General features: G+C 56.8%; 59 protein-coding genes and 1 other RNA gene (2 of these 60 running past the window's edge). 23 read left to right on the forward strand and 37 right to left on the reverse strand.

Annotation, left to right across the window (positions count from 1 at the left end):
- Window positions 1-446 carry the 5' portion of a P-loop NTPase gene (locus tag LB462_RS24200; RefSeq protein ID WP_224513277.1) on the reverse strand. 2137 nt of this gene lie to the left of the window's left edge, so only the first 446 of its 2583 coding nucleotides appear in the window; it begins with the start codon at window positions 444-446; its stop codon lies off the left edge, out of view.
- A gap of 92 nt (window positions 447-538) precedes the next feature.
- Between LB462_RS24200 and LB462_RS24205 the strand changes: the two genes are divergently transcribed.
- Window positions 539-730 carry a hypervirulence associated TUDOR domain-containing protein gene (locus LB462_RS24205; RefSeq protein WP_224513448.1) on the forward strand — a complete coding sequence of 64 codons (192 nt, stop codon included), beginning with the start codon at window positions 539-541 and terminating at the stop codon, window positions 728-730.
- A gap of 320 nt (window positions 731-1050) precedes the next feature.
- Here LB462_RS24205 and LB462_RS24210 read toward each other — a convergent pair whose 3' ends face one another.
- The 5 genes from LB462_RS24210 to LB462_RS24230 form a co-directional block, all read right to left on the reverse strand.
- Window positions 1051-1239, reverse strand: coding sequence for a hypothetical protein (locus LB462_RS24210; protein WP_112526508.1), 189 nt, complete (start codon window positions 1237-1239; stop codon window positions 1051-1053).
- Window positions 1240-1341: 102 nt separating this feature from the next.
- Window positions 1342-1983: an Isoquinoline 1-oxidoreductase subunit gene (locus tag LB462_RS24215; protein WP_224513279.1), complete on the reverse strand. Its 642-nt coding sequence runs from the start codon at window positions 1981-1983 to the stop codon at window positions 1342-1344.
- 2 nt (window positions 1984-1985) lie between these two features.
- The gene (locus tag LB462_RS24220; RefSeq protein ID WP_224513280.1) at window positions 1986-4142 is read right to left on the reverse strand and encodes a xanthine dehydrogenase family protein molybdopterin-binding subunit; all 2157 of its coding nucleotides are present in this window, start codon (window positions 4140-4142) and stop codon (window positions 1986-1988) included.
- A gap of 4 nt (window positions 4143-4146) precedes the next feature.
- The gene (locus tag LB462_RS24225) at window positions 4147-4605 is read right to left on the reverse strand and encodes a (2Fe-2S)-binding protein (RefSeq protein ID WP_224513283.1); all 459 of its coding nucleotides are present in this window, start codon (window positions 4603-4605) and stop codon (window positions 4147-4149) included.
- Window positions 4606-4772: 167 nt separating this feature from the next.
- A complete protein-coding gene (locus tag LB462_RS24230) occupies window positions 4773-5675 on the reverse strand; it encodes a LysR family transcriptional regulator (protein WP_224513285.1) in 903 nt (300 codons plus the stop codon).
- Between the two features lie 124 nt (window positions 5676-5799).
- Here LB462_RS24230 and LB462_RS24235 point away from each other — a divergent pair, with 124 nt between their 5' ends.
- From LB462_RS24235 to LB462_RS24245, 3 genes are all read left to right on the forward strand, one after another.
- Window positions 5800-6525 carry an SDR family NAD(P)-dependent oxidoreductase gene (locus tag LB462_RS24235; protein WP_224513287.1) on the forward strand — a complete coding sequence of 242 codons (726 nt, stop codon included), beginning with the start codon at window positions 5800-5802 and terminating at the stop codon, window positions 6523-6525.
- Window positions 6519-7007, forward strand: a complete 489-nt coding sequence (locus tag LB462_RS24240) for a RidA family protein (protein WP_224513289.1) — start codon at window positions 6519-6521, stop codon at window positions 7005-7007. The genes LB462_RS24235 and LB462_RS24240 overlap by 7 nt, the downstream gene beginning before the upstream one ends.
- Window positions 7008-7346: 339 nt before the next feature.
- A complete protein-coding gene (locus tag LB462_RS24245; protein ID WP_224513290.1) occupies window positions 7347-8507 on the forward strand; it encodes a DUF2778 domain-containing protein in 1161 nt (386 codons plus the stop codon).
- Between the two features lie 34 nt (window positions 8508-8541).
- Here LB462_RS24245 and LB462_RS24250 read toward each other — a convergent pair whose 3' ends face one another.
- The 9 genes from LB462_RS24250 to groL form a co-directional block, all read right to left on the reverse strand.
- Window positions 8542-8835 carry a GYD domain-containing protein gene (locus LB462_RS24250; protein ID WP_112526492.1) on the reverse strand — a complete coding sequence of 98 codons (294 nt, stop codon included), beginning with the start codon at window positions 8833-8835 and terminating at the stop codon, window positions 8542-8544.
- A 104-nt stretch (window positions 8836-8939) separates the two neighbouring features.
- Complete coding sequence (locus LB462_RS24255) at window positions 8940-9353, reverse strand: GFA family protein (RefSeq protein WP_224513292.1); 414 nt, start codon at window positions 9351-9353, stop codon at window positions 8940-8942.
- Between the two features lie 67 nt (window positions 9354-9420).
- Entirely contained in the window at window positions 9421-10182 is a 762-nt protein-coding gene (locus tag LB462_RS24260) for a DUF899 domain-containing protein (RefSeq protein ID WP_224513294.1), read from the reverse strand.
- 305 nt (window positions 10183-10487) lie between these two features.
- Entirely contained in the window at window positions 10488-10973 is a 486-nt protein-coding gene (locus LB462_RS24265) for an SRPBCC family protein (RefSeq protein ID WP_224513295.1), read from the reverse strand.
- Window positions 10970-11299: an ArsR/SmtB family transcription factor gene (locus LB462_RS24270; protein ID WP_224513297.1), complete on the reverse strand. Its 330-nt coding sequence runs from the start codon at window positions 11297-11299 to the stop codon at window positions 10970-10972. The genes LB462_RS24265 and LB462_RS24270 overlap by 4 nt, the downstream gene beginning before the upstream one ends.
- A gap of 117 nt (window positions 11300-11416) precedes the next feature.
- Window positions 11417-11746: an ArsR/SmtB family transcription factor gene (locus LB462_RS24275; RefSeq protein WP_224513299.1), complete on the reverse strand. Its 330-nt coding sequence runs from the start codon at window positions 11744-11746 to the stop codon at window positions 11417-11419.
- Window positions 11736-12179 carry an SRPBCC family protein gene (locus LB462_RS24280; RefSeq protein ID WP_224513301.1) on the reverse strand — a complete coding sequence of 148 codons (444 nt, stop codon included), beginning with the start codon at window positions 12177-12179 and terminating at the stop codon, window positions 11736-11738. The genes LB462_RS24275 and LB462_RS24280 overlap by 11 nt, the downstream gene beginning before the upstream one ends.
- 67 nt (window positions 12180-12246) lie before the next feature.
- Entirely contained in the window at window positions 12247-12519 is a 273-nt protein-coding gene (locus LB462_RS24285) for a DUF4242 domain-containing protein (protein WP_224513303.1), read from the reverse strand.
- 116 nt (window positions 12520-12635) lie between these two features.
- The gene (groL, locus tag LB462_RS24290) at window positions 12636-14261 is read right to left on the reverse strand and encodes a chaperonin GroEL (RefSeq protein ID WP_224513304.1); all 1626 of its coding nucleotides are present in this window, start codon (window positions 14259-14261) and stop codon (window positions 12636-12638) included.
- Window positions 14262-14363: 102 nt separating this feature from the next.
- Between groL and LB462_RS24295 the strand changes: the two genes are divergently transcribed.
- Window positions 14364-14633: an usg protein gene (locus tag LB462_RS24295; protein ID WP_112526476.1), complete on the forward strand. Its 270-nt coding sequence runs from the start codon at window positions 14364-14366 to the stop codon at window positions 14631-14633.
- A gap of 198 nt (window positions 14634-14831) precedes the next feature.
- Here the strand turns inward: LB462_RS24295 and LB462_RS24300 are convergent, their stop codons facing one another.
- Complete coding sequence (locus LB462_RS24300) at window positions 14832-15128, reverse strand: DUF6958 family protein (protein ID WP_224513307.1); 297 nt, start codon at window positions 15126-15128, stop codon at window positions 14832-14834.
- Window positions 15129-15215: 87 nt separating this feature from the next.
- Window positions 15216-15917 (reverse strand): glutathione S-transferase family protein, encoded by a 702-nt coding sequence (locus tag LB462_RS24305; RefSeq protein WP_224513309.1) that lies wholly within the window; start codon window positions 15915-15917, stop codon window positions 15216-15218.
- 215 nt (window positions 15918-16132) lie between these two features.
- Here LB462_RS24305 and LB462_RS24310 point away from each other — a divergent pair, with 215 nt between their 5' ends.
- From LB462_RS24310 to LB462_RS24320, 3 genes are all read left to right on the forward strand, one after another.
- Complete coding sequence (locus LB462_RS24310; protein WP_370637284.1) at window positions 16133-16879, forward strand: SDR family oxidoreductase; 747 nt, start codon at window positions 16133-16135, stop codon at window positions 16877-16879.
- 369 nt (window positions 16880-17248) lie between these two features.
- Window positions 17249-18679, forward strand: a complete 1431-nt coding sequence (locus tag LB462_RS24315) for a DUF1254 domain-containing protein (protein WP_224513311.1) — start codon at window positions 17249-17251, stop codon at window positions 18677-18679.
- Between the two features lie 26 nt (window positions 18680-18705).
- A complete protein-coding gene (locus LB462_RS24320; protein WP_224513313.1) occupies window positions 18706-19860 on the forward strand; it encodes an FUSC family protein in 1155 nt (384 codons plus the stop codon).
- 25 nt (window positions 19861-19885) lie between these two features.
- Here LB462_RS24320 and recF read toward each other — a convergent pair whose 3' ends face one another.
- The 10 genes from recF to LB462_RS24370 form a co-directional block, all read right to left on the reverse strand.
- Window positions 19886-21049 carry a DNA replication/repair protein RecF gene (recF, locus tag LB462_RS24325; RefSeq protein WP_224513449.1) on the reverse strand — a complete coding sequence of 388 codons (1164 nt, stop codon included), beginning with the start codon at window positions 21047-21049 and terminating at the stop codon, window positions 19886-19888.
- Window positions 21050-21340: 291 nt separating this feature from the next.
- Window positions 21341-22459 carry a DNA polymerase III subunit beta gene (dnaN, locus tag LB462_RS24330; RefSeq protein ID WP_224513322.1) on the reverse strand — a complete coding sequence of 373 codons (1119 nt, stop codon included), beginning with the start codon at window positions 22457-22459 and terminating at the stop codon, window positions 21341-21343.
- A 174-nt stretch (window positions 22460-22633) separates the two neighbouring features.
- Window positions 22634-24127, reverse strand: a complete 1494-nt coding sequence (gene dnaA / locus LB462_RS24335; RefSeq protein ID WP_370637285.1) for a chromosomal replication initiator protein DnaA — start codon at window positions 24125-24127, stop codon at window positions 22634-22636.
- 875 nt (window positions 24128-25002) lie between these two features.
- Window positions 25003-25269 carry a 30S ribosomal protein S20 gene (gene rpsT, locus LB462_RS24340; protein WP_112526460.1) on the reverse strand — a complete coding sequence of 89 codons (267 nt, stop codon included), beginning with the start codon at window positions 25267-25269 and terminating at the stop codon, window positions 25003-25005.
- Between the two features lie 144 nt (window positions 25270-25413).
- The gene (locus tag LB462_RS24345) at window positions 25414-26187 is read right to left on the reverse strand and encodes an enoyl-CoA hydratase (protein ID WP_224513324.1); all 774 of its coding nucleotides are present in this window, start codon (window positions 26185-26187) and stop codon (window positions 25414-25416) included.
- A 15-nt stretch (window positions 26188-26202) separates the two neighbouring features.
- Window positions 26203-27093: a bifunctional DNA-formamidopyrimidine glycosylase/DNA-(apurinic or apyrimidinic site) lyase gene (mutM, locus tag LB462_RS24350; RefSeq protein WP_224513326.1), complete on the reverse strand. Its 891-nt coding sequence runs from the start codon at window positions 27091-27093 to the stop codon at window positions 26203-26205.
- Window positions 27086-28330, reverse strand: a complete 1245-nt coding sequence (locus LB462_RS24355; protein ID WP_224513328.1) for a phosphopentomutase — start codon at window positions 28328-28330, stop codon at window positions 27086-27088. The genes mutM and LB462_RS24355 overlap by 8 nt, the downstream gene beginning before the upstream one ends.
- Before the next feature lie 66 nt (window positions 28331-28396).
- The gene (locus tag LB462_RS24360) at window positions 28397-29014 is read right to left on the reverse strand and encodes a TadE/TadG family type IV pilus assembly protein (protein ID WP_224513329.1); all 618 of its coding nucleotides are present in this window, start codon (window positions 29012-29014) and stop codon (window positions 28397-28399) included.
- Between the two features lie 49 nt (window positions 29015-29063).
- On the reverse strand, window positions 29064-29645 hold the full coding sequence (locus LB462_RS24365) for a TadE/TadG family type IV pilus assembly protein (protein ID WP_224513331.1): 582 nt from the start codon (window positions 29643-29645) through the stop codon (window positions 29064-29066).
- Window positions 29646-29767: 122 nt separating this feature from the next.
- Window positions 29768-30211, reverse strand: a complete 444-nt coding sequence (locus LB462_RS24370) for a pilus assembly protein N-terminal domain-containing protein (protein WP_112526448.1) — start codon at window positions 30209-30211, stop codon at window positions 29768-29770.
- A gap of 330 nt (window positions 30212-30541) precedes the next feature.
- Between LB462_RS24370 and LB462_RS24375 the strand changes: the two genes are divergently transcribed.
- The 9 genes from LB462_RS24375 to LB462_RS24415 all read left to right on the forward strand — a co-directional run bounded on the left by LB462_RS24375 (window position 30542) and on the right by LB462_RS24415 (window position 39460).
- Window positions 30542-30742: a Flp family type IVb pilin gene (locus tag LB462_RS24375; protein WP_224513333.1), complete on the forward strand. Its 201-nt coding sequence runs from the start codon at window positions 30542-30544 to the stop codon at window positions 30740-30742.
- A 39-nt stretch (window positions 30743-30781) separates the two neighbouring features.
- Window positions 30782-31306, forward strand: a complete 525-nt coding sequence (locus tag LB462_RS24380; protein WP_224513335.1) for an A24 family peptidase — start codon at window positions 30782-30784, stop codon at window positions 31304-31306.
- A 173-nt stretch (window positions 31307-31479) separates the two neighbouring features.
- Window positions 31480-32274, forward strand: a complete 795-nt coding sequence (gene cpaB / locus LB462_RS24385; RefSeq protein WP_209998118.1) for a Flp pilus assembly protein CpaB — start codon at window positions 31480-31482, stop codon at window positions 32272-32274.
- A gap of 4 nt (window positions 32275-32278) precedes the next feature.
- Window positions 32279-33880, forward strand: coding sequence for a type II and III secretion system protein family protein (locus tag LB462_RS24390; protein ID WP_370637280.1), 1602 nt, complete (start codon window positions 32279-32281; stop codon window positions 33878-33880).
- 14 nt (window positions 33881-33894) lie between these two features.
- Complete coding sequence (locus LB462_RS24395; RefSeq protein WP_224513337.1) at window positions 33895-34575, forward strand: CpaD family pilus assembly protein; 681 nt, start codon at window positions 33895-33897, stop codon at window positions 34573-34575.
- A 45-nt stretch (window positions 34576-34620) separates the two neighbouring features.
- The gene (locus LB462_RS24400) at window positions 34621-35901 is read left to right on the forward strand and encodes a CpaE/TadZ family protein (protein WP_224513338.1); all 1281 of its coding nucleotides are present in this window, start codon (window positions 34621-34623) and stop codon (window positions 35899-35901) included.
- 9 nt (window positions 35902-35910) lie between these two features.
- On the forward strand, window positions 35911-37392 hold the full coding sequence (locus tag LB462_RS24405; RefSeq protein ID WP_224513340.1) for a TadA family conjugal transfer-associated ATPase: 1482 nt from the start codon (window positions 35911-35913) through the stop codon (window positions 37390-37392).
- 21 nt (window positions 37393-37413) lie between these two features.
- On the forward strand, window positions 37414-38427 hold the full coding sequence (locus tag LB462_RS24410; protein WP_224513342.1) for a type II secretion system F family protein: 1014 nt from the start codon (window positions 37414-37416) through the stop codon (window positions 38425-38427).
- 10 nt (window positions 38428-38437) lie between these two features.
- Window positions 38438-39460, forward strand: coding sequence for a type II secretion system F family protein (locus LB462_RS24415; RefSeq protein WP_224513344.1), 1023 nt, complete (start codon window positions 38438-38440; stop codon window positions 39458-39460).
- A 69-nt stretch (window positions 39461-39529) separates the two neighbouring features.
- Here LB462_RS24415 and LB462_RS24420 read toward each other — a convergent pair whose 3' ends face one another.
- Window positions 39530-40363: a tetratricopeptide repeat protein gene (locus LB462_RS24420; RefSeq protein WP_224513346.1), complete on the reverse strand. Its 834-nt coding sequence runs from the start codon at window positions 40361-40363 to the stop codon at window positions 39530-39532.
- 132 nt (window positions 40364-40495) lie between these two features.
- On the opposite strand from LB462_RS24420, the gene LB462_RS24425 reads away from it, so the two are divergent.
- From LB462_RS24425 to LB462_RS24435, 3 genes are all read left to right on the forward strand, one after another.
- The gene (locus LB462_RS24425) at window positions 40496-41866 is read left to right on the forward strand and encodes a leucyl aminopeptidase family protein (RefSeq protein ID WP_224513348.1); all 1371 of its coding nucleotides are present in this window, start codon (window positions 40496-40498) and stop codon (window positions 41864-41866) included.
- Window positions 41867-41932: 66 nt separating this feature from the next.
- On the forward strand, window positions 41933-42283 hold the full coding sequence (locus tag LB462_RS24430) for a MarR family transcriptional regulator (protein WP_112526432.1): 351 nt from the start codon (window positions 41933-41935) through the stop codon (window positions 42281-42283).
- Window positions 42280-43152 carry a C40 family peptidase gene (locus tag LB462_RS24435; protein ID WP_224513350.1) on the forward strand — a complete coding sequence of 291 codons (873 nt, stop codon included), beginning with the start codon at window positions 42280-42282 and terminating at the stop codon, window positions 43150-43152. Before LB462_RS24430 ends, LB462_RS24435 begins: the two co-directional genes overlap by 4 nt.
- 38 nt (window positions 43153-43190) lie before the next feature.
- On the opposite strand, the gene LB462_RS24440 is transcribed toward LB462_RS24435, so the two are convergent.
- The 7 genes from LB462_RS24440 to LB462_RS24470 all read right to left on the reverse strand — a co-directional run bounded on the left by LB462_RS24440 (window position 43191) and on the right by LB462_RS24470 (window position 52647).
- Window positions 43191-44150 carry a 2-hydroxyacid dehydrogenase gene (locus LB462_RS24440; RefSeq protein WP_224513351.1) on the reverse strand — a complete coding sequence of 320 codons (960 nt, stop codon included), beginning with the start codon at window positions 44148-44150 and terminating at the stop codon, window positions 43191-43193.
- Entirely contained in the window at window positions 44147-45772 is a 1626-nt protein-coding gene (locus LB462_RS24445; protein ID WP_224513353.1) for an ABC transporter ATP-binding protein, read from the reverse strand. The genes LB462_RS24440 and LB462_RS24445 overlap by 4 nt, the downstream gene beginning before the upstream one ends.
- Window positions 45769-46908, reverse strand: coding sequence for an ABC transporter permease (locus LB462_RS24450; RefSeq protein WP_224513356.1), 1140 nt, complete (start codon window positions 46906-46908; stop codon window positions 45769-45771). The genes LB462_RS24445 and LB462_RS24450 overlap by 4 nt, the downstream gene beginning before the upstream one ends.
- The gene (locus LB462_RS24455; protein WP_224513359.1) at window positions 46908-48011 is read right to left on the reverse strand and encodes a microcin C ABC transporter permease YejB; all 1104 of its coding nucleotides are present in this window, start codon (window positions 48009-48011) and stop codon (window positions 46908-46910) included. The genes LB462_RS24450 and LB462_RS24455 overlap by 1 nt, the downstream gene beginning before the upstream one ends.
- Window positions 48012-48041: 30 nt before the next feature.
- Window positions 48042-49913, reverse strand: a complete 1872-nt coding sequence (locus LB462_RS24460; RefSeq protein WP_224513369.1) for an extracellular solute-binding protein — start codon at window positions 49911-49913, stop codon at window positions 48042-48044.
- Window positions 49910-51790 (reverse strand): extracellular solute-binding protein, encoded by a 1881-nt coding sequence (locus LB462_RS24465; protein WP_224513371.1) that lies wholly within the window; start codon window positions 51788-51790, stop codon window positions 49910-49912. Before LB462_RS24465 ends, LB462_RS24460 begins: the two co-directional genes overlap by 4 nt.
- Before the next feature lie 137 nt (window positions 51791-51927).
- A complete protein-coding gene (locus tag LB462_RS24470) occupies window positions 51928-52647 on the reverse strand; it encodes a c-type cytochrome (RefSeq protein ID WP_224513372.1) in 720 nt (239 codons plus the stop codon).
- 248 nt (window positions 52648-52895) lie between these two features.
- On the opposite strand from LB462_RS24470, the gene LB462_RS24475 reads away from it, so the two are divergent.
- A complete protein-coding gene (locus tag LB462_RS24475; protein ID WP_224513375.1) occupies window positions 52896-53639 on the forward strand; it encodes a 3-deoxy-manno-octulosonate cytidylyltransferase in 744 nt (247 codons plus the stop codon).
- Window positions 53640-53650: 11 nt separating this feature from the next.
- Entirely contained in the window at window positions 53651-54514 is an 864-nt protein-coding gene (locus LB462_RS24480) for a prephenate dehydratase (RefSeq protein WP_183660969.1), read from the forward strand.
- Window positions 54515-54517: 3 nt separating this feature from the next.
- On the opposite strand, the gene nudC is transcribed toward LB462_RS24480, so the two are convergent.
- Both nudC and LB462_RS24490 read right to left on the reverse strand, forming a co-directional pair.
- Window positions 54518-55459, reverse strand: a complete 942-nt coding sequence (gene nudC, locus LB462_RS24485) for an NAD(+) diphosphatase (RefSeq protein WP_224513385.1) — start codon at window positions 55457-55459, stop codon at window positions 54518-54520.
- A 52-nt stretch (window positions 55460-55511) separates the two neighbouring features.
- Window positions 55512-55916 (reverse strand): HIT domain-containing protein, encoded by a 405-nt coding sequence (locus LB462_RS24490; RefSeq protein WP_112526808.1) that lies wholly within the window; start codon window positions 55914-55916, stop codon window positions 55512-55514.
- A gap of 69 nt (window positions 55917-55985) precedes the next feature.
- Between LB462_RS24490 and ffs the strand changes: the two genes are divergently transcribed.
- Window positions 55986-55992, forward strand: an RNA gene (gene ffs, locus LB462_RS24495) — signal recognition particle sRNA small type; it runs 90 nt beyond the window's last position.

Raw genomic sequence — 55992 nt, forward strand, 5'->3', positions numbered from 1 at the left:
ACGTGCAGGTAGTCCAATCCTTCATGCACGGCAACTTTATCTGCCAGGCCATTAAAGTAGCGCCGTCGCTGAACGCCGCCTCTCACATTGTTCAAAGCATCATCGATGTTCCACGTATAAATGCGACGCCAAGTGAAATTTAACAGAGCTTCCAATTCTGGCGAAGGTACTATTCTTGTATACTCCGCTCTCAATATCTGGTGAAGCTTTTCCTCACTCATTCGCCGGCCGAGCACCGCGCCAATCACCTCGGAGAGTGGATCGTTTGAGTACTCAAGCCCTGCCGTCTCTGCTATCAGCTCGGCGAGTGCACCACTCTGTTTAACTGGTTCCCCCACTGCGTTCTTGCAAGTCGCTGATGCACCAGCCCCAAGTATGAGAAACAACTCACCTTCGTTGAGTGCCTTGAGTAGTAGGCGCTCATTTGCCGCTGATATCTCCACCATAAAATCCCCCAGGTCTCAGTTCAATCGCTCACACGCTAGGCAGCGGCGGCAATGACAATCTCAAGTATACCATCAGTTGCATCTAGGCGAGCCTGCAACTTGAATGGAACTGGGCTAAGGGCGCTGGCAAGGTAGTCGAGACGTTCACCAAATCGGTGACGCGGAGGATCAAGGGTGTCGAGGTGACGCGCAAGGCTTCGAAAGAAGAGCCCGCCTATATGATCGAGCAGGATGATGGCGGGAGGGTCCTGAAAAGCGCCTCAGAACTGAGGGCCGTGGAATAGCTCTCGTTTGTTCGCCCTTCGACAAGCTCAGGAAGCTCACCATGAGGGTGTAAGTTTGCTCCCTGAAGTCTACCCACCTTTCCGTCATCCTCGGGCTTGACCCGAGGACCCATGGCAAAGGAAGAAGAGTTGTTTCGGGCAACCGAGCATTTCAGTTAAATCCTTGCTCAATGACGGAGCAGCCATCATGGATCAACTGCCGGAATGGAGATGCCCTCGCAGTTTAGCCGTGGGTCCTCGGGTCAAGCCCGAGGATGACGGAGAGGGATGAGGCAATACCCGACTGTGACGACACTGGCAGGCACGCCTGAAAGCTCGAGCTATTCGGCTTCCTGTTGGGGCTTTTCCTGTTTGACTGATTGGTTCTCAGCCGGAATGGGTGTCTGGTCTTTCGAGACACTGGCTGTCGTCATGTCCTTGTCGACGGAGGCGGTGTGTCCGGCACAATCGGCCGAGGCGGCCGATACGGTAAGACCGAAAGCAGCGGCAAGTACGAGGATTGTCTTCATCGTCTAACTCCTGAGCTTTTCTGTGATGCGCTGGCAGCGTAACCGCTAATTGCATTTCGGCAAAATCACAGTTTTGTTGGGTGTCTGGCCGGGCCCGGTTGATCAATCGGGACAGTCGGCACCGGTCTTGACCCAGGCGGCGATCAGCGCTGCGAATGTCTCCTGCGATCCGGGCGGGGCGGACCTTCCATCGCCCGGGTGCCATGCCCAGCCGACCAGGTGATCCTCGCCCATATGTTTTATGAGATCTCCGTGCGAACGATTGCCGTTGCGGCTCGTGTCCTTCACCTGCTGGCATATTTCGCTGACCGTCAGCCCTTGCCAGGCCATGCTGGCCGGAGCCAATTGCCAGTGTGCGTTGCCCGGGATGGATTTCATACGGCTTCCGACGATCGAACGGTTCTCCGCGCCATGGCAGGCGCTGCATGCAAGACCCAGCGGACCCACCGAGCTGTTGCTGGCGATCATCAGCGGTACATGCGGGTGCTTGTCTTCACCCTGCGTCGGGCTGCGGGTTGCCGGATGGCAGTTGATGCAGCGCGGATGCGTCAGGACGCGGCTTGCCTCTTCGAAGATGGCCTTCGAGCGTGCGCTGGTGTCCGTTATCGTATCGAAATCGGAGACGGCCTTGAGCGCCCCGGCACTCGATATCTCGGCGTAGCCTTGCAAGGATCCCATGACGACATACGTTCCGGCTGTCGCGAGAACGGATGCAATCGCAATGGCGGCAAAACGCATGGCCATGATCAAACTCTCTGGAATTCGTGCTGGTCGATCGGCAGCGACCGCAGCCGCTTGCCGGTGGCCGCAAAGATCGCATTGTAAAGCGACGGAGCAACGCCCGGCGTTCCGACCTCACCTATGCCGCCTGGCGCCTCCGAACTCGGAACGATGTAGACCTCGATCTTCGGCGTCTCATGTATGCGCAACACGGGGGAGTCGTCGAAGTTGCTCTCGACAACGGCTCCGTTCTGGACGGTCAGGCGTCCGTAGAGTGCAGCACTGAGGCCATAGACGATACCGCTCAATATCTGGGCGTCCACAGTGTCCGGGTTGACGACCTGGCCACAGTCGACTGCACAGACGATGCGCTCGACCTTGGGTTTTCCGTCGTCCCCGACGCTGACTTCAGAAATCATTGCGGCAAAGCTGCCGAAATCCTCCGAAAGGGCGATGCCCCGTCCTTTGCCTTGGGACAGGGCATTTGACCAGCCAGCCTTTTCGGCGGCCAGATCAAGAGCGGCAAGGAGACGCGGCTTATGCTGGAGCAGGCGCTTGCGGTACTCGAGCGGATCGGTCTTCGCCGCACTAGCCAGTTCGTCGATGCTGCCTTCGATCGGAAAGATGTTGCGCGTAGCGCCGACGCCGCGCCAGTTGCCCGTCAACATTCCGTCGGGGGCCTCATGGCGTACGAACTCGGTAAATTTGTTCGGGATCGCGTAGGACGACTCTGCACCACCCATGATGTCAAGGTCGATACCGTCCTTGGTAAAGGCCGGCAGCCAGCGTGCCATGACGGCGGGACCGATTACGCGGTGACGCCACGAGACGGGCATGCCGTCCGGACCGAGCGTGGCCGTGATCTTGCTGTAATTCAGATAGCGATAACAGTCGTGGCGGATGTCCTCCTCGCGGCTCCATGTGACTTTCACCGGACCATCCACCTGTTTTGCGATCTTCGCCGCCAGAATGACGCCATCGACGTCGAGCCTTCGGCCGAAACCGCCACCGAGAAGCTGGTTATGAACAAGGACCTTGTCCAAAGGCAGGCCTGTGACGTCCGCCACGGCCTGCCGCGCACGCCCCGCAACCTGGGTGCCGGTCCACACGTCGCAGCTGTCCTTGCGAACGTGAAGGGTGCAGTTCATTGGCTCCATTGCCGAATGCGTGAGGATCGGCATGCGGTAGACGAATTCATGGACCGGCCCGTGTTCTGCTTCAGCTTTGACGACATCGCCTTCATTTATATGGGGCAGGGCCTTGCCGCCGTTCGTCGCATCCTCCACGCTCTTCTCTAGGTCGGCCGATGTAAGATCGCCGCTGGGTCCGGGGTCCCACTCGATGGAAAGCGCCGCAAGCCCCTTGCGGGCGGCTCCGGTATTATCGGCCACGACCGCAACCGCATCCTCGATGCGGACCACCTGCTTGACGCCCTTGACCGCCATTGCCGGCTTGTCATCGACGCTGCGCAGCTTGCCACCGAAGTGCGGACAGATCGCGATTGCGGCGTAGGACACGCCTTCGGGACGGGCGTCGATGCCGAATTTTGCAGTACCGTTCACTTTCTGCGGGCTATCAAGGCGCCGGATGGCCTGGCCGATAACCTTGAAGCTCGATGCCGGCTTCAGTGGGACGTCCTGTGGAACGGTCTCGGCTGCAGCCGCCCGAATAAGGCTGCCATAGGCCGCGGTGCGTCCGCTTGCGGCGTGAACGACCTCCCCGGCCTCGGCTGTGCACGTATCCGGCGCAACGTCCCAGCCACGCGCTGCGGTGTTGATCAGCACCATACGGGCGCTGGCACCGGCCTTGCGCATCTGCTCGTAAACGCCGCGAATGGAGAGTGAACCGCCGGTGATCTGGTCGCCCAGCAACGGGTTTGCGTAACGGGTAGGATCCGCAGGTGCATGCTCCAGCACTACCTGGTCGAGGGAGACTTCCAGTTCTTCGGCGAGCAGCATCGCTATCGACGTATAGATGCCTTGCCCCATCTCCGCGGCTGGCATGATGAGGACAATTTTGCCGTCGGCAGGAATGCGAATGAAGGGGTTTGGTTCAAACCCGGCTGCGGCAGCTGAAGAAATCGACGGCCGCAACCCGAAAACGAGGCCAGTTCCTGTTAGCGATGCGCCGATCAGAAAGTGGCGGCGTGAAACGGAAACGTTGACTTTGTCGTGAATGGACATCGCATCACCCCGCCTTCGCCGCCTGCTTGATGGCCGCCCGAATGCGCGGATACGTGCCGCATCGACAGATGTTTCCCGCCATGACCGCATCGATATCGTCGTCGGTCGGCGATGGATTGGCAGCAAGGAGGGCAGTCGCGGACATGATCTGTCCGGACTGACAGTAACCGCACTGTACTACATCGATGTCCAGCCAGGCCCTCTGTATCCGCGCGCCTTCGGCTGTATCGCCGATCGCCTCGATCGTGGTGACGGTCTTGCCCACCGCCTCTGCGACCGGCATGATGCACGACCGCACCGGCATGCCATCCACATGCACGGTGCAGGCACCGCACATGGCAATGCCACAGCCGAATTTCGTGCCGGTAAGACCTATGGTGTCGCGAAGAACCCATAGAAGCGGAATGTCGTCATCCACATCGACGGCATAGTCACTGCCATTGACCATAAGATTGTGTGACATGTGAAACCCGGCTGACAGCCGTCCCCGACTAACTTGCAGCAGTTGTCAAAAGTAGCCGAGATAGTTCAAAACGGCAAGCTTTGAGCTCGGATGCCTGCATTTTTACTTTGCCGTGGTCGGTCTCTCTAAGTAGTTCGATGTATGCTATTGGCCAAACTACATGGCTATCAGCGCAATGGAATCCACAGCGGGCTCTTCCACGCCTTCAGTTCATCGAGAAAGACCAGCAGTTTTGCCGGCAGATACCGACGGGTCGGATAGACCGCATGCACGAAGATCTCCGGCGATGACCAGTCCGGCAGCAGGCGGATGAGTTCGCCGCGTTTGATCTGCTCGTCGCAATAGGTCGACGGCAAAAGGCCGATCCCGTGGCCACGATAGGTGAACGCGGCGACCGACTGGAAATCCCTGCTCGAGAGCGGTCCTGACACATGCTGCTTGAGCGATTTGCGTCCGTTGACCAGATGCCATTCCGCCTCATTGTTACGGCCGTTGAGCAGGATGCACTGATGGTCCCTCAAATCCTCCGGTTTTCCCGGGGCGGTCCGCCCTTCGAGATAGTCCGGTGCCGCGACGACACAGCGGACGCTTTTGCCGATCCTTTGCGTGACGATGGTTGAATCGCGCAACTCTCCGAAGCGAATGCCGACGTCGACATTCTCCGCAATCAGATCGACGAAGAGGTTTGTGATGAAGAGATCGACCTCGATGCGCGGGTGTCTTTTCAGGAAAGCGGAGAGAAATTCATAAAATGGTTCCTGCCCCATGAGCACAGGTACCGAGATTTTGAGGAGGCCCTCCGCTTGTTTCTGCGTTTGGGTCAGAACCTGCTCGGCATCGAATAACTGGCTGAGAGGTTCGCTGCACTGACTGTAGTAGGCACGGCCCTGTAGCGTCAGCGTCAGCTTGCGGGTCGTGCGCTGGATCAAGGTGACCCCGAGCTGGTCTTCGAGCGCGGAGACCTTGCGGCTGACGGTCGATACCGGCATCCCGAGCGAGCGGGCCGCGCGGCTGAAGCTTTCGAACTGCGCAACCTTCACGAAAACCGCGATGTCATTCAAATCCGTCATAGACAGATTTTTGCATAGATGGAAAATAGATTCCAGATATTTCCATCTAATCGCGCAATAGGGTCTCAGCCATATTCATCGGCAACAAGCGCAATTGCTGCGCTAGCAACCGATGGAGACTAAAATGCCAACACCTAAAACTGTTATCGTCACGGGAGCCTCCCAGGGTATCGGAGCAGGCATCGTCAACGCCTTTGCCGAGCGCGGCTACAATGTCGTCGCGACTTCCCGCCAGGTAACCTCTTCAGATGCTTTCCGGGCTTCAGATCAGATCGCTGTTGTCGATGGCGATATCGGTGATCCCGAGACGGCAAGGCGCGTTGCAGAGACCGCAATCAGCCGGTTCGGCTCGATCGATGCCCTCGTCAACAATGCCGGCATCTTCTACACCAAGCCGTTCATCGACTATACGATGGACGATTTCAGAAAGCTGTCCTCGACCAATCTCGAGGGCTTCATCCACCTGACCCAGCGGGTCGTCAAGCAGATGCTGGCGCAGAAGTCCGGCGGCAGCATCGTCAGTATCACCACGCCATTGATCGATCATCCGATCGCCGGCCTCTCCGCCTCGGTCCCTATGATGACCAAGGGCGGGATCGACGCGATCTCCAAGAACATCGCAATGGAATATGCAAGCGATGGTATCCGGGTCAACACGGTCGCTCCCGGTGTGGTCGACACGCCTTTGCACAAGGACAATCCGAAGGACTTCCTGCGGACCTTGTCGCCGATGGCGAGCATTTCCACCGTCAAGGAAATCGTTGATGCGGTCGTCTTCCTGACGGAAGCTCCGCATATAACAGGGGAGGTGCTTCACGTCGATGGCGGCGCACATCTGGGCAAATGGTAAACCTGGTGAAAGCATCGGCAGCCGGTGCAGAACAGCGGCTGCAGGAACTGGGCATCACGCTCCCGCCTCCGCCGACGCCGTTCGGCGCCTATGTGGAAGCCGTGACGATCGGCAACCTCGTCTTCTTCAGCGGGATGTTGCCTGTCATCGACCGCAAGCCCCAGTTCATCGGACGCGTTGGGGGTGAACTCACCGCCGAGGACGGCCGCAAGGCCGCGGAAGTGGCTACGCTGAGCGCACTGTCGGCCGTGAGAGCCCATCTTGGCTCTCTCGACAAGGTAAAGGCCATCGCAAAACTTGGCGTCTACATCGCCACCGAAGGTGATTTCAGAGATCATCCGAAAGTCGCGGACGGAGCGTCCGAGCTGCTGCTTGAGGTCTTCGGAGAGGATAAGCTGTCCGGCCGCGTGGTGCTCGGCGTTGCAAGCCTGCCCCTCGGCCTGCCGATCGAGATTGAACTCGTCGTCGAAGTAGAGGCTTGAATGGGTGGCCCACCACGAGGGAGTGGTGGGCTGCTCCCGCTGGTCTCCTGGCCAAAATTCATTCAAACATTCGTCGCTGCATAAACGGGTTGGTAACCAACATTCTTCATTGTCCATAAAGTCAGCATGACGGCGTGAACCAGGTTTTACGTCTTGTGGCCTCAGTTTTGCCACGGGAATAGGGTTTGCGCAGGCTGACGCGTTGGTGTCCAAGCGTGGGTTGCGTGTATCATGGGGTTTGCAGTCAGATCCGCCAGGGGCTTTGCGCCTTCTGGCGAGAGGGGCCGTTTTCGTGGCCGCCGTTTGCTGTCCGCTGGCTTGCTTGCGGGCGTCAGTGCCGTGGCTTCTCTCGGCGCGCTCGCCGCGGTGGCAACCATGCAAGGCGCTTTCGGCTCCCACGCGGCGGGTAGCGGCGCCTTCAGTCAGGCAGAGCGGGCGTTTTCGTCGCGTTCGATCGCGCTCGTCAGCCCCTCGGATACTTTACCCAAAACGTCGAAATTTCCGCGCGTGCCGGAGCTGAAACACACGGCCTGGCAGGTCAGCACGATGGACGAAGGCTCGGTGATTTTACCGACCGGAGAGATCAGCGTCATCGCGCAGCCAAAGCCCAAGGTGGTGGCTGCCGTGCATCATCCTTTGGCCGCCGAGACGTTCGGTGCGCGTTTTGATGTGGTGCGGGCAGGACCCTTGGCCGAAGATGTCTTTGGTGCCCGCGCTTCGGGTGTCGATACGATGCAGGTCGCCTCGATCCAGACCTACACCGCTTTTGACGCAGAGCCGCCTGTTGCTGCGCCTTCCGCCCCGGCGCCTTCAATTGCGGTGGCCGCCTTGCAGGACGCACCGCCGCCGGTCGGGACCTCGCCGCAGGGGCCGTTCAGCCTCGTGCTCGCCGAGGAGGAACCGGCCGCAGAGGATGATATCGCTGCGGTGCCGCTGCCAGGGATAAGGCCGCGCCGGCCGGCAGACGATGTGCTCTTGCCGTCGACGAAAGCCTTGAAGCGCGCCGCCCCGCAAATGCTGGCCTATGCGCCGCAGGACAATGCCATTCAGGATAATGCGCCAAGCTACAGACCTGCGCCGCTTTTTGCTTCACGCGGTCGCACGGCCATCTACAGCATCGAGGCGAAAACCGTCTACATGCCGAATGGCGAGCGCCTGGAAGCGCATTCCGGGCTGGGACCGATGCTCGACAATCCGCGCTATGTCCACAAGAGGATGCGTGGCGCCACGCCGCCGCATACCTATAATCTCACGATGCGCGAAAAGCTTTTCCACGGCGTTCAGGCAATCAGGCTCAACCCTGTCGAGCCGGGCAAGATCTTCGGGCGCGACGGACTTCTGGCGCATACCTATATGCTCGGGCCGCGCGGGGATTCGAACGGCTGTGTGTCCTTCAAGGATTATCGCCGCTTCCTCGCCGCCTTCAAGCGGGGCGAGGTCACGCAGCTTGTCGTGGTCGCGCGCATGCCGGGCGGGTCGTCGCGTATCGCCTCCAGATAATTGACGTGCCGCACGTCCATTCCTTATCGGCAGCCTAGCCGAGTGATGCGATGATCTCGCGATAGGCTGCTTCGGGGAAGGCCTTCAGGGTCTTCGTGCGCACATTGCCTTTCATGCCAAGGGAAAGAGCGAACCGCGCCATGACCGCATCATCGGACGCCTCGCCGATGACCACCATGTCGTATTCGCCCATGGTGAGATAGAATTCCTTGAAGGAACCGCCCATCTCGCCGAGCAGCTTTCTGGCTGCATCGAGCCTTGCCGGCGAATCGCGTACGTTCTTCACGCCGAGCTCGGTCCAGTTGATCAACATTACGTAAGTGGTCATGGCAAACCTCCCACGCGGTCCGGCTTACGCCGGAGGCCGCGAACTGATCCGCCCTCCGCCTGCAGCGACTATACGCCTGTTGCTGTTGGCCAACAATCAAACCGTTACGTCGGCGGCATCTTTTCGAATTTCGGCAGGGCAGGGTCGAGGTGGTCCCATGCGTACCCGGCGGCAGCCCAGGAAACCAACTGTGGCTTGTATCGGCCAGGATCGTCGAGGCTCCCCGCACGCACAACGAAATAGTCCGGCATATCTGGAAGTGTCATATAGACCGGCGATCCGCAGGTAGGACAGAACGCGCGGGTTTTTACCGTTCCGTTGTCGCCAGTCGCGTTCCAGAGCCTCGCTTCGCCTTCAACCTTTACGCACGCACGCGGGAAGGTCAGATGGGACGCATGGCCGGTGCCGCTTTCATGCTGGCATTGGCGGCACTGGCAATCGAGCATGACAACCGGTTCGGCGGAAATTTGATAACGGATCGCGCCGCAAGCGCATCCGCCGGTGTAGGCCTCGCTCATTCTAATCTCCTTTGATGAATTCGGGGATCGGCCGTGCCCGGGCTACCGCCACAGGCACGAACTTTGCTCAGTTGTTGTATTCGTCGTGGCGGCGCCACCAGACGTCGTTTTTTTCGTTTCGTCCCTTGGGTGCGCGATCGAGCCATTGATACATTGCCCAGATGCCGTCGACCCCGCGCGCATAGGCGGAATAGGTGTGATAGACGACGCCGTCTTCGAGCACGAATGCACTTATGCCCGGCCTCTCGCGTGCGTATGAAGCTGGGTCGGTACCTGCCATGCTCGCAAATTCCTTGGCCCCCTCAGACGCAACCTCGCCGGATGGTGGGAGCTCCTCGCGCGCGTAGTTGTATTCGATGGTGCCTTTTCGTTGTTGGTCTTCGGTGAATGTGACGTGGAAGTCCGGGTTGAAATCGCTGCCGAATGAAGACGCCCAGGGGAAAGTCCACCCCATACGCTGTTTGAACGCCTGCAACTTGGCAAGCGGTGCCCGCGACACCGCGATGAGCGTTACATCGTGATTGGCGAGGTGAACAACGGAGCCGTTAAAGCCATCGGCGATCGCCGAACAGGATGGACACCCCGCTTTGTAATCGGGCCCGAACATGAAGTGATAGATGAGTAGTTGCGAGCGCCCTTTGAAGAGACCTGGGAGCGACGCACGGCCTTCGTCTGTATCGAATTCATAGTCCTTGTCGATCTTGACCCATGGCAGAGCCTGCCTTCGCCGCGCGATCTCGTCACTGCGGCGCGTCAGCTGCTTCTCCTCCTCGAGCAGCGCAAGCCGGGCTGCAAGCCACTCATCGCGTGAAACGACCGGATTCTTCATAGCTACCTCCTATGAGTTTAGGTCGTGAACTGGTATGAGCCATCTTTTCGGATACGAGGAGCAGAGGTGATGGCAATGTCTATCCATTTTCAAGCCTTTGCGACGATGTTGCCGGGAAGATGGACCATATCCTCCGGACGCCGAAACGGCTGCAAGCTGCAATGTCGAACCGCTCGGTCGGGGGGAAGACCCCGCCCTTCACGCTTCTCCTCGCATCTTCTTGCCGTTTCAGGCGCCATTTCTACCAGATTTATGAGTTCACGACCTAGATGCCTTTCCAACGTCTGATGCAATCGATCGTTGCTTCAATTGTGCTTTTTCAACGAGGCGTGTTCCGCTGCGATGGCGCCAATGCCGGGAACGACCTTCTTCCAGCCTGCGCCCATATTCCTGAAAGCAGTATCATTGCGCGGCAGCACGAAGCCTGAATGGACAAGGCGAAGGCGGGTGCCATTTTCTGCCTTGGAAAGAACCCACGTGACCACAGTTTCCAACCGCGAGCCATAGCCGACATTTCCCTCATGCCCGCCTTGCCAGGTATAAACGAGCCGTTCATTCGGCACCGCCTCCAACACCTGGCATTGGATGAAACCGTCCCACGCGCCGGCCGGCGTCGTTTTGAATGTGAAGCGCTTGCCCACGACGGGCTCGAACCCGCTTAGTGGCATCCCAAGCCAGCGCGTAATCAGTTCGCCTTTTGTCAAAGCGTTCCAGATTGTCTCCGGCGCATGCGGCAAGCTCTCTTCAACCACGATGTCTTGTGTGTCGGACTTCAATGCTGCGTCTTTCATGGATCAATCTCCTCCAGGAGTGTTTTGAGATTCGCAAAGCGCTCGCGCCAGAAGACGCCGTAGTGGCTCATCCAGTCGGCAAGCGGCGCAAGACCTTCGGGCTGAGCGCGGTAATAGACGTTGCGACCCTCAGGGCGCTCGGCGACCAACCCGGCCTGCTTCAGCGACTTGAGATGTTGGGAGATGGCGCCCTGTGTCACGCCACTACCCCGCGTCAACTCCACGACGGTAATCTCGTCGGAACTGACGACACGCTCGAATATGGCTCTCCGGGTGGGATCAGCGAGCGTGCGCAGGACAGCGTCGATGGCGGTGGCTTCAATCATGAAAATACATTAGTAGATACTCATTGATTAGTCAATACTAATGATTTTGCGCGTTGATCGGTGATCTGCATCGCTCCATCGTTCAGCGTGAAAACGAAACGGCATGTAAGTAAATGCTTACGTTTCCACGAAAGCTCGAAGACGCGAGAGGGCATCGCCCCATTGCTGCGAGACACTGTCGAGATATGCGCGGATCTCGCCGATAGGCTCGGGCCGGAAAGCGAACTGGCTTTCCCGCCCAACCTTGCTGCTGATGACCAACCCCGCCTCTTCGAGAACGCGCAGATGCTTGGTGATGGCCTGACGGGTAAGATCCGTGCCAGCTGACAGCCCGGCGATCGAACGTGCTTGCCCGTCGCTGAGCTTGGTCAGCAGTGACAGGCGGGTGCGGTCGCCCAAGGCTGCGAAAAGTGACGCGGTATCGCGCCCAGGCGTTTCAATCAACATGTTTTTTGATGTTCTTGATCTGCTCGGCCCAGCCGCCTTCATTCATGCGCATGGCGTCCGGCCGACGCTGCGCCGGCAAGCCATTAAAGCCCGATTCGACGATAGTCAGCTTTGTGCTTGTGCCCTTGGGCTTGAGTTTGAATTCGACCAGCGTTGGCGGTTCTTTGGAGTAGTCGAAGCCGGGCTCGACCGCATAGGGATGCCAAGTAAAGGAGAAGAGCCGTGGCTCGTCCATCGTCTTTACCGTCACCTCCCATTTGAGATGCTCGTAGCCGGGATAGGTGATCCGGCCCTTGGCCACTTCGCCGGGCTTGAACGGGGCTTCGAGCTTGACGCGAAACCATTCACCAAACTCAATATGATCTGTAAGGGCGCGCCAGACCCGCTCGATCGGCGCATTCAAGTCTATGCTTTTTTCGATACGATCAGACATAAGGGCAACCTCCTGGTTGCCCTTATCATGCCACATCAGTCGAAAAGTGCAACCGGAAAGTTGCGTTTTATTCGGCTGTGGCCGGTTCGATAATGTTGCGTACCTGCGAGATCTTGTTCGCCGGGAAGCCAGCCTTTTTGGCGTGCTCGCGGATCAGTTCCTCGCTTGTAGATTGATATACACAATAAATCTTGTCATCCGTGACATAGCTATGGATCCACTGGATATCTGTCCCGAGATCGCGGAGCACGGCGCAGGATGTCTGCGAGGCGCCCTTGAGCTCCGGCTGTGTCAGTTGGCCGACACCCGGCATATCGCGTTCGATCACGAATTTTGGCATTTTATCCTCCTTGTTGACCATTTGCCGCCGCGGCGCGTTTTTATGCGGCGGTGCTAGGCTCCAGATCCTAATTCTGCGCAATCAAAGAGCCGGCTGTTGCGACCGGCTTCTTGAGCTCAGTAGTCCATGGCTGCGCTTGGCGGCAGCGGCACCGCCTGTTTCTTCGGGCGTTCGGCAATCATGGCCTCGGTCGTCACCAGCAGGCCGGCAACGGACGCGGCACCCTGCAGCGCGCTCCGCACCACCTTGACGGGATCGATGACGCCCATGTCGAAGAGATTGCCGTATTCCCCGGTCTGGGCATTCCAGCCGAAAGAGAAATTGGCATTCTCGCGGAGCTTGCCAACGATGATCGATCCCTCAGCACCCGCATTCTCGGCGATCTGACGAACCGGTGTCTCGGTGGCACGGCGTACGATCTCGATGCCAACGCGCTGATCGGCATTTGCAGCCTGTAGCCCATCAAGTGCCTTGGCTGCACGCAAGAGGGCTACACCACCGCCTGGAAGGACGCCCTCTTCGACCGCTGCTCGCGTCGCATGCAGGGCGTCATCGACGCGATCTTTCCTCTCCCTGACTTCGACTTCCGTGGAACCGCCGACGCGAATAACCGCAACACCTCCGGCAAGCTTTGCCAGACGCTCCTGCAGTTTCTCGCGGTCGTAGTCGGATGTCGTGTCTTCGATCTGCGCTTTGATCTGGGCGACGCGCCCTTCGATCTCCGTCTTCGAACCAGCACCACCGACAATCGTCGTGGTGTCTTTATCGATTACAACCTTTTTGGTGCTGCCCAACATTTCAAGTGTCACGCCTTCAAGCTTGATCCCCAAATCCTCACTGATCGCCGTTCCTCCGGTGAGAATTGCGATGTCCTCAAGCATGGCCTTGCGTCGGTCACCAAATCCCGGAGCCTTGACGGCAGCGACCTTCAGACCACCGCGCAACTTGTTGACGATGAGGGTTGCCAGAGCTTCGCCCTCGATATCTTCGGCTATGATGAGCAGTGACCTGCCGGATTGCATGACCGCTTCAAGGATAGGCAGCATAGCCTGGAGATTGGAGAGCTTTTTTTCGTGGATGAGGATATAGGGGTCCTCAAAATCAACCCGCATTTTCTCCTGATTGGTGACAAAGTATGGGGAGAGGTAACCTCGGTCGAACTGCATGCCCTCGACGATTTCGAGTTCGGTGTCGGCCGTTTTGGCTTCCTCAACGGTGATTACGCCTTCATGCCCGACCTTTCCCATGGCATCCGCCAGATATTGTCCGATCTCCGTATCACCATTGGCAGAAATGGTGCCGACCTGGGCGATTTCGGAATTGTTCGAAATCTTGCGGGCGTTGCGCTTCAGTTCCTCGACAATTGCCGCAACTGCAAGGTCGATTCCGCGCTTCAGATCCATCGGGTTCATGCCGGCCGCTTCGGCCTTGGCGCCTTCACGGACTATCGCCTGGGCGAGCACTGTCGCCGTCGTCGTGCCGTCGCCGGCAACATCGCTGGTTCTAGACGCGACCTCGCGCAGCATCTGCGCACCCATATTCTCGAACTTGTCCTCAAGTTCGATTTCCTTGGCGACCGTTACGCCGTCCTTGGTGATGCGTGGCGCGCCATAGGACTTCTCTATGACGACGTTGCGGCCCTTGGGGCCTAGTGTAACCTTGACGGCATTGGCGAGTATGTCGACGCCGTGCAGCATTCGATCGCGAGCCTCAGAGCCGAATTTGACTTCTTTTGCAGCCATCGTCGTTCACTCCCTGGTTCGTGGGGCTTTTTCCCCTTGAAAGCAATACAGAATCTGGCAAGATTCACTGCAATACATGAGTTGTTCCATAAGGATGATATCATGAGTGGCAGAGCATTCGAACTTCAGTTGAAGGGCTATGGGCTGACGACGGCCGAAATACATTATCGTCTTCCCGACTACCCCAAATTTCTTCAGCTTTACATATGGCAAGAATACGATCTTGCGCCGAACTTCCCGGAATTGAAAGGCTTTCTTGATTTCTGGCAAAAGGACCTCGAGGGGCCACTCCATTCAATTCGCATCGTTCACCAGCGCCTGATCGAGCCGCGCGAATGGCGGGCTGTGGACGGGATTATCTCTATCCACTGAGAGCCCGAACTAAAATTCGCCATGGAGGACTGCAAATGGCGTTTTTTCTGTGCTCCGATGCTCACGTACCAAACGTCCGCTGCGCTTCGGTGCTCGAAAACCACCATTTTCGCCACCCCATGACGAATTTTCGTTTGGTCTCCGAGACCTTTGATCGGCATCGTCGCTCGCCACAGGGGAAGCAGGGAGCGATGTTTCTTACGCCTTGAACAACCGTATCGGGTTGGTTTTCTCCCGTCGGATCACCCTCTTCGCCTCCAGATCGAGCTGGACAGTCTTGGCCCACCAGCCTGCCCTTGCACCGTCCGGATAAAGTTCCTGGGATAGTTCGCGGGATAGACGCACGCTGATTTCCGCGAGCGTCAGGCCGGGCGACTTGCCTGGAAGCACTTTGAGGTAGGCCTTTTTCATGGCGTCATACCTGGCCCTGTCGACTGTTCTAGTCCTACCGGGATGGTTGACGTTTTCGACGGCAATCTTGTCCTGCTGTTCCATCTTGGCTGCTCCGTGTGCCCTTGGTTATCCAAGGACGACGGAGTTGCACTCGATCCTACACGCCTGCCTACAGGACCGGCATGGTCCTTAAGGCCGCTTGGGAATATCGAGGCCGCGCTGTACCGCTGGCCGTGCGAGACCGCGTTCCAGCCATGCGGGCACGCGTTTCAGGCTGTCGAACTCCACGATATCGCGTGCGCCATAGAAGCCGACAAGATTGCGGACCCAGCCGAGCATCGAAACGTCCGCTATGCTGTAGTCTCCCATGATCCAGTCACGTCCGTCGAGACGCGTTTCAAGGACGCCGAGCAACCGCTTCGACTCGTCTCTGTAGCGCTCGAGGGGGCGCTTGTCCTCATAATCGCGGCCGGCGAATTTATGGAAAAAGCCGACCTGACCGAACATCGGTCCAATCGCGGCCATCTGGAAGAACACCCATTGAATGGTCTCATACCGTAAAGCCGGATCCGCAGGCATGAGCTTGCCGGTCTTCTCCGCGAGGTAAAGCAGAATGGCGCCGGACTCGAACAGTCCCAGCGGCTTCCCGCCCGGTCCGTTGGGATCGATGATCGCCGGGATCTTGCCGTTAGGATTCAACGACAGAAATTCTGGCGTCCAGCTCTCGTTCTTGCCGATGTCCACTGCATGGGCCTCGTACGGAAGACCAATTTCCTCGAGCGCAATCGAAACCTTCACACCGTTTGGCGTCGGGAAGGAATAGAGCTGCAAGCGGTCCGGATGTTTTGCCGGCCATCGTTTGGCAATAGGGAAGGCTGATAGATCAGGCATAGAAACTCCATAATCTGGATGAGGGGGGTGATTCTTCGAGTGACCGTAACACGGGAACGGACCAGGTTGCACGCCAGCACTTTGTCGGGATTGTCGGCTTTTCCGCATATGAATTCCGGTATTCACTGACTTATCCGAACCGACGTGCAACACCATATTATGGCAACAGCGGGAACACCGCTCCCGACCAATTGGAGAATGAACATGGAACGCCTATCTGGAAAAGTTGCACAGGCGCCAGCGCGGGCATCGGACGAGTCACGGCAAAGCTCTTCGCGCATGAGGGCGCCAAGTTGGTTGTGGGTGCGCGCCGCAGAGAAGAACTCGATGCGCTGGTCGCAGAAATCGAAGCCGATGGCGGGAAAGCCGTCGCTCTGGCCGGGGACGTGCGCTCCGAAGAATACGCAAAGGCACTGGTTGCGCTGGCCGTCGAGCGGTATGGCAAGCTTGATATTGCCTTCAACAACGCCGGCACACTGGGCGAAGCCGGACCAAGCACAGGTGTATCCGAGGCTGGTTGGAACGATGCCATCGCGATCAACCTCACCGGCTCGTTCCTCGGCGCGAAACACCAGATCGGCGAAATGGTCAAACATGGGAGCGGTTCGGTTATCTTCACCTCGACCTTTGTCGGCTACAGTTTTTCCTTTCCGGGCGTTGCCGCCTATGCGGCGAGCAAAGCCGGGCTAATAGGGCTGACGCAGGCGCTTGCTGCTGAATTCGGTCCACAGGGGATACGGGTTAATGCCATTCTGCCGGGTGCAGTCGATACGGATATGTACCGTGAAATGAACGATACCTCGGAAAAGCAGGGGTTCATCACCAATTTGCATGCCTTGAAGCGCGTCGCCACGTCGGAGGAACTGGCACGCTCGGTACTGTATCTCGCATCGGACGACGCATCATTTGTAACAGGAACGGCGTCCCTGGTAGATGGCGGCGCTTCAATCACCCGGACCTGATCGGAAGGGCGCCTGTGGCTGCCTTTTTTATTGAGCTGCTACTGTCCAAATCAGGGTGGTGTGACGATCATCCAGGTAAAGACGTAGGCCTGCAGCATCACCAGAACACCTACAAGGCGTTGTTCCAAGGTCTGGCAGCCCAACTTCGGCGGCAGTGTTACCGTAACGTACTTGTTTCTTTGTACGCTGCCGGACAATGCTTGCCGGCAAAACGTCCGCTGACTTCAGTGCGCGCCGCCGCATATTGAAAGCTTACCCGGTGCCAAGCTGATCGCCTGTGCCTGCAGCCCATGAACAATTGAAATCCAAGTTGTTCGCACTCGCCAGCCGATCAAGCAGAAATGGCTTTTTTAAACGGGGAGTACAATCATGAAGGCAAAACTGTTCGCACTTATCACCTGTACGATTTTGTTCATTGCGTCGACTGTGCATCATAGCGCCGCCGATGCCATTACCGAGCAGGAAGCGCATTCCATAGGCCTGGACGCCTATGTGTATTTTTATCCGTTGGTGACGATGGACGTCACTCGTAAACAGGCCACCAATATCGAAGCTGGCAAGATGATGGGACGTGGTCCCGCCAATGAATTCACCAACGTGCCGGAATTTCCGACGGCTGACATGCGCGATGTCGTTCGCGTCAATTTCGATACGCTGTATTCCGTTGCTTGGTTGGACATGACCAAGGAGCCGATGATTGTTTCGGTCCCGGACACGAACGGGCGGTTTTATCTGCTGCCAATGCTCGACATGTGGTCGGACGTCTTTGCCTCGCCCGGCTGGCGGACGACAGGCACCGCCAAAGCCGATTTTGCTATCGTTCCACCAAAGTGGGAGGGCGGAGGATTACCCGAGGGAACGCAGCGTATAGACGCGCCGACACCCTTTGTCTGGATAATCGGGCGCACCAAGACCGACGGCCCACCGGACTATGATGCGGTCCACAAGATACAGGCCGGCTACAAGGTAACGCCGCTGTCGCAATGGGGCAAAACGCCGGAGCCGGTCAAAGTCACGATCGACCCGGCAGTTGACATGAAGACATCTCCGAAGGCCACTGTGGACGGAATGTCGGCCGGTGAGTTTTTCGCGCGAGCCGCAGAGATCCTGAAAATCAATCCGCCCCACCTGACCGATCAGCCCATCATCGCCCAGATGAGACGGATCGGCATAGAGCGTGGTCAGAGCTTCGACATTACCAAGCTCGATCCCGCCGTCGCCAAGGCGCTCGAAGGTGTGCCGGCGGAGGCGAGCAAACTGATGGAATGGAAGATGGCGACCCTGGCCCGGGTCGCGAACAATTGGTCGATGAATACCGACACAATGGGTGTCTACGGCAATTACTATCTGAAGCGTGCCATTGTCGCGCAGGTGGGGCTCGGCGCCAATCTTCCTGAAGACGCCATCTACCCGCTCAATCTCGGCGACGAAAAGGGCAACCCGCTGAATGGAGCGAACAGTTACACAATTCATTTCGATAAGGCGTCGCTGCCGCCAGTCAAGGCGTTCTGGTCCATCACGCTCTATGATTCTGAGGGTTTCCAGGTTGCCAACAGCATCAATCGGTTCGCCGTGAGCAGTTGGATACCGTTTGAGTACAATACCGACGGTTCGCTTGATATCCACTTCCAGGAAAAGAGCCCTGGCAAGGATAAGGAGGCCAACTGGCTGCCCGCACCGGCGGGACCGTTCAACCTGACCATGCGGCTCTATGGACCGGAAATGGACGCGCTGACAGGGAAATGGAATCCGCCCCCGGTGGTGATGGTGCCGGTGCTTCAACAGGTCATTGCGCAATAGCGCGAAGGTTCTGCTAATAGTCTGGCATGAGTTACGTCCAGCGCATTTTTCGTGATATCCCCGGTCTGTGGCCGGCACTCATTGGCGAGTTGCGCTCGATACATCATCCTGGACCGCGAATGATCGACGAGTTCGAGTGCGTGGTATCGGTCCTGCTCGCGATCGTCTTTGCTCATGCCCTTGGGGCTCAGAATGTCGGTTGGGCGGCTTTCAGCGGCTATATGGTCATGCGCTCGCATGTCTCGCAGAGCCTGATGCGCGGGAGTCTGCGTTTGGTCGGGACTGCAGCTGGCGCCGGCGTGGCGCTGCTGGTCGCACCGATGGCCCTTAAGTCACCTGCGGTAATGAGCGTCGCGCTCGCTGTGTTCGGCGGTGTCACCCTCTATTTCGCGCTGGTTGGCCGGCGCAGTTATGCCTGGTTATTCACCGGGCTCACATTCTGCATGATCGTCATCGAAGGGATGAAACATCCAACGGAGAGCGTGCTGCCCTTTGCGCAGTCGCGCCTTCTTGAGATCGTGGCGGGCACTGTCGCTTGCATTCTGGTGAGTGCCGCCTCGACATTTCTCGTTCGGCGCAGGCTGAATGTGCAAGGCAATGAAACTCTCCTGCAGACCGCAATACGGCATTCGTCCCTCTGGCATTCGGGTGCAGTCAGGCATTCGGTCGAGGCTGCGATCGCTCTGGCGTTCATTCCATGGATATGGGCGTGGCTGGGCATCACTTCGCTAGCGCAATCAAGTGTGACAATCATGGCAGTAATGATGATTCCGGTGGCGAGCCTTGGCGCAGACCCGCTCAATCCAGTGACCTCCAAGCTGGTGTTGCGCTTCGTCGGCTGCAGTGCCGGCGGCCTGTTGGCCATCGCAATCCTTTTCGGAAGTCACCACTCACCGGTACTCATGACGCTGGCCGTATGCCTCGGCGTGCTGGTGGGGCGGCATATCGAAAACGGCAACGCGGCAACCAGCTATATCGGCACACAGTTCGTTTTGGCTTTCCTTGTGGTGCTGGTGCCGGATAGCTATTCGAATGCCGTCGTCGATCCGGGTATTGACCGCTTGGCGGGCATCCTGATCGGCATTGTCATTCTTGAACCGGTATTGATCCTGTCCCACTTTGTACTCGGTCACGACTCCCGGAAAGTCCAAACACCGCCAAGCCATGAACCAACGGAATGATCGTATAGACGATCTTTTGATATGCTTAGCCCGGTTGCACCGCGCCGTGTGAAACATCAAAGAACTGGGCTCGTCCTTCAAGGCTTCTGAACAGGGCCTTGTCCGTACCGGTCATGAACGCTTGGCCACCAAGTTCTTCTATGATGTCAAATAGCGCTGCCCTTCGGCCCTCATCCAGATGCGCGGCGATCTCGTCCAGAAGAAGGATTGGTGCCATGCCAGCAAGTTCGCCCGTCAACCGCGCATGAGAGAGAATGAGGCCGATGAGCAATGCCTTCTGTTCGCCGGTCGAACAGAGTTCAGCCGGCATTGCCTTTGGCCGATGACGGACGAGCAGGTCGGAGCGATGCGGGCCATCGAGCGTGCGCCCGGCGGCACGATCACGGCTGCGTCCGTCATGCAGCGCACGGCGGAACGTTTCTTCCACATCGGTCGCCGCTTCGATACCGATACGCTGTTCGAGTTCGCCTTCGAGCAGGCAATCCGCTTTGGGGAAGGGGGTGTTATCGGGCAAGCGCTCTATCATCCCATTGATCAGGCGCATGAGCTCGGCTCGCGCCGCAGCGATAGCGATGCCCAGTTCGGCCATCGGCGTCTCGATCGCATCGAGCCATGCATCGTTGCCGCGCTCTTCCGTAAGCAGGCGGTTACGGCTGCGCATTGCTTTCTCGTAGTCGAGGACGCGCCTGCCGTGCGCCGGGTCAATGGCGAGGACCATACGGTCAAGGAAGCGGCGGCGATCAGCGGCCGGGCCTGTGAACAACCCGTCCATGGCTGGAACCAGCCAGAGTATGCGGGAGTATTCCAGGAGTTCGTCGGCGCCCGCCGCCGTTACGCCGTTGATGCGGACGCGCCGCGCGTTGTCCCCGGACGCATTACCGGCAAGCCCCGTGCCGACTTCGACGGTACCCTCGGCTGTTTCTATGGCGGCGTGAATGGCAAACCCGTCGGCCGCATTGTTGCGGGTTACGTCGGTATAGGTTGCGCGGCGCAGGCCCCGGCCTGGCGACAGGAACGAAATCGCCTCGAGCAAATTGGTCTTGCCCGCACCGTTCTCGCCGGTCAGCACCACATGCGAAGGCGCCAGCCGCAGCGACAGGTTTTCATAATTGCGGAAATTGGCAAGCTTCAGCCGGCTGATCGAAACGCGGGCCGGTTTGCCCGCGTCCGTATTCGGATCATCGGTCATGGGATAGAGCGAGATTCGATCATATTGAACCAGTTCTGTTTCTCGGATGGCGAGACAATCCACGCGGAAGGTGGCGAGGTCGATGTGTTTCCATCGGACGATGCCGCCTGACAAAGTGGTTGGCCGCCAGCCGGAAACCCGAAGGGCCGGGTGAATTCGGGCCAAATCCTTCGGGCTTCGGCTTCGTCCGATGGAAAGACATCGGCCTTGTCAAACCCCTTGACCTTGTCCACGAATTCCCTCCGGCAGAACGATTCAATATGGTCGAATCTCGCTCTATGCTTAGCGGTGCTATACCCGCATTGGCATGAGCACATAAAGCGCATTTTCGTCGCCCGTATCACGCACCAGCGTTGGCGAGCCTGCATCGGCCAGCATGAAAATCGCCTCTGATCCCGTCAACTGGCCCGTAATATCGAGCAAATATTTGGCATTGAAGCCGATCTCGATCGGATCTGAGTCATAGTCCGCGGCAAGCTCGTCCGTGGCACTGCCGGAATCAGGATTGTTGACGGTGAGTGTCAATTGGCCATCGGCGATGGTCAGCTTGACGGCGCGGCCGCGCTCGCTCGAAATCGTCGAGACGCGATCGACAGCGGAAGCAAAGCTTTGACGGTCGATCGTCAGCTTCTTGTCATTGCCGGAGGGAATGACGCGCTGGTAATCAGGGAAGGTACCGTCGATCAACTTCGAGGTGAGGACGACCGAGCCAATCGTGAAGCGGATTTTGGTCTCCGAGAGTTCGACGGTCACGACGATATCCGGATCATCGACAAGTTTTTGCAGTTCAGCGACGGTCTTGCGTGGAATGATGATGCCGGGCATGCCTTCAGCACCTGACGGGGCTTCAAGCTCGGCACGGGCAAGGCGGTGGCCGTCGGTGGCAACTGCCCGCAACTTCAGCGCACCCTCGCTCTCGATCGCATGCAAATAGATACCGTTAAGGTAATAGCGCGTCTCTTCCGTGGAAATGGCGAATTGCGTCCGGTCGATCAAGCCTTTCAGCGCGGTTGCTGGCATGCGGAATGTGTGCGTGAAGGAGCCAGCTGTAAGCTCGGGAAAGTCCGATTGCGGCAGACACTGCAGGCGGAAACTCGACCGGCCCGAGGTAACCGCCATGGAATTGCCGTCGGTATTGGTTGCTAGCAAGACCTCCGCGCCATCAGGCAGCTTGCGGACGATATCGTAGAGAAGATGCGCCGGAACTGTTGTCGCGCCAGCCTGGTCCACCTGCGCCGCCGTCGCTTCCGTCACTTCGAGATCAAGGTCGGTAGCCTTGAGGGCAAGGCTTGCGCCATCGGCGTTCAACAGAACATTCGACAGGATCGGAATGGTGTTACGCCGTTCGACTACACGATGCACATGGTTGAGCGACTTCAGAAGATTGGAACGTTCAAGAGTTACACGCATGATAAACCGGTCTCGCTGACTTCAATTCCAGCCAAAGCACCGCGGGTTTGCCGCACTTTTCTGGGGAGGGAAACGCAATTTTCCCAAGGTCAGGCAAATTGGCAGATATTTACCGCAAAAAGCAAGTCTGCGGCGGGCAACAGTGTGCCATACCGCAGCCTTTCTGTTGATAAACTATTGAGCCTGATCGTTGATCAAACGCTTGAGCAACTCCAGCTCTTGCGACAATTTCTGGTCCTTGCCGACGATATCCTCGATCTTGCGGACCGCATGAAGAACCGTGGTGTGATCGCGACCACCGAAGCGGCGGCCAATTTCCGGCAGCGAACGGGGTGTCAGTGTCTTGGCGAGATACATAGCGATTTGACGGGGTTTAACGATCGTGCGCGTGCGCCGGTTCGATAGAAGGTCCTGCTTTGACACGTTGTAGTGCCGAGCAACGATGCGCTGGATCTCCTCTATGCGGATACGCTTGGCTTCGCCGCCGCGCATCAGATGGCTCAGGAGTTCATCGACGCGATCGACAGAGAGATTAGGCTCGAATGTCTGGCGGAAGAGGAGCTGATTGAATGCACCTTCGAGTTCGCGGCCGCTGCCGGTGACGGACTGGGCAACGTGATCAAGAATTTCCGGCGAGATGTCGAGCGAATGGTCTTCCGTCTGGGCGGCGACGAGGCGGCGCTTCAGGATTTCGAGGCGCATCGCATAGTCCGGCGAGATCATTTCAAGCGCGACACCGCCTTGGAGCCGCGAACGAACACGCGGGTCCAGCGATTCAAGCTCGGACGGCGGACGGTCGGCGGCGACCACGACCTGCTTGGCGCTGTCGAGCAGCGTATTGATCAGATGGCAGAATTCATGCTGGATCGACTTGCCCTGCAGAAACTGCATGTCGTCGATGATCAGCAGATCGATGTCGCGGAGCTGTTCCTTGAACGATAATGCGTTGTTGTCGCGGATGGCGGTGGCAAAGCGCCACATGAAATATTCGGCGGTGAGATACACGACGCGGGCACGCTCCGGACGCTTCAACGCTTCAGCGGCAATTGCTTGCAAGAGGTGTGTCTTGCCCAGGCCAACTGAGGCGTGAATGAACAGCGGATTGAAGCGGACAGCGCTGGCGCCTGCGTCAGCAATCGTGCGCGCAGCAGCAAGCGCAACGCGGTTGGGTGTGCCATCGACAAAGGTGTCGAATGTATAGCGCGGGTCGAGCGGCGAACCGAAGACGGAATTCTGGGCGCGGTCGACAAAATGCGTAGGTGTTTTCTTGTCCTGCGTGGTGTTGCCAACCGGAAAGACGGGCTTTTCGCGGAGGAGGGCACGGCTGTCGGCGCGCACCGTGGTTTCCGTATCGCAAGCCGGGCGGGTGGCGCGGCTGGCGCTGCGGAAAACGATCTCAACCTTGAGCGTCTGCTCATCTTCTTCACGCCAGAGGGCAGTGATCATGTCGCAGTAGTGATTGTTGATCCACGAGCGCAGGAAGGCGGTCGGAACCGACAGGCGAACGATGCTCTTTGATGTCTCATCCAGTTTCAGGCGGCCGAACCAGCTCGAATAAACCTCGCTTCCGAGTTTCGCTTTCAGCTTGAGCTTGACGCGCTCAAAAATCAGCTCCCCCTGGCTGCTGGCCGTGTCCATTTTATCCCCTTCCATATGGAGCGGGACCATGGCTGCCTTTGAGCCGTTTTCCATTATTCCGCTGGTCATTGTCATCGCCTCATCCTGATATTGTCGTTCGGGTCACGCCCGTATTTTGCAAAATGAATTCCGGCCAACCGCCCCAGTGGTCAGCCCGAACAGTCTAAAAGCTAAAGGGTAGAGGTCTCAGCGATAACGCAGTGCCGGACTGAATAAATCTGGTCCAGAATATGTATAACTACCACGTTCGCATCCCTCTCAATTTAGGCGCAGTAAAACTCTCGCCCGGCTCTCGCCAGCGTCGTCGACTCGCTCTTGTTTTTGAAACAACTCAAATCGTAAGATTTGAGTACTGACAAAATCTACCCGTCACGCAAACAATAAAATCTGCGCCCGACCCTACATTTACTAAGCCTGTTAAATGGGTTTCTGCCCACCCCTTCGATGTCTGGACCTTACAAAAACCTTTGCAGGAAGGGCAAGTGCGCCCCAAGGGTTTTTTGATGAATTAAAGGTTAACGATTTTGCTTTTTTTTTAACAGTCTTTGAGACAAAGAGGAAAAATCGTTCTGATTCAAAGCCTTTTTTGGGCTGTACATTTTGTTGCAGTGCGGACTCATGTCGGCAAAAAAAAATATTAAATTATCGCTTGACAGAGGCTGAGGCGGGAGATTCTCCACGCCCGCTTTACGCCGTAATGACTACCTTCCATAACCCATTGAAAACAAAGGCAAATTGATGATTGACGCTTTTTGTCCTAGCGAGTTTGTGACCGCCATATGTCATGGTTTTGATAAGCCACGATCTTTTCCTTGGGAAACGAATTTATTCCCACAGAATCACTCAAAACAAAAAACCCGGCTAACGAGCAGCCGGGTCTTCATATATAAAAATGACACGTTTGATCAGGCCGACATGCTCTTCAGGCGAGCCGACAGGCGGGACACCTTGCGCGAAGCGGTATTCTTGTGAAAGACACCCTTCGATGCAGCACGCATCACTTCCGGTTCAACCGCCTTGAAGGCGATGGAAGCGGCTGCCTGATCACCGCTTGCTACCGCATCTTCAAACTTGCGAAGGAAGGTGCGCACGCGGGAGCGGCGGGACTTGTTGACTTCGGTGCGGGCTTCGATCTTACGCGCCGCTTTTTTGGCCGAAGGAGTGTTGGCCATGTTGCCTCTCTTTTCTGTCAGCTAATCGGCAGCGTTAAAGCGGCCGTCACAAAATAATAGGGCGGCCAAGAGGCCACCGAACGTTGTCGGGCTTATAGATGACGTTTGCTTTTGCGTCAACTTGGAATCTACGCGATTTTGCCCTTACCGGTTTTTGAAATCCGGCGTGCGTTTTTCCGCAAAGGCGTTCATTCCCTCGCGTTGATCCTCAAGCGCGAACATGGAATGAAACACACGCCGTTCGAACCTCAAGCCTTCTGCGAGCGTCGTTTCGTAGGCACGGTTAATGGTCTCCTTGGTCATCATGACGACGGGCAAGGAGAAAGATGCAATTTTCCCGGCGGCCTTCATGGCTTCGTCGATCAGTTCACCGGCGGGCACCACACGCGAGACCAACCCGCTGCGTTCTGCCTCGTTGGCATCCATCATGCGCCCGGTCAGGCACATGTCCATGGATTTCGACTTGCCAACAAAACGGGTAAGCCGTTGCGACCCCCCCATGCCAGGCATGACGCCGAGTGTGATTTCCGGCTGGCCGAATTTTGCGTTATCGGCGGCAATAATGAAGTCACACATCATGGCGAGCTCGCAGCCGCCGCCGAGCGCATAGCCGGCGACGGCGGCGATCAGTGGCTTGCGTAACCGCGTTACCCGCTCCCATTCGCTGAAATAGTCGCCAAGATAGGCATCGGCGAACTCCAGTGTTTGCATCTCCTTGATATCAGCGCCTGCTGCAAAGGCTTTTTCCGAACCGGTGAGTACTATGGCGCCGATGGTATTGTCCTTATCAAAAGCTTCAAGCGCTTCGGCAAGTTCGGCCAATAACGCTGAGTTCAAGGCATTGAGCGCTTTGGGGCGATTGAGTTGAATGAAGCCGACCTTTTCGCGCGTCTCGACGATGATGTTTTCGTAAGTCATCCGAACTTCCTCCAATCAATGCTGACAAACGGGACAGTAAAACGTCGAACGCCCGCTCTGAACCATGCGCGACACCGTGCCATGGCAGCCCTTGCGCGGGCAAGGCTGACCTTCTCGGTCGTAAACGGAAAAGGAGTGCTGGAAGTAGCCAAGAGCGCCGTCGGCTTGCCTGTAGTCCTTGAGGCTCGATCCACCCGCCTTGATCGCGTCGCCGATGACAGAGCGAATCGAAGTGGCAAGTCGTCTGGACATGTCCGTGGCTGTGCCGTTCTCGCCTGATATGCTCCCGGCCATACGCGATGGTGAAAGCTCAGCCCGCCATAGCGCTTCGCACACATATATATTGCCGAGACCGGCTATGAGCTTCTGATCGAGCAGTGCGGCTTTCAATGGAGCGGCCTTGTTTGCAAACAACTTCGCCAGAAGCGACCCGTCCAGACGGTTGCCTGTAGGTTCGGTGCCGAGATCCTTGATTAGCGGATGCGCATTGAGCTTGCCGGGTTCGGAGAACAACATAAACCCGAAGCGTCGCGGGTCGTTGTAGATGATGCGTCGCTTGCCGTCTTTCGTGTCCAGATGTAGCACGACATGATCGTGTGCAACGCTTTTCGATCGATCATGATGAAAGGCACCGGGCATATCACTACCGTCCTCGTGTTCGATACGGTAGGAGCCGGACATGCCGAGATGGCTGATCAGGCCAAGACCGTCATCGAGATGCGCAATCAGATATTTGGCGCGTCGTTCGAGCGCCACGATGTGACGACCTGTCAGCCGCTTGGCAAACTGTTCGGGGAAAGGAAAGCGCAGATCGGGACGATTTTGATCGACGGCAAGGATCGTCGAGCCCTCCATGACCGGCTGCAGTCCGCGTTTGACCGTCTCAACTTCTGGTAGCTCAGGCATTTGGAGAGAGGTCTCCGGTTCCCTTCAGGAAACTCCTGCCATGCAAGCCCGGCGCGATACCGAGATGAGCGGCGACCGTTTCTCCAATATCGGCGAAGGTCGGGCGAATACCGAATGAGGCGTGGGGAAGGTCTGGACCGTAGCAGAGGACAGGCACACGTTCGCGCGTATGATCAGTTCCCTTATAGGTCGGGTCGCAGCCGTGATCTGCAGTGAGAATCATAAGATCGCCCGGACGCAATTTGGCCAACGCCTCCGGCAGCCGCCGGTCGAAAGCTTCCAGCGCTGCCGCGTACCCGGGCACGTCACGCCTATGGCCATAGAGCATGTCGAAATCGACGAAATTGGTGAAGACCAGATCGCCGTCCTGTGCGTCGTCCATGGCGACCAGCGTTTCATCGAAGAGCGCCATATTGCCATTGGCCTTGCGCACCTGGCCAACGCCCTGATGGGCATAGATATCACCGATCTTGCCGATGGCGATCACCATGCGGCCCGCATCTGTCAGCCGGTCCAGCAATGTCGGCTCCGGCGGCGGGACAGAATAATCACGGCGATTGCCGGTCCGCGTGAAGGTTGCCCGGGTTTCCCCGATAAAAGGCCTTGCGATGACGCGGCCAATATTGAGCGGATCGACAAGCTCGCGAAGAATAGCGCAAAGTTCATAGAGCCGGTCCAAACCGAAATGCACCTCATGCGCGGCAATCTGGATGACGGAATCGGTCGACGTGTAGAATATGGGCTTGCCTGTGCGGATATGCTCCTCACCATATTCATCGATGATGTCCGTCCCGGATGCGTGTTTGTTGCCGAGGATGCCAGGTATCTGTGCACGTTGCATGGCATCTGCTACCAGACTGTCGGGAAATGTCGGAATTTTCTGGGGGAAATAGCCCCAGTTGAACGTAACCGGCACGCCGGCAATCTCCCAATGGCCGGACGGCGTGTCCTTGCCTCGGGATACTTCTTCCGCCGCACCCCATAGTGCGGACGGAGCAAGCGGCTCCGAAGGGAACGGAAGATCTGACGCGAGATTGGCGGCGTGGAAGAGACCGAGTGCCTTCAGGTTCGGCAGCTGGAGTGGACCGGAACGCAGTCCGGCTCGATCGCCGGCCCCGGCTGCGCAGGCTTCGACGATATGACCGAATGTATTTGAACCTTCATCCCCGAACGCCTTTGCATCTGGCGCCCCGCCGATGCCGAAGGAATCGAGTACAAAAAGGAAAGCGCGAGACATGCCTCACTCCGATAGGGTTTTTCCCCACAGATAGGTGAAACTTTGCGCAATGACAAATGTCTGCGATTAGCAGTCTGAACAGGCGACTGATTCACCCTGCCGCACGCGTCCGTAGGCGGTCTTTGGCATGGTTATTCCGATCGCCGAAGTGCCGTTTGCTTTCGTGATCACATTCTTCATATAGAAGGCCATGAGCGGCACATAGCCTATCGACATCTCGACCCGGATCACCGACGTACTCGGGATCAGGATATTTGGATCAAGAGCCACTGCACTTCCGGCCACATAAGGTTTCGAGTAGACCAGATTGACCTTGCGCCTTGACCACGCAACTGTCGCTACACTGGCTGCAGATATGTCGATGGCGGTGATGGTGATCTGCGGCGTGTCGCGCGTATAGGGCAGAAGCGTCGCCGTTCCGATATCCATGATATCCTTGATATCCGCCTTGGTGATGGTCTGTTGCTGAGTAACCAGATCTGCGACCATGCTGGTGGCACGGCCGAGGTTTTTGTTGAGATCAAGTCCCGCAGTAGCCTCCACGCTACCCATATAGAGCGCGATCATGACAGGCGCGATCAGTGCGAACTCCAGCGCCGCGACACCGCGCCGATCGCGGAGAAAGCTCCGCATCCATTTCAGCAACGAGACTGCGGTCGGTTTTTGTTTGTTATAGGCTTCCATGCGTCACACTTTCGGAAGAATGAAGGAATGCTTGTTTGAAGGTGCCGGTTCAGAGATAGGGTTCGTTTCTCCAGGTCGCGGACGAGAAAAGCAGTATCTTTCCTGTTCCATCGATGGTGGCGATGCGAGGTTTCATGAGATCGGTAAAAATCGGCCAGCGATAAAAGACCCGCAGCTGGTTGATGGTGCTGGCTCCGCCCGGTGCGCTCTTGAATCCAGTCGAATTGACATCGCCACCTATCTTGAGCGGGATCGTTTTGGGAACGAGGGCGAAGGTGGTGTAGGTGCGCAAATCCACAACCAGGTCGGGACAGTTCGCCGCCGGCATCAGCAATCTGGTGCAAACCATTTGCTTCAGCTGAGTCAGATTGAGGGTCTTGATCTCACCGGTGCGTAGCTGGCGTGCAATATCGTCCGTTGCGTTCGCCATGACCTGCTGGGCTGTAAAACTCAGGCTCACCTCGATTACGGCGAAGATCAGCAGGAAGAAGGGCAATGCTATCATCGCGAATTCGATTGCAACCGTCCCTCGCTTGTTGGCGAAGAACCGCGCCGCGATAGACCGGCGCGTGCTCTTCGGCCGGTCAGTTGCTTCGGCAGTGCCAAAGAATTTATGCATTTTCCCGAACATGGTTTCCCCGCGCAATTAGCCCGAAGACAACTCTTACACGTCAGATATTAGAATCTCGTTTGGGGACAACGGCAAATTGCTGGCAATGGATTTACTTTTTCTCAACCCTATCCCGCGTCGACCTAGCCGCCGCCGCCGATTTGCGCGTCGGATGCCTTCTCGGCAGCGGTTTTCTGCGCGGTCTCGCAATAGGGCGTGCACGAAAGCGTCTGGACATAGGCCCGGCGATAGACGCGGGTCGTATTGGCGACGCTACGGCTGACCATGACCTGGTCATCGACGATAGCAGCGCCGTCCGCATCGATGATGACGATATTGGTGATGCCAAAGCCCTTGCCTGTCAGAACGACCGTACGCGAATCCTTGACCACCGCATCGGCAATCTCCGGGTCTCCAACGACCACCGTATCGGCTGGACGGGCGAGTTTGAGGATTCTTGCCTGGTTCATCACGATGTGGATGCCGGTATCGGCCTGCGTTGCCGGCGCAACCGACAAAACTGCAGCCAGGGTCAGCACCGTTGTGAGGACACAGGAACGGATGCTTCGGCTTCTGACGTGAACCATAGGATAGCCCTTCGAAAATTGTTCGGTTAACCATGGCGGGGATTGGTGAAGGAAAGCTTAAATCTTCAAACAGATAATGAAAGTATATGCGAGGCAGCCATTCCGCTGCGCCTTCGCCGACGAGACTCGCCAGGGCGGTTAAATTTGTAGAAACAGTATAGTTAGAATTTATACCAAATCGGACCGGTATTTTTCATCCTCTGGTGACGTGATTTAAGGTTTCATGGTGGTTTACATTTTCGTAACGGTATTTCTTAAGCCGAATGCAATGAGCGGCACCTACTTTCCATGAGTATTCAGTGACGCCAGAGGCATGAGCGTGAGTTCGACATGAAGCGACCCGTAAAGATCATCTTCGACGTCTTCGCCGATTTTCTGCGCGATAGATCGGGCACGACAGCCATCGAATACACGTTGATCGCTTCGATCATCAGCATAGGCATTATGGTTGGTGCAGGTACGCTCGGCACATCGTTGAAGGATCTGTACGCGAGTTTCACCAATGACGTGACGGAAGCCGCCAACAGATGACCCGACAGGAATCGATCACTTTTTCGCCGGAACACAACCATGGTTGAAGCAGCTATACTTGTCATCTTTCCGTTTGCCATGGTGTTTGCCGCCACGTCCGACCTGTTGTCCATGACCATACAGAACAGGGTTCCAATTATTCTGATTGTATCCTTCATGATCATTGCGCCTTTGACCGGTATGGCCTGGGATGTTTATGGGATGCACTTTGTTGCGGCTGTGACAGTGCTTGCAGCCACTTTTGCCTTATTTGCCACCGGAACGATGGGTGGCGGCGACGCGAAGCTCATGGCCGCGACGGCACTCTGGTTGGGCTGGAATTTGGAACTGGTGCAGTACTTGGTAACGCTATCGCTGTTTGGCGGAATGTTGACGATGTTGATCCTGCACTACCGCGGCTCGTTTGTTGCGCGGGTCTATACGGAGCGATTTGAATTCATGCGCCGCCTCGCAAAGAAAGGCGAAGGCGTGCCCTATGGAATAGCGCTCGGATTTGCCGGACTGCTGGCCTTTCCGTCGTCACCCCTCGGCCTTTGGGTTATCGATCGTCTTGCTCATAGTTGAGCAATGTTTGGGATTGATCCCGAAGCGCAGTCTCCGGGCCAAGCAATAGCTTAAATAGTAAACGTTAAGCGCCGTTAATCATACTTTTAAGCAATACGTTAACCTTAATTACACGATTAACACGTCAATGTGCGACCAAAGTATCTAAGACGAAAGTCTAGTGGGGCACATCAATGCAAAAAGCTCGTCTTGTCATATTGGTCGTAGCGGTCGCTGCTGCGGGTGCGGCCGGCTACATCGCCACGCATATGAAACCCAATGTTACGGTTGTCGCCGATGCCGGTCCGCAGATCAAGCTGCAGGACGTTCTGGTCGCCACCGAAAATCTCGGCGTTGGTGCCGAAGTGCAAGGGCAGATGCGTTGGCAACAATGGCCGGAGGAAGCGGTCGCTGACGGATACATCAAACGTTCCGAACGACCCAATGCGGAAGAAGAACTGAAAGGTTCAACAGTCCGCCTGCAGATTTTCCCCGGAGAGCCGATCCGTGAAGCCAAATTGATCGGCAAGGGCCAGAGCTTCATGTCCGCACAGCTCCCGGCAGGTATGCGCGCCGTTGCGACACAGATTGCAGCCGAGACCAGCGCAGGCGGGTTTATCCTGCCGGATGATTATGTCGATGTGATCATGATCCGGCAGATGGAAGGTGAGCAGAAGCAGTACGCCACGGAAACCATTCTGAGCAACATTCGCGTGCTGGCGATCGACCAGACAATTCAGGAGGACGAAAAGGGTGATAAGACCAAAGTTGGTTCCACCGCCACGCTCGAACTCACGCCGGAGCAAGCCGAAATCCTGACTGTCGCTCAGCAGATGGCTGCTCGCCTGTCATTGGTTCTGCGCTCCGTACAGGACGCGCAGGAACAGACGGGACCCGGCGCCGAATATCTCGTCAACTCACCCGGCAGGGCAGGCAACGTGAAGTTGATCAAGTCCGGCACCGTGACCGAAATCCTGGGGCGGAAATAATAAAATGGGAAGCGAGACAAAGATGTTCAAACACGGTTTCCGGCGCCCATCGACAGCAATGGCTTTCGCCCTTGGCTGCGCTCTCGCGGTTCCTACAATACAAAGCATGGCGATTGCCGAAAGCAATGTCGTGAGGCTCAACCAGGGCCAGGGCATGAACAAGCGCATCAATCTTGGCCTGAACAAATCCCTGGTCGTCGATCTTCCAGCAGACGCCTATGATATCCTTGTGGCCAATCCGGGCGTCGCCGATGCCGTGACCCGCACGGCACGCCGCATTTATCTCTTCGGCAAGCAAGTCGGGCAAACGAACATTTTCGTTTTTGGACCAAATGGCGAGCAACTTGCCAGCTTCGATCTGATGATCGAACGCGATGTCGCCGGTCTCGAAGACGCTTTGAAAAAATACATCCCTGACTCGAACATCAAAGTCGAGCTGATGAATGACAACGTGATTCTGACGGGATCGGTCGAGACACCGCTGGATGCGAAGAGAGCAACCGATCTTGCCACATTGCTCGTTTCAGGTGGCGAGGCGACGACGGGACAATATCAGCAGACTGCTGTCAGTGGCGGGGCCGGTGGCACCAGCGTCGTCATCGGCGATCAGGACGAGGCGCGTCAGAAGAGCAAGATCGTCAATCTGATCCAAATTGCTGGCGACGATCAGGTCACGCTGAAGGTAACTGTCGCAGAAGTCAGCCGCACCGTGATGAAGCAACTTGGCGTCAATCTTATTGGCTCTACAAAGTCCGACGGTATCTTTTTCAGCTCCGAGAATCTCGCTTCGCTGGCAGGCAAGGCATTATCCAACACTGGGGTGTCCGCTCCCATTTCGATAGGCAGCACAACTATCGACGCATATCTCAATGCCATGGAAAGCGCTGGCGTAATGAAGACCTTGGCCGAGCCTTCGTTGACGGCAGTGTCTGGCGAGAAGGCTACATTCAAGGTGGGTGGCGAGTACAATCTTGTTACCGGGCAATCTGTCTCCGAGAACTCCAGGACTGGAGCCGAACGCTCCGCATATGAAATTACGAAGATTGAATACGGTATCGGGCTCGAATTCGTTCCTGTTGTATTGTCACCAGGGCGGATCAGTTTGAAAGTCCGGACGTCGGTTTCGGAACCAACGATGGAAGGTTCCGTGAGTTTGTCTGCCGGAACAAATCCCCATTTCGATGGAATATTTAACCGAAATCTAGCACCAGCACCTTCGACAAATCTCATTTCCATACGCAAGCGCCTTGCCGACACAACCGTGGAACTCCCCTCCGGCGGCTCGATGATGATCGCAGGACTGATGCGAGACGAAAACCGGGCTGCGATATCTGGTCTGCCGGGTTTGTCGAAGATTCCGGTACTAGGCACTCTGTTTAGAAGTCGAGAATTCGTGCGGAATGAAAGCGAGTTGGTCATTATCATTACGCCTTATCTCGTCCGCCCGGTCGCACGCTCTGCGTTGGCTCGCCCCGACGACAATTTAAATCCGGCCAGTGACGCCGCTGGGATATTCCTCGGCAAGGTCAATCGTGTCTACGGCGCCAAGGAAGCCAGTCTGCCTGCGGGCCAGTACGAGGGCTCCGTCGGGTACATCTACAAATGAACGAGGAACGGATCATGTCGAACGTGAACAAGAAACTCCGCATGAAGCCGGTCCTGGCATTGCTGGCCGTAACCCTGCTTGCAGGATGCGCCCAGCAGCGCGATGTGACGGGAGGCATTCCAGATGACTACCGGACCAATCATCCGATCGTCATTTCTGAAAAAGAGCAGGTCGCCGATATACCGGTCGGCCACGCCGATACAAAACTGTCGATAACCCAGCGAAGCATTGTCGATCGTGCTGCGGCCAATTACCGGGCAAACGGATCCGGTGTTATCCACATTCTCATCCCTGATGGTTCGCCCAATGAACGTGCTGCAGCGAGGTTGCGAGGAGATATTGCCGCGACGTTGCGGAGGCATGGCGTGAAGCCGTTCAACATCTCCAGCGAACGTTATCGGGCTGGTCCAGAAGATTCCGCCCCGATTCGCTTGTCCTTTTCGGCCATGACGGCATCGACCAATACGTGCGGCCAATGGCCAAAGGATTTACTCGAAACCGCTGAAAACAGGCATTACGCCAATTTCGGCTGCGCCAGTCAAAACAACTTTGCTGCACAGCTCGCCAACCCCGCCGATTTGCTCGGACCGCGCGCAACATCTCCGATCGATGCGGAGCGGCGAATTGTCGTGATCGATGACTACAGAAATGCGCCTACACCCGAGCCAATCACGGCACAGGAAGTTGAGTACTAAGCTGGTCTTGAGCAACCAACTCTCTTTGAAAAGCGGAATGCTAAAATGAGTCAAGTGGCCTTCGAAACAGAAAACCAGCTTGGTGGCGAGCGATCACCGGGTATAGGCTTGCACGCGCACCGGCCGATACCCCGCATATCGATTCAGGCATTTTGTGAAAGCGATGGCGTTGCAAAGCAGATAGCTCGTGCCAGCGAAGACCGGCGCATGGCCAAAACCCACGTTCAGGTCCATATGGGTGGCGTAGACACGGCCGTTGAACTGTTCCAAACTGTGCCGACGCCCAATCTCATTCTGCTTGAAACGTCGGCGGCGCCACGCGATATGTTGCAGAACCTGACGGCTCTATCCGAGGTGTGCGACCCTTCGACCAAGGTCGTGATCATCGGACATTTCAATGATGTCTGGCTCTACCGCGAACTCATCCGCAACGGTATATCGGAATATATGGTCGCGCCGATCGATCTGTCGGAGATTGTCGGCGTCATAGGCGGCCTGTTCGTCGATCCGGAAGCAAAGCCGCTCGGCCATTCGATTGCCTTCATCGGCGCCAAAGGCGGTGTCGGCGCCTCCACAATGGCGCACAATATTGCCTGGGCCATCTCGTCGCTCTTCAAGAGCGAGGTGGTTATTGCCGATATGGATCTGCCTTATGGCACGGCGAATATCAACTTCGACCAGGACCCGGCGCAGGGAATTGCCGAAGCGGTCTTTTCGCCAGAACGCATTGATGACGTGTATCTCGACCGTCTGTTGGCACAATGCGCCGAACATCTCTCGCTGCTGGCGGCACCATCGACGCTTGATCGCGTTTTTGATTTCCGCGACGATTCCTTTGCGCACCTGATCGATGTGGCGCAAAGATCCGTTCCCCACGTCGTTCTGGACGTGCCGCACACATGGAATGGCTGGACGCGCACAACGCTGGCCCGGGCCGATGAAGTCGTTATCGTTGCATCACCAGAATTGGCAAATCTGCGCAATACAAAAAACCTGCTCGATACCCTAAAGCAACTTCGCCCCAATGACGCCCCGCCAAGACTGATCCTCAATCAGGTCGGTGTGCCCAAACGCCCTGAAATTGCCCCCCTCGATTTCTGCAGTCCGCTTGGAATTCTACCGATCGCCAAGATCCCCTTCGAGCCTGCGCTGTTCGGGAGCGCGGCTAACAATGGCCGGATGTTGGCGGAAACGGATGGGGCTAATCCCATTGTTCAAAGCATTAACGAGATCGCGCATATCCTGACTGGTCGCATGACACTGAAGCCCAAGAAGAAGCCCGGATTGTCGTCAGTACTCTCCCGGTTGAAGCGAAAGAAACAGTAAAGAGAAATCATGTTCGGTAAACGCGGTAATCCCCAATCAAGCGGGGCCGGTGGAAGCCAGGTTCAGGAGTTTCGGGCGCCAGCCCTGGAGACGGCGCTACCTCTTGGCGGAGGGGGCATCGCGCCGGCCGGACTGCCGCGGGATATATTGGAGCCCAAGCGTTCGCCCGTCGAAACGCCGAAGCCTGTCGCGCCGCTGCGCGAGAAAAACGAAGCTTATTACGATACGAAATCGCAGGTTTTCGCCGCACTGATCGACACGATCGACCTTGCGCAATTGTCGAAACTCGATCCGGAAGTGGCACGCGAAGAAATCCGCGACATTGTCAACGACATCATCGCCATCAAGAACTTCGCCATGTCGATCTCGGAGCAGGAAGAGCTGCTCGACGATATCTGCAATGACGTTTTAGGCTATGGGCCACTGGAGCCTTTACTGGCGCGCGATGACATCGCCGACATCATGGTCAATGGCGCGCGCAAGACGTACATCGAAGTGCTCGGCAAGGTACAGGAATCCGGCGTTCGTTTCCGCGACAACCAGCAGCTCCTCAACATCTGCCAGCGTATAGTCAGCCAGGTAGGAAGGCGCGTGGACGAATCCAGTCCCATCTGCGACGCACGTCTGCCCGATGGCTCACGTGTCAACGTTATCGCGCCGCCACTTGCGATCGACGGACCGGTCCTGACCATTCGTAAATTCAAGAAGGACAAGCTGACGCTGGACCAGCTTGTCCGTTTCGGCGCCATTTCTCCTGCCGGCGCCGAGCTTCTGCAAATCATTGGGCGCGTCCGTTGCAATATCGTTATCTCCGGAGGGACCGGCTCTGGCAAGACGACGCTCCTTAACTGCTTGACCAATTATATCGACAAGGATGAGCGCATCATCACCTGCGAAGATTCTGCGGAACTTCAGCTTCAGCAGCCGCATGTGGTGCGGCTTGAAACAAGGCCGGCGAATCTCGAAGGCGAGGGCGAGGTCACCATGCGCGACCTCGTCAAGAACTGCCTACGCATGCGCCCTGAACGGATCATCGTCGGCGAAGTGCGCGGACCTGAAGTCTTCGATCTGCTTTCTGCGATGAACACCGGCCACGATGGTTCCATGGGCACGATCCACTCGAACAGCCCGAGGGAATGTCTCAGCCGTATGGAATCCATGATCGCCATGGGCGGTTTTGCTTTGCCGCAAAAAACCGTGCGCGAAATCATCGTCGGTTCGGTGGACATTATTATTCAGGCGGCACGCCTTCGCGATGGTTCGCGGCGCATCACCCACATCACCGAGGTGATCGGCATGGAAGGCGAGGTTGTTATAACGCAGGACCTCGTCGTCTATGAAATCACCGGCGAAGACGCCAATGGCCGTCTCATCGGAAAGCACGTCTCCACGGGCATAGGCCGCCCGCACATGTGGGAGCGGGCGCGCTATTACAATGAGGACCGGCGGCTCGCCAATGCGCTCGATTCCATGGAAGCAGCGAAGCTATGATGGTGGGATCGGAGCGCAAAAATGTTCGGGCTTGACCTCGCGCAACTTGGTTTCATCGTACTGGTTGTGCTCGCCGTCGCCGCATTGGCCTACGTATTCTTTTTTGATTCTATTGCATGGCAGAAAAAGGCGGACGAACGACTGAAAGAGGTCAAGCTCGCCGCAACGGATAGCCTTGGCAAATTCACGGTTCGCGACAAGCAGGCCGAGGCGGTCAAGCGTCGCAAGTCGGTTCACGATACATTGAAGGATCTTGAACAGCGCCAGAAGCTGCGCGACAAGAATATCAAGTCGCCGCCGTTGAAAATGCTCATTCAGCAAGCGGGCATGAAGGTCACCATGCCGCGATTTTATCTCTATTCAGCTATTACCGGCATCGTGGTCACTGTGCTCGGCCTGATGTTCGGATCGCCGCTTTATCTTGCGCCAGGTTTGTTCTTGGCGGGGGCTCTTGGCCTGCCGCGTTGGTTCGTCTATTTCCGCCGCCGCCGCCGCATCAAGGCTTTCCTTAACGAGTTTCCGAATGCCATCGATGTGATTGTCCGCGCCATCCGTTCGGGTCTTCCGTTGAACGATGGAATCCGGCTTATAGCGCACGAAGCTCAGGAGCCCGTGCGTGGAGAATTCCGCCGCATCGTCGATGCTCAACAGGTCGGTGTCAGTATCCCCGAAGGCGCTATGCGCATGTCCGAATTCATGCCCTGCTCAGAAGCCAGTTTCTTTGGCATCGTCATCCAGATACAGGCTCAGGCGGGCGGTAATCTTTCGGAAGCCTTGGGTAATCTGTCGCGTGTCTTGCGTGACCGGAAAAAGATGGCGGCCAAGGTTCAGGCGCTGTCCATGGAAGCAAAGGCTTCGGCCTATATCATCGGCGCACTGCCCTTTATCGTTGCCTTTTTGGTTTACCTGACAAGCCCGCAATACATCATGATTCTTTTCAACACCAACACCGGCAATTTCATCCTTGCTTGCGCCGGGACGTGGATGTCGATCGGCATTCTGGTGATGAAGAAGATGATCAACTTCAAATTCTAGCGAGAGATGCATGGTAAACGCCTTTGCTAAAGCCATCCAGGATCCGGCATTCATTTTCGCTATTCTGGTCGGGGTATCGATTTTCGCTACCCTCGTTACCTTCCTCATGCCCATGCTGTCGGGAAGCGGGCTTAAATCGCGAATGAAATCGGTTGCCCTTGAGCGTGACCAGATCAGATCGCGTGAAAGGTCACGTCTTGCTTCGGAGAGCGATAGCAGACGCAAGAACGGCAAGTCCCTGCGGCTAACGGAACGGCAAGGCGTACGCCAGTTTGTCGAAAGGCTGGATCTGCAACGGGCACTCGCTGACGAAAAGACGCTCGCCGCGCTGCGCATGGCCGGCTTTCGTGGACAGAACGCTCTGAATATCTTTCTGGCAGCACGGTTTGGCCTGCCATTTATAACGCTCGCTCTTGCGATTCTCTATGTTTTCGGTTTGGGCGGTCTTGCGGATAAATCGACGCTTATTCGGTTGGCGGCGTGCTTTGCCGGCGCGTATGTTGGCTTCTATCTGCCAAATCTCTATGTGAGAAATGTTGCTGGCAAGCGAAAGCAATCCATACAAATGGCATGGCCCGATGCTCTGGACCTGTTGTTGATCTGTGTGGAGTCGGGAATGTCGATCGAAGCCGCTTTCAAAAAGGTATCGGAAGAGATCGGCGTCCAGTCGGGCGAGCTGGCTGAGGAGCTGGTCCTGACAAATGCGGAACTTTCGTTCTTGCCGGAGCGGCGCCAAGCCTATGACAATCTTGCGATCCGCACAGGGCTTGAAACGGTAAAGTCCGTGGTACAGGCGCTGGTTCAATCGGAGCGCTATGGTACCTCGATCGGCACCGCCTTGCGCGTTCTATCCGACGAGAGTCGCGAAATGCGTTTGATGGCGGCTGAGAAGAAGGCTGCAGCACTGCCGCCAAAACTGACAGTGCCAATGATCCTGTTTCTGCTTCCCGTGTTGTTTTGCGTCATTCTTGGACCCGCTGCCATTCAGATACAGGCTCAGGGCGGCATATTCGGCCCCGCAACGCCAAAATAAGCACATCATCGTTCGCTCACGAAAAAGCCGCCTGACTGGGCGGCTGTTTTGTTGCGTCGGACGAAACGATCAGCTCTTGGGCTGCTTCTTGTCTTTCAGCATGTTCCATGAATTTTGTTGCGACAACATCGACCGCAGATATTGCACGTTGGTCTGTGCCTGCTGGGGCGAAAGTTCCTGTTTGGCGATATTCTCGGCCTCGTCAAAACGGCCCTGCAGCCCAACGACAAGTGCAAGGTTTTGCCGCACGCGGCTGTCAGAACCCTTCGCGCCCACGGCCCGACGCATATATTGCTCGGCGGTGGCCAATTCACCCGAGAGGACATAGGACATGCCCATGTTGGACAGGATGGAAGCTTCGTTTGGATTGATGATCAGTGCCTGCTTGTAGAGATCACGAGCCTCACCCGTCTTGCCCATTTGGTCGAGAATAGCGCCTTCCGCGGAGAGCAGTTTCCAATCCGGGTATTCAGGCGTCTGGGCACGGCGCAGCGCGTCGAGAGCCGCATCGAACTCACCTGTGCTGGCAAGCGCTTTGCCATAGGCGGCAAGCACCTGGCGATCTTTTGGATAGGCAATGGCGAGGCTTCGCATTACGGCGAGGGCCTGATCGCTGCGGCCTGTCATGCGCAAGACAGTGGAAAAATTCAACGCCGCAGACCTGTCCTTGGGATTTGCTTCGTAGCGCTTGCCGAGGCTGGACGATGCCTGCATCAGTTGTTCCTGGTTCATCTGATCGAAATTGCCAGCGGGAAGCGTGTCGGTGGTAGTAGCGGCCGGGGTGATCGATCCTGTCGTCGTCTTGTCGGTGGTCGTGCAGCCCGAAATTCCGGAGGCCAACGCGACAATTGCAACAGCATAAATGAAGCGGCGATTACATTGAATAATGCCAACGCTTGTCATAGTTTGCCCCATCCGCAGCACAAATCACCTGTGCGTTAACCATTTCCTTGGCTTAGAAATATTCTGTTAACCCTAACGGACGGTTAATGACCTGAGGACGCGGTACAAAAGTACGAGCGAGAAGAGAACGTTATGGCTAGTGATATCAAAGTCGGAACAATGGCGGGCAGCAAGCCGATCTGGTTCGTAAAAAAAGGCGAATTGGAAGAGGCCGGCCTCGATAGTACTGCCCTTGCATGGGCCAAAGCCAATGGGTTTGATGGCCAGGCTGCCCGTGTTCTTGTTGTTCCGGGGGAGAACGGCGACGTTGCGGGTGCTCTGTTCGGCATTGGCAAGGACGATATTCGGCTCGTTGCCGGCAAGCTGGCCAGTGCGTTGCCAAAAGGTGACTGGTACATTGCGAGCCCGGTCGGCGAGCCAGATCTCACCGCTTTGGCGTTTCTCCTCGGAGGTTACAAGTTTACGCGCTACACGAAAAAAGATGATGCTGAAGTCACGCTTTCGACACCCAAGGGCGCCGATGAGACGGATGTGAGACGGCTCGCCAAGGCCGTCATGCTGGCACGGGATCTTATTAACACGCCGACCAACGATATGGGGCCCGTAGCGCTGGAAGCAGCGGTGCGGAACGTTGCCGAGGAACACAAGGCAACGCTCAGCGTGATCAAGGGCGATGATCTGTTGAAGAAGAATTTCCCCATGATCCACGCGGTAGGACGGGCAGGAAGCCAGGAACCTCGCCTGATCGATTTTGCATGGGGCAAGAAAAATGCGCCAAAGGTGACACTGGTCGGCAAAGGCGTTTGCTTCGACACAGGCGGTTTGGATATAAAGCCTTCGAGCGGCATGCTCCTGATGAAAAAGGATATGGGCGGCGCGGCCAACGTGCTGGCGCTGGCTGGACTGATCATGGATGCAAGGCTGCCGGTCAGGTTGCGTGTACTGATACCGGCGGTCGAAAATTCGATTTCCGCCAATGCGTTTCGCCCTGGAGACATATTGACCAGCCGCAAGGGCCTGACCGTCGAGATCGGAAATACCGATGCAGAGGGACGCTTGATCCTTGCGGATGCGCTTGCATTGGCCGATGACGACGAGCCAGAAATCCTCATCGACATGGCTACCCTGACCGGCGCAGCACGTGTCGCGCTGGGCCCGGATTTACCGCCATTCTACACCAATGATGATGGATTTGCTTCGGAGGTAGCGGCCTCCGCATACGCGGTTGCCGATCCCGTCTGGCGCATGCCGCTTTGGCAACCCTATGACGCCAGACTCTCATCCCGTGTCGCCGACCTTAACAATGTCACGTCCGATGGCTTTGCCGGATCGATCACTGCGGCGCTATTCCTGCAACGCTTCGTCGGCAAGGCGAAGGTCTGGGCGCATTTCGATATTTTCGGCTGGAACCCGGTGGAGAAGCCGCACGCTCCGATCGGGGGCGAGGCACAGGCTATCCGCGCACTTTACCATCTTCTTAAAGAGCGTTACCCGAGCAAATGATTGCCTTGCGTGCCTCGATGCAACGGCTAGAATGGAACGGAACCGAAATGATCGCGGGTAACGTTCATGAATATAGAGCTGAGACCGCTTCAGGCACTGACATTGTGGAAGGAAATTGCGCTGTCGGAAGTGCGCGACGATGCCCACGATCTCACGATGCGGCAGCTGGCTGTGCTTCTTACGGTCTATCTCGAACCGCCGCCCCACACGATACGGGGTATGGCGGCAAAGCTCGGCGTAACAAAACCCGTCATCACTCGCGCTCTCGACACAATGGGATCCTACGGTTTGGTCGATCGACACCGCGATGAGAAGGACAAGCGCAATGTTCTCGTCAAGAGAACGGTAAAAGGTGCGCTGTATGTTGAAAGGCTCGGCGACCTGATTATCGCCAAAGCAAGAGGATTGCCCCTTTGAAAGCTGAAACTGTAAATCTCGACAAGCGGCTGAACGCATTCCGCCCCGATCTTGCGGACGAAAGCTTGCGCGGTCTGGTTGAAGCGGAGCGATTCACCACCGGCATGCCGATGCGCATCGCCGATCCAGTGGTCGACGTGCGCTCCGAACCGCGAGGCGACGCCGGTATCACCACACAGTTTCTCTACGGCGACGATGTGCTCGTCTTCGAAGACGACAATGGCTGGTGCTGGGTCCAGAACGAGCGCGATGGCTATGTCGGCTACGTGGTGGACACGACGCTGGACCTTCGCACTCATGAACCGACCCATATCGTCATCGCACCGCGGACCTTTGTTTACCCGGGTTCTGACCTGAAGTTCCCGCGGACCAAAGCGCTGTCGATGGGCTCGCTTGTTACGGTTACCGGCGGGCAGGAGAGGCGCGGCACGCTCTATGCCATGCTGCCAAGCGGTGAGGCGATCATCGCCAAACATCTCGTGCCCATAGACGAGGTGACGGATGATCATGTGGCTGTTGCGGAAACGCTTATGCACACACCCTATCTCTGGGGCGGCGTTTCGGGATTTGGCATTGATTGTTCAGGCCTGATCCAGCTTTCACTGCTGATGACCGGCCAGGGCGTGTTGCGCGATTCGGATATGCAGGCGGCTTCGATCGGAGAGCTGATCGAACCGGACAAGGATTATCATAATCTGCAGCGCGGCGACTTCCTGTTCTGGACTGGTCACGCGGCGATGATGGCTAGCCACTCCATGCTACTGCATGCGAGCGGCCATACGATGAGTGTCACCCTCGAACCGTTGCGCGAGGCCATCGAACGCATAGCCTATCTTTATGGCAAGCCGACAGCGGTGCGCCGGCTTTAGTTCTTCTTATCTCTCTCAAGGGGAGAGATGATCGGCATCTAATATTGCGCCGCTTTGTCGACGATGTTCTTCAATGGCTCGCCACGCTCATAAGACTCAAGCAGCGCTATGATTTCCGGAACCAACGCTTGGGGGCTGGAACTTGCAGCTGCGTGCGGCGTGATGACAACCTGCGGATGTGCCCACAGCGGGCTACCCTTCGGCAATGGCTCGGTTTTGAACACGTCGAGCGTCACAGCTGACAGCATGCCTCGATCAAGCGCGGCAAGAATATCGGGTTCGTTCTGCAAGCCGCCGCGGCCGGCGTTGATCAATACCGGCGCGCCAAGCGGACCCTCTGCCTTCATCTGTGCGAACATGCTCATCGACAAAATGCCTTTAGTCTCTGGCGTCAATGGCAGCAGGCAGACGACGATGTCCACATCCTTGAGGAAATCCTTCAGTCCATCCTTGCCGAAGTGGCTTGTGACGCCCTCGATGGTTTGCAGGCGGCGGCTCCACCCGCTGACGCGGAAGCCGAGATTGCGCAATTTCTGCGCGGCATCGCGTCCAAGCACGCCGAGCCCCAAAATGCCAACCGTCACCTCGTGTGCAGCTGGCTGGCGTCGATCCTCGTGCCAGACCTTCTGGGTCTGCTGCTGGCGATAACGCAGGCCGAGCCGGTGATGGTCGAGCACCTGCCATACGACATATTCGCTCATCCGCATGGTGAGGTCCGGCGAAACAATTCGTACAATGGGAACATCCGGGATCTGGTGATCGTGGAAGATATGATCGACACCGGCACCGAGCGATAAAATGACCTCGAGGTTGGGCAGGCCCATGAGAGATCCCGGCCGCTGTTTCCACACCAAGGCATAACGAATCTTGTCCTTGGCCGTGTCGGCATCGAGCACAAGCTTGCGCGCTGGTGCGGCCTTGGCAAATTCGGTTTGCCAGACATCCGGGTCCCAGCCCGTCACCGCCAACAAGATTGTGTCATCCGCATTCCCAGTCATTCGCTCACCGCTCCCTGTTCGGCCGTTTCTATCCTGAAGGCCGCAGCCATCAGGGCTTTTGTATAATCGCTCTTGGGCCGTGCGAAGATTTCCTCCGAAGGGCCATATTCCACTGCCTTCCCATTGCGCATCACCAGCACGTCATTGGCAAGTGCCTTGACCACCTTCAAGTCGTGGCTGATGAAGAGGTAAGCCAGATTATGCTTTTGCTGCAACGAGCGCAAAAGGTCGACGACCTGCGCTTGCACGCTCATGTCCAGCGCCGATGTTGGCTCGTCGAGCATGACGAAGCGCGGGTTGAGCACCATGGCGCGTGCGATTGCGATACGTTGACGTTGGCCACCGGAGAACTCGTGCGGGTAACGGAAACGGTTTTCCGGATCAAGATTGACTTCTTTAAGCGCGGCGACGACGCGCGCATCCCGTTCATCCACTGAAAGCTTCGGCTCGTGAACCTGCAAACCTTCGGCAATAATGTCGGTAACCGACATGCGCGGAGAGAGAGAGCCGTAGGGATCCTGAAACACAATCTGCAATTCGCGGCGCAGTGGGCGCATTTGCTTGAACGAATATTGGTTGATGTCCTTGGTCCCGAAACGGATCACGCCCTCGGACGAAATCATGCGCGACAGGGCAAGACCAAGCGTCGTCTTGCCTGAACCGGATTCGCCGACGACACCAAGCGTCTGCCCAGCCCGGATCGTCACGTCGATACCATCGACCGCCTTCACGTAGTCAACGGTTTTGCGCAGAAAGCCCTGTTTGATCGGGAACCAGACCTTGAGGTTCTCGCCGCGCATCACCGGTTCAGCCGAAAGGTCGGCGGATGGCGGATTGCCCTTCGGTTCTGCCGCGAGCAGGTGCTTCGTATATTCGTGCTGCGGATTGTCGAATATCTGCTTCGTTGGACCGGTTTCGACGATCTTGCCGCCTGTCATAACGCAGACGCGGTCGGCTATCTTGCGCACAATGCCGAGGTCATGGGTGATGAAGAGCATCGACATGCCCTGTGCGGTTTTTAACTCCGCAAGCAGTTTCAGAATCTGCGCCTGCACGGTCACGTCTAGCGCAGTGGTCGGTTCGTCGGCGATCAGCAGCTTTGGCTTGTTGGCAAGCGCCATGGCGATCATCACGCGCTGGCGCTGCCCGCCGGAAAGCTGGTGCGGGTAAGCGTTCATGCGTTTTTCCGGCTCGCGAATTCCAACTTCCTCCAGCAGTGCCAGCGTGCGCTGACGCGCCGCCTTGTCGCCCATGCCCTGATGCAATTTCAGCACTTCGCTGATCTGCTTCTCGATCGGGTGAAGCGGATTGAGCGAAGTCATCGGTTCCTGGAAGATCATCGTAATGTCGTTGCCGCGGACCCGGCGCAGATCAGTCTCATCCTTGTCCAGGAGGTCTTCGCCATTAAAGAGGATCTGGCCCGATGGATGTGATGCGGGCGGATAGGGCAGCAGCTTCAGGATCGACAGGGCAGTTACAGACTTACCGGAACCGGATTCTCCAACCAGCGCGACTGTCTCGCCCTGAGCGATATCGAAAGAGATGCGATCGACGGCAAGCGACTCCTGGCCGCTCTGGGTGAAGGCGACTGACAAATCGCGTACTGAAAGGAGAGCGTTCATTTGAAAGCCTTGCGCGGATCGAACGCGTCACGTGTCGCTTCACCGACGAAAATCAACAGCGACAACATCAGCGATATGACGATGAAACCGGTGAGACCGAGCCACGGCGCTTGAAGATTGTTCTTGCCTTGCGCCAGCAACTCGCCAAGCGATGGCGATCCCGGCGGCAGGCCGAAACCGAGAAAGTCAAGCGACGTCAGCGTGGTGATCGATCCATTGAGAATGAAAGGGAGGAAGGTCAGCGTTGTCACCATTGCGTTTGGCAGCAGGTGCCGGAACATGATGGTTCTATCGCGCACACCGAGCGCGCGGGCGGCATTGACATATTCGAAATTGCGGGCGCGGAGGAATTCGGCCCGCACGATGCCGACGAAGCTGACCCACGAGAACAACAGCATGATGCAAAGCAGAATCCAGAACCCTGGCGGCAGGATGGAGGCCATGATCAGGAGCAGATAAAGGGTTGGAACAGAGGACCAGATTTCGATAAATCGCTGGGCGATGAGATCGAGCCAGCCACCGAAATAGCCTTGCAAGGCGCCGGCGGTAACGCCAATGACCGCCGAGGCGGCTGTCAGGATGAGGCCAAACAGCACCGAGATGCGGAAGCCGTAGAGCGCACGGGCGAAGACATCGCGTGCCTGATCGTCGGTGCCAAGAATGTTCAAATTGCCAAAGGTGCAATTCGGATCGTTGACCCCTTGCGGATAGCGGGCGCAACGCTCTTCGGGCGTAAACAGCCAATAGGGTTTTGACGGCGCCGTATCGGGCAACTCATTGTTGACCGTGCGATAGGAATAACGGACCGGCGGCCATATCGCCCAGCCATTGGCGTTGATCTCGTCCTGAATCACCGGATCACGATAGTCAGTGACCGCATAGAAACCGCCGAACTTTTCCTCAGGGTAATCGACCAGAACCGGAAAGAGGATTTCGCCTTTGTAGGAAACGAGGATTGGCCTGTCGTTGGCAATGAACTCGGCGAACAGCGAGGCAATGAACAGGAACAGGAATATCCACAACGCCCACCAGCCGCGGCGGTTGGCCTTGAAATTCTGCCAGCGACGAGCGTTGAGCGGCGACAGGCGTGGACGCCGAACCGGGATGGCGGGGGCGCGTAAAACCTCGCTCGCCATCAGACATCCCTCCGTTCAAAATCGATTCGCGGATCGATCCACGTATAGAGAAGATCGGAGAGGAGACTGACGACGACGCCGACAAGTGCGAAGATATAGACGGTGGCAATCACTACCGGATAATCGCGGTTGATGATCGATTCATAGCCTAGCAACCCCAGCCCATCGAGCGAGAAAATCGCCTCGATCAAAAGCTGGCCCGTAAAGAAAATCGAAATGAAGGCGCTCGGAAAGCCGGAAATCACTATCAGCATGGCGTTGCGGAAGACGTGTCCGTAGAGGATTTTTCGCTCGCTGAGCCCCTTGGCGCGCGCTGTGGTTACATACTGCTTGCGAATCTCGTCGAGGAACGAATTCTTCGTGAGCAGTGTCGTCGTCGCGAAGGCGGAAAGCAGCATGGCGGTCAGCGGTAGCGCGAGATGCCATGCATAGTCGACGATCTTGCCGAAAAACGAGAGCTGCGAGAAATTGTTCGAGGTCAGCCCGCGCAACGGAAACCAGTCGAAGAACGAGCCACCTGCGAAGAACACGATCAGCATGATACCGAAGAGAAAGCCCGGGATCGCATAGCCAACGATGATGACGCCGCTGGTCCAAATATCGAAGGTCGAGCCGTCCTTGATTGCCTTGCGTATGCCGAGTGGAATCGAGATCATATAGGAGAGGAGCGTCATCCATAAGCCGAGCGATATGGAGACAGGGAGCTTTTCCTTGATGAGATCAATGACACTGATATCGCGGAAATAGCTCTTGCCGAAATCGAAGCGCACATAATTCCACATCAGAAGACCGAAGCGCTCCAAGGGAGGCTTGTCGAGGCCGAATTGCTTTTCCAGGCTGGCGATGAATGCGGGGTCTAAGCCCTGTGCACCGCGATATTTTGAGTTGCCCTCACCAAGGCCAAGCTGATCCTGACTCTGACCGAAATCTGCACCGCCACCGCCGATGCGGTCCATGGCATTGCCGCCCTGGCCGGTGAGCTGACCTATGATGCGCTGTACCGGGCCGCCTGGGACAAATTGTACGATGACGAAGCAGACAAGCAAAACCCCGAACAGTGTCGGAACCATCAAAACGAGACGGCGAAGGATATAGGCTCCCATCAGGAGCTCCCTCTCAACATCGCTAAAATATCAAACCTTGCCAATTGCCTTCGCCTTTGCTTCGTCGAGCCACCACAACGTCTCAACCGGAAAACCGTAATCGGGTTTCGGCTCCTTGAAGCCGAACATGTCCCAATAGGCGATCGGATGATTCGCTGCGTACCAATTTGGAATCCAGTCGCGTCTTATACGCAAGAGTCGATCAAGAACACGCAAGATTGAAATCAATTCCGTGCGGGAGTGCGCCTCGCTGACTTTCGCGATAAGCCCATCGACAACCGGGTCGGCGGTGCCGGGAAAATTCCACGACCCGGGTACGCTGGCGGCCTTCGAGCCGAACATGATCTCCAGGGATTCACGCGTTGGGGTAGCATCGAGCAAATAGGCTATGCCCATCATGTCGAAATCAAAATCCTGCAGGCGCAGCTGATATTGCGAGGGATCGACAAGGCGCAAAAAGGCATTGATGCCTATTGCCTTGAGATTGTTGATGAAGGGCGAATAGACTCGCGTGAAAACCTCGGCCTGAATAAGCATTTCAACGTTCAGCGGTTTGCCTCCCGCATCGACCAACTGGTTGCCGTCTCGCTTGAACCCGGCCTGAGTCAGAAGCTCAGAAGCACGGCGCAGATTCTTGCGGTCGCGGCCTGAACCATCCGAGGGAGCCTGCAATAGCGCTTCGTCGAAGATGGCTTCGGGCAGCTTATCGCGGAATGGCTCCATGAGCGCCAGTTCTTCGGGCGAAGGCTTTCCGGAGCTGAGAAAATCCGACTGTTCGAACAGCGATTGCGAACGGTCGTAGCGGCCATAGAACAGATTTTTCTGTGTCCATTCGAAATCGAAACATAAGGCGATGGCTTCGCGAACACGCGGGTCGCGGAAATGTTCGCGGCGCTGGTTCAGCGCCCAGGCCTGCATTTGCGGGCGCTTTTCACCGGAAAAGTCCCGCTTGATGACGCGTTTTTGCTGGATCGCCGGAAAATCATATTCCGTCGCCCATGTCTTGGCGGTGGATTCCAGACGGAAGAAGATATCGCCTTTCTTGAAGGCTTCGAATTCCGGCTGGCGGTCACGGTAGAAATCGATCCTGATCCGGTCGAAATGGTTGAAGCCGCGCATGACCGGCAGGTCTCGTCCCCAATAATCCTCGACGCGCTCATATTCGATACGCTGGCCGACCGAAACGCTGCCAACCCGGTAAGGTCCCGAGGCCAGGGGCGGCTCGAGCGTCGAGGCATCGAAATCGCGCGTGGCGTACCAGGTTTTTGAGAGAATTGGCATGATACTGGCGATGTCGAGAATGGCGCGGTCGGAATGCTTGCCGCTAAAGCTGATACGCAGGGTGTGATCGTCAACGGCAACGATCTCCTTCATCTCGGTCAGCAACAACAAAAGCGAAGGGTGCCCCTTCTTCTGTATCGTCTGATAGCTGAAAACCACATCATGCGCGGTGAGGGGCGAGCCATCGTGGAACCGGGCTTCGGGGCGGAGTTTGAAGGTGAATATATTGCGGTCGGCAGAGACGGTCACTGTTTCCGCCACCAGCCCATATATGGAGTCTGGCTCGTCCAGCGCCGTTTCCATCAACGTATCAAAACATAGCTCCATGCGCGGCGGCGCATCGCCCTTGGGCGAGAAGCTGTTCAGCGTATTGAAGGTCTGCGTCGACTGGTTGAAAAACCAGCTCCATGGCGAGAAGGCGAAGGTGCCGCCTTTGGGGGCATCGGGACTGGCATAGTCGAAATGTGTAAAATCCTTGGGATATTTCAGCTCGCCAAATGCTGAGAGCCCATGCAGAGGCACTCCGGTCGCGACTTCAGACAGTGCAAGGCGCGGCGCCAATGCCGTCAGTATCGTCGCGCTTGATATTTTCAGAACATCGCGGCGGGTAGGTCGCGTCATTCGGTGCGCGCCTTCAGAGCCTGTTCGTTGGCAATATCGATCCACCAGGAGAATGGGTCGATTCCGGTATATTCGGGTTGCTTCTCCGGCATGCCGAACTTGTTCCAGTAGGCGATTTTTATCCGATCATCGTACCATTGCGGAACCACGTAATAATTCCAGAGCAGCACCCGGTCGAGCGCATGCGTCGCCGCGACAAGCTCCTCACGATCCTTTGCGAAAATCACAAGGTCGACAAGCTTGTCGATAGCCGGGTTCCTGATGCCCATATAATTACGGCTCCCTGGCGTATCCGCTGCAGCTGAACTCCAGAAGTCACGCTGCTCATTGCCTGGCGATAGACTTTGGGCCATGACGACGTTTGGTGTCGTGATGTCAAAATCGAAATCGTTGAGGCGGGATGTGTATTGTGCGCTATCCACGACGCGAATCTGTGCGTCGATACCGAGCTTGCGCAGATTTACCATGAACGGCCCGATAAAGCGCTCAGCTGACGGATCATCTGCCAGAAACTCGATGGTCAATGGCTGTCCCGTTTGTGTATTGACGAGCTTGCCATTCTTCTGGTCATAACCGGCCGCTTTTAGGAGTTGAACGGCATGGCGCAGATTGTCGCGCTGCGATTGCGGCGTGTCGTAGACCGGGAGCTTGAATTCCTTGGTGAAGACTTCTTCAGGCACTTGCCCCTTTACAGTCTCCAGGATTTCAAGCTCCTTACCGCTCGGCAATCCGCTGGAAGCAAGTTCAGAACCGGCAAAATAGCTGTTAATGCGCTTATACTGGCCAAAGAACAGATTCTTGCTCATGCTTTCAAAATCATAGGCCCAGTTCAAAGCCTCGCGCACTTTCGGATCCTTGAACTTGTCGCGCCTTGTATTGATCAGGAATCCCTGCATGCGGCCCGATGAGCGGAGCGGAAACATCGCCTTGATAACGTCACCGCGCGCAACAGCGGGAAAATCATAACCGCGCATCCAGCGGCCAATGCTCGCTTCGCCTCGATAATCCTCAAAGCCGCCCTTCTTGAAGGCCTCCCAGGAGGCATTCTGGTCGCGGAAGTATTCATAGCGGATATGGTCGAAATTATTGCGGCCGACATTGACTGGGAGGTCCTTGCCCCAATAGTTTTCGACACGAGCCCAGACAATCGTTTTACCCGGAACGACGCTCTCGATCTTGTAGGCCGAAGATCCAAGGGGGATCTCCATTGTGGGCTTGGTAATATCGCGCTTCTTGCCGGAGGCGTCTGTCCCTTCCCACCAATGTTTGGGCAGGACGACAAGATCGCCCATGATATTCGGCAGTTCCCTGTTGCCGCCGCTGGTAAAAGTGAAGGTTACCTCGCCGTCGCCGGTCTTTTCGGCCTTTTCAACGTCGTGGTAATACTTGTTGTAAAGCGGGCTTTGCGCCTTCAAGACGTTGAAGGACCAGATCACGTCGTCGACTGTAATGGGCTCGCCGTCGTGCCATTTCGCAGCGGGATTGAGCTTGAATTTGACCCAGGAAAAGTCGTCGGGATAAGCAACGGATTGAGCGATCAGCGGATAGTTTGTTCCGACCTGATCAAGGGATTGGCTCATCAATGTATCGTAGAGCTGGCCGCCTCCCAATGCACCCAATCCTGAAGCGGGCGTACCCTGGACAACGTAAGGATTGAGGCTGTCGAAACTACCCTCGCTGGTCTGGTTGAGCGTTCCGCCCTTGGGTGCATCTGGATTGACATAATCATAGTGCTTGAAGTCGGCACCGTATTTCAGCTCGCCGAGAAGACTTGTCCCTGTCCGCCATTCCGGTTCTGCGGCCTGAGCTATCTGGACGGTGCCAGCGGCAGCGATGGCGAGCAGCGCAAGGCTGGCAACGAAGGGGCGAAATCGCAAATCAAATCTCCACAGGTTCTCTTTGCTGGTAGTCTAAGAGAAAATGCGGCAGAGAACAGGCCTTCACCGAAAAAACCCAGCCAAGAACGCAAAAAGCCGGGCACTGGGTCCGGCTTATCGCGAAATGGCTATTTAAATCAGTTGGCGGGTGCTGGAGCGGCTGGAGCTGGAGCTGGAGCAGCAGGTGCTGCCCCATCGGCTGGCTTTTCACCTGCGGGCGCAGCGGGAGCAGCACCTTCAGCCGGCTTGGCCGCCGCATCTGCGGGTTTTGCCGCATCGCCTGCTGGTGCAGCCGCCGCATCAGCAGTTGGTAGCGGCTTTGGACTGTCGGAGAGCGTGCGCAGATAAGCGATCAGGTCGGCACGCTCATTGTCCTTCTTGTCGCCGGCGAAGCCCATGGCCGTGCCTTTGATGTAGCCCTTCGGCGAGGTCAGGAAGTGGTTGAGGTGGTCATAGGTCCACTTTTCCTGGCCGCCCTTGGAAAAATCCTTGATAGCGCCGGAATAGCCAAAGCCCGGATGGGTTGCGATCGGACGGTCGACAATATCCCAGAGATTGGGGCCAACCTTGTTCGGGCCATCCTTCTCACCGGTGTGGCAAGCCTGGCAGCGCTTGAAAACCGCTTCGCCTCGTGTCGCATCCGCAGAAGCGAGAAGCGTTGCAATCGGCACAGCCGCTGCAGGAGCGGCTTCACCGCCTGCGCCGCCAGCTTCGGGCTCGGCGGCTTGGATAATATAACCGGGCTTTTCAGGTGCATGAGAATCGAAAAAAGCATCGGACAGGATGCCTGCCGACATGACAACGAAAACGGTTGCCAGAAACGCCATGGCATATTTGTTGAATGCGCTCGATTCCATCGTCGATCATTGCTCCACTTGTGTCCTGTTCAAGTACACTGAATACAAAGTCGATAGCGGCGCTTGCTCGTGCAGTGCCGGAGCTTTGTGTTCAGCACACTTGCTTAGGTTCTCAATATCTGGTCAATGCAGATCGCTGCATTTTTCGACAAGAGTCCCCTCGTGATCGCGCGGAAACTAGGTCTTTTACTCAAGACTTGCAACACATATAAGGGCGGTTCTGCCTGAGACTTTTTGACACCGTGGGCATGTTTGCGATGATGAAAATACTGACACTTATCCCGGCGAGAATGGCTTCGACCCGGCTCCCGGACAAGCCGCTGGCCGATATCGCCGGCAAGCCGATGATCGTGCATGTGGCGGAACGGGCGAGGGCTGCGGGACTTGGCCGCACCGTGGTCGCAACCGATAATCTCGACGTCAAGGCGGCAGTCGAAGCGCACGGGCTCGAGGCGGTGATGACGCGCAATGATCACGAATCCGGTTCCGACCGTATTTATGAAGCATTGCTGGCCCTCGATCCCGACGGGAATGTCGACGCGGTGGTCAATGTTCAGGGTGACCTGCCGACCATCGAAACGGAAATCATAAAGCGTGCACTCCTACCACTGCAGAATGGTCCCGCCGACATAGGCACGCTTGGCGTCGAAATCCGGCGCGAGGATGAGAAGACCAATCCAAACGTCGTGAAGATCATTGGCTCGCCCACGGGCAAAGACCAGCTGCGCGCGCTGTATTTTACCCGCGCTACCGCGCCTTGGGGCGAGGGACCGCTCTACCATCACATCGGGCTTTACGCCTATCGCCGCGCCGCCCTCGAACGTTTCGTCGGCCTCGGACCTTCGCCTCTGGAACGCCGCGAGCGGCTCGAACAGTTGCGCGCGCTGGAGGCCGGCATGCGCATCGATGTGGAAATCGTCGATTCGGTGCCGCTGGGCGTCGACACGCCTGAAGACCTCGAACGCGCACGTGACATTCTCACCTCTATATAAGGCAATCCATCATGGCAAAGACCAACCGCATCTCTTTCCAGGGTGAACCTGGCGCGAACTCCGATACGGCGTGCCGCGACATGTTCCCGGATATGGAACCGATGCCGTGCCCGACATTCGAGGATGCGTTCAACGCGGTCGAAAGCGGTGCGGCAGATCTCGCAATGATCCCTATCGAGAATACGATCGCCGGTCGCGTCGCAGACATCCACCATCTGCTGCCGGAATCTCGCCTGCACATTGTCGGAGAATACTTCCTGCCGATCCATTTTCAGCTAATGGTGTTACCGGGAACGAAACGTAACGAGATCACCTCGGTCCACAGCCATATTCATGCACTCGGCCAATGCCGAAAGTATATTCGTCAGAACGGCTGGAAGCCGGTGATTGCCGGTGATACGGCGGGAGCGGCGCGCCTCGTTGCGGAGGTCAAGGACAAGACGATGGCTGCACTGGCGCCGCGGCTTGCATCCAGTTTATACGGCCTCGATATCCTCGAAGAGGACGTGGAGGACACTGAAAACAATGTGACGCGCTTCGTGGTTTTGACCAAGACCAAGAAGTGGGCGCCGCGTAGGTCCGACGAACTCATGATGACGACCTTCGTTTTCCGCGTTCGAAATGTTCCTGCTGCGCTCTACAAGGCGATGGGCGGTTTTGCCACCAATATGGTCAACATGACGAAACTCGAGAGCTATCAGATCGACGGCAAGTTCACCGCAACCCAGTTTTATGCCGACATCGAAGGCCATCCAGACGACAAGAATGTCGCGCATGCCCTGGACGAACTGGAATTCTTCTCCAAGGAAGTGCGGATCCTCGGTGTTTATCCCGCCGATACGACTTTCCGCAGTGCGCAGGGTGAGGAAGAATAGGGCCTAAACTCCGCTCTGCACCCAACTGCGAATGAGGTGCGCAGCGATGGCGCCGGGCGGCGGGGTCATCAGCCCGTCAGGATGGCTGCGATCGAGCATCGCGACAACTTCCTCGCGAGAGAACCAGCGCCCGTCCTCAAGTTCGGCCTTGTCCAGCGTGAACTCGTCGGAGAGTGCCTCCGCATGGCAGCCAATCATCAGTGAATAAGGGAAGGGCCAGGGTTGGCTGGCATGATAGAGCACGCGGCCGACCGGCAGGTTCGTTTCCTCGAACGTCTCGCGGCGCACAGCATTTTCGATCGTTTCACCTGGTTCGATGAATCCCGCGAGGCAGGAATACATGCCTGGGCCGAAATGCGCACCGCGTGCCAGAAGACACTTGTCTTCGTGTACTACCATCATGATCGCAACCGGATCGGTGCGGGGGAAATGCTGTGCCTCGCAATTGGGACAGGTGCGCCGGTAGCCTCCATCGCGCATCACGGTTTCAGTGCCGCACCGGCCGCAGAACTTGTGATTCTCGTGCCATGTCAGCAACGAGACGGCCTGCGCCATCGCGCCAAGCTGGTCTGGCGGGATGAGGCCTTGTGTGTAGACGGAACGATAGTCGAAAGCCTTGATCGTCTCCGGCAAGGCTGCAAAATCGAAACCGCTGACGGAGGCAAGGATCGGTACATCGTCCTGCATACCGAGATAAATGGTCTTGTCCGGGGCAGGTAACAGTGCTGTTGCATCTGGCAGACTGAATAGCGCACTGCCCGTGTCGCCACCCATAACCAGCACTTGGCCCTGGCCCGTGAGCAGGATGCGAGCGTTGGCGTTGGCAAGTGCAGTGGCCACCACATCGTCGTTGCGCTTTTCTGAATGGCGGTTGATCCTGTTTCCGGCAAAGCCGACGAAATGGCTTGGCTCCATATCCGGAGCATCAAAGAGGCGAAAAGGCATGGGATGGAACTCCAGAGAGCCTCCGGCGTGGGAAGCCAAGTATATTGAGTAATTAGATAGCCTTCAGTATGGCGTTCGCAAAGGCCTTTGCTTCTTTTTCCTCATAAGGCTCGCGCTGCCCAAAGCCCCAGACTGGCCCGGGCCAGGCGGGATCGCCGCTGTTGCGCGCAATGACATGCAGATGCAGCTGCCGGACAATATTCCCGATGGCGGCTGTGTTAATTTTTTCGCAGTCGACCACGGTTTTCAACGCCTGCGCGGCGATTCCCGCCTCGAAGGTGAGCATCGTCTGATCGAGAGGGGTCATTTCATGGATCTCGCAGATATTCGGGCGCTGTGGAACCAGGATGAGCCATGGCCAGCGGCGGTCATTCATCAGGCGCAGGTCGCAGAGACCCAGTCTCGCAATGGAAAACGTGTCTGCTGCAAGCTTGCTATCGAGTTCGAACATCATGATTTGCGACAAATAGCAGTTTTTTCGGCTGTACGCTTGCTTTTTGCGCGTGAATTGCCGATATGAGCCTCGGGAGGTT

This window comes from Phyllobacterium chamaecytisi (assembly GCF_020164455.1).
In the GTDB taxonomy this organism is placed as follows: domain Bacteria; phylum Pseudomonadota; class Alphaproteobacteria; order Rhizobiales; family Rhizobiaceae; genus Phyllobacterium; species Phyllobacterium chamaecytisi.

Excerpts from the sequence above, each read along its gene's own strand:
- LB462_RS24210 (WP_112526508.1), bottom strand. The coding sequence starts at position 1,239 with ATGAAGACAATCCTCGTACTTGCCGCTGCTTTCGGTCTTACCGTATCG.
- LB462_RS24215 (WP_224513279.1), bottom strand. The coding sequence starts at position 1,983 with ATGGCCATGCGTTTTGCCGCCATTGCGATTGCATCCGTTCTCGCGACA.
- LB462_RS24220 (WP_224513280.1), bottom strand. The coding sequence starts at position 4,142 with ATGTCCATTCACGACAAAGTCAACGTTTCCGTTTCACGCCGCCACTTT.
- LB462_RS24225 (WP_224513283.1), bottom strand. The coding sequence starts at position 4,605 with ATGTCACACAATCTTATGGTCAATGGCAGTGACTATGCCGTCGATGTG.
- LB462_RS24230 (WP_224513285.1), bottom strand. The coding sequence starts at position 5,675 with ATGACGGATTTGAATGACATCGCGGTTTTCGTGAAGGTTGCGCAGTTC.
- LB462_RS24235 (WP_224513287.1), top strand. The coding sequence starts at position 5,800 with ATGCCAACACCTAAAACTGTTATCGTCACGGGAGCCTCCCAGGGTATC.
- LB462_RS24240 (WP_224513289.1), top strand. The coding sequence starts at position 6,519 with ATGGTAAACCTGGTGAAAGCATCGGCAGCCGGTGCAGAACAGCGGCTG.
- LB462_RS24250 (WP_112526492.1), bottom strand. The coding sequence starts at position 8,835 with ATGACCACTTACGTAATGTTGATCAACTGGACCGAGCTCGGCGTGAAG.
- LB462_RS24255 (WP_224513292.1), bottom strand. The coding sequence starts at position 9,353 with ATGAGCGAGGCCTACACCGGCGGATGCGCTTGCGGCGCGATCCGTTAT.
- LB462_RS24260 (WP_224513294.1), bottom strand. The coding sequence starts at position 10,182 with ATGAAGAATCCGGTCGTTTCACGCGATGAGTGGCTTGCAGCCCGGCTT.
- LB462_RS24265 (WP_224513295.1), bottom strand. The coding sequence starts at position 10,973 with ATGAAAGACGCAGCATTGAAGTCCGACACACAAGACATCGTGGTTGAA.
- LB462_RS24270 (WP_224513297.1), bottom strand. The coding sequence starts at position 11,299 with ATGATTGAAGCCACCGCCATCGACGCTGTCCTGCGCACGCTCGCTGAT.
- LB462_RS24275 (WP_224513299.1), bottom strand. The coding sequence starts at position 11,746 with ATGTTGATTGAAACGCCTGGGCGCGATACCGCGTCACTTTTCGCAGCC.
- LB462_RS24280 (WP_224513301.1), bottom strand. The coding sequence starts at position 12,179 with ATGTCTGATCGTATCGAAAAAAGCATAGACTTGAATGCGCCGATCGAG.
- LB462_RS24285 (WP_224513303.1), bottom strand. The coding sequence starts at position 12,519 with ATGCCAAAATTCGTGATCGAACGCGATATGCCGGGTGTCGGCCAACTG.
- groL (WP_224513304.1), bottom strand. The coding sequence starts at position 14,261 with ATGGCTGCAAAAGAAGTCAAATTCGGCTCTGAGGCTCGCGATCGAATG.
- LB462_RS24295 (WP_112526476.1), top strand. The coding sequence starts at position 14,364 with ATGAGTGGCAGAGCATTCGAACTTCAGTTGAAGGGCTATGGGCTGACG.
- LB462_RS24300 (WP_224513307.1), bottom strand. The coding sequence starts at position 15,128 with ATGGAACAGCAGGACAAGATTGCCGTCGAAAACGTCAACCATCCCGGT.
- LB462_RS24305 (WP_224513309.1), bottom strand. The coding sequence starts at position 15,917 with ATGCCTGATCTATCAGCCTTCCCTATTGCCAAACGATGGCCGGCAAAA.
- LB462_RS24315 (WP_224513311.1), top strand. The coding sequence starts at position 17,249 with ATGAAGGCAAAACTGTTCGCACTTATCACCTGTACGATTTTGTTCATT.
- LB462_RS24320 (WP_224513313.1), top strand. The coding sequence starts at position 18,706 with ATGAGTTACGTCCAGCGCATTTTTCGTGATATCCCCGGTCTGTGGCCG.
- recF (WP_224513449.1), bottom strand. The coding sequence starts at position 21,049 with ATGACCGATGATCCGAATACGGACGCGGGCAAACCGGCCCGCGTTTCG.
- dnaN (WP_224513322.1), bottom strand. The coding sequence starts at position 22,459 with ATGCGTGTAACTCTTGAACGTTCCAATCTTCTGAAGTCGCTCAACCAT.
- dnaA (WP_370637285.1), bottom strand. The coding sequence starts at position 24,127 with ATGGTCCCGCTCCATATGGAAGGGGATAAAATGGACACGGCCAGCAGC.
- rpsT (WP_112526460.1), bottom strand. The coding sequence starts at position 25,269 with ATGGCCAACACTCCTTCGGCCAAAAAAGCGGCGCGTAAGATCGAAGCC.
- LB462_RS24345 (WP_224513324.1), bottom strand. The coding sequence starts at position 26,187 with ATGACTTACGAAAACATCATCGTCGAGACGCGCGAAAAGGTCGGCTTC.
- mutM (WP_224513326.1), bottom strand. The coding sequence starts at position 27,093 with ATGCCTGAGCTACCAGAAGTTGAGACGGTCAAACGCGGACTGCAGCCG.
- LB462_RS24355 (WP_224513328.1), bottom strand. The coding sequence starts at position 28,330 with ATGTCTCGCGCTTTCCTTTTTGTACTCGATTCCTTCGGCATCGGCGGG.
- LB462_RS24360 (WP_224513329.1), bottom strand. The coding sequence starts at position 29,014 with ATGGAAGCCTATAACAAACAAAAACCGACCGCAGTCTCGTTGCTGAAA.
- LB462_RS24365 (WP_224513331.1), bottom strand. The coding sequence starts at position 29,645 with ATGTTCGGGAAAATGCATAAATTCTTTGGCACTGCCGAAGCAACTGAC.
- LB462_RS24370 (WP_112526448.1), bottom strand. The coding sequence starts at position 30,211 with ATGGTTCACGTCAGAAGCCGAAGCATCCGTTCCTGTGTCCTCACAACG.
- LB462_RS24375 (WP_224513333.1), top strand. The coding sequence starts at position 30,542 with ATGAAGCGACCCGTAAAGATCATCTTCGACGTCTTCGCCGATTTTCTG.
- LB462_RS24380 (WP_224513335.1), top strand. The coding sequence starts at position 30,782 with ATGGTTGAAGCAGCTATACTTGTCATCTTTCCGTTTGCCATGGTGTTT.
- cpaB (WP_209998118.1), top strand. The coding sequence starts at position 31,480 with ATGCAAAAAGCTCGTCTTGTCATATTGGTCGTAGCGGTCGCTGCTGCG.
- LB462_RS24390 (WP_370637280.1), top strand. The coding sequence starts at position 32,279 with ATGGGAAGCGAGACAAAGATGTTCAAACACGGTTTCCGGCGCCCATCG.
- LB462_RS24395 (WP_224513337.1), top strand. The coding sequence starts at position 33,895 with ATGTCGAACGTGAACAAGAAACTCCGCATGAAGCCGGTCCTGGCATTG.
- LB462_RS24400 (WP_224513338.1), top strand. The coding sequence starts at position 34,621 with ATGAGTCAAGTGGCCTTCGAAACAGAAAACCAGCTTGGTGGCGAGCGA.
- LB462_RS24405 (WP_224513340.1), top strand. The coding sequence starts at position 35,911 with ATGTTCGGTAAACGCGGTAATCCCCAATCAAGCGGGGCCGGTGGAAGC.
- LB462_RS24410 (WP_224513342.1), top strand. The coding sequence starts at position 37,414 with ATGTTCGGGCTTGACCTCGCGCAACTTGGTTTCATCGTACTGGTTGTG.
- LB462_RS24415 (WP_224513344.1), top strand. The coding sequence starts at position 38,438 with ATGGTAAACGCCTTTGCTAAAGCCATCCAGGATCCGGCATTCATTTTC.
- LB462_RS24420 (WP_224513346.1), bottom strand. The coding sequence starts at position 40,363 with ATGACAAGCGTTGGCATTATTCAATGTAATCGCCGCTTCATTTATGCT.
- LB462_RS24425 (WP_224513348.1), top strand. The coding sequence starts at position 40,496 with ATGGCTAGTGATATCAAAGTCGGAACAATGGCGGGCAGCAAGCCGATC.
- LB462_RS24430 (WP_112526432.1), top strand. The coding sequence starts at position 41,933 with ATGAATATAGAGCTGAGACCGCTTCAGGCACTGACATTGTGGAAGGAA.
- LB462_RS24440 (WP_224513351.1), bottom strand. The coding sequence starts at position 44,150 with ATGACTGGGAATGCGGATGACACAATCTTGTTGGCGGTGACGGGCTGG.
- LB462_RS24445 (WP_224513353.1), bottom strand. The coding sequence starts at position 45,772 with ATGAACGCTCTCCTTTCAGTACGCGATTTGTCAGTCGCCTTCACCCAG.
- LB462_RS24450 (WP_224513356.1), bottom strand. The coding sequence starts at position 46,908 with ATGGCGAGCGAGGTTTTACGCGCCCCCGCCATCCCGGTTCGGCGTCCA.
- LB462_RS24455 (WP_224513359.1), bottom strand. The coding sequence starts at position 48,011 with ATGGGAGCCTATATCCTTCGCCGTCTCGTTTTGATGGTTCCGACACTG.
- LB462_RS24460 (WP_224513369.1), bottom strand. The coding sequence starts at position 49,913 with ATGACGCGACCTACCCGCCGCGATGTTCTGAAAATATCAAGCGCGACG.
- LB462_RS24470 (WP_224513372.1), bottom strand. The coding sequence starts at position 52,647 with ATGGAATCGAGCGCATTCAACAAATATGCCATGGCGTTTCTGGCAACC.
- LB462_RS24475 (WP_224513375.1), top strand. The coding sequence starts at position 52,896 with ATGTTTGCGATGATGAAAATACTGACACTTATCCCGGCGAGAATGGCT.
- LB462_RS24480 (WP_183660969.1), top strand. The coding sequence starts at position 53,651 with ATGGCAAAGACCAACCGCATCTCTTTCCAGGGTGAACCTGGCGCGAAC.
- nudC (WP_224513385.1), bottom strand. The coding sequence starts at position 55,459 with ATGCCTTTTCGCCTCTTTGATGCTCCGGATATGGAGCCAAGCCATTTC.